Annotated in this window: 55 protein-coding genes, 1 tRNA gene and 1 other RNA gene (1 of these 57 only partly in view); 8 read left to right on the forward strand and 49 right to left on the reverse strand. The window is 65.6% G+C overall.

The genetic code is table 11. The annotated features are described in order from the left end of the window. Positions 1–43: 43 nt before the first annotated feature. The 16 genes from rpmE to AEQU_RS06755 form a co-directional block, all read right to left on the reverse strand. Positions 44–526: a 50S ribosomal protein L31 gene (gene rpmE / locus AEQU_RS06680; protein ID WP_022740170.1), complete on the reverse strand. Its 483-nt coding sequence runs from the start codon at positions 524–526 to the stop codon at positions 44–46. A gap of 165 nt (positions 527–691) precedes the next feature. Then, complete coding sequence (locus AEQU_RS06685) at positions 692–1,072, reverse strand: desulfoferrodoxin family protein (RefSeq protein ID WP_022740171.1); 381 nt, start codon at positions 1,070–1,072, stop codon at positions 692–694. Positions 1,073–1,222: 150 nt separating this feature from the next. Beyond that, positions 1,223–2,074, reverse strand: a complete 852-nt coding sequence (gene lgt, locus AEQU_RS06690) for a prolipoprotein diacylglyceryl transferase (RefSeq protein WP_022740172.1) — start codon at positions 2,072–2,074, stop codon at positions 1,223–1,225. Beyond that, the gene (locus AEQU_RS06695) at positions 2,074–2,304 is read right to left on the reverse strand and encodes a CpXC domain-containing protein (RefSeq protein WP_022740173.1); all 231 of its coding nucleotides are present in this window, start codon (positions 2,302–2,304) and stop codon (positions 2,074–2,076) included. Before AEQU_RS06695 ends, lgt begins: the two co-directional genes overlap by 1 nt. A gap of 166 nt (positions 2,305–2,470) precedes the next feature. Beyond that, entirely contained in the window at positions 2,471–2,761 is a 291-nt protein-coding gene (locus AEQU_RS06700) for a hypothetical protein (RefSeq protein WP_041714575.1), read from the reverse strand. Between the two features lie 66 nt (positions 2,762–2,827). Further along, positions 2,828–3,058 (reverse strand): NifU family protein, encoded by a 231-nt coding sequence (locus AEQU_RS06705; RefSeq protein ID WP_022740175.1) that lies wholly within the window; start codon positions 3,056–3,058, stop codon positions 2,828–2,830. Between the two features lie 60 nt (positions 3,059–3,118). After that, on the reverse strand, positions 3,119–4,630 hold the full coding sequence (locus AEQU_RS06710) for an LCP family protein (protein ID WP_022740176.1): 1,512 nt from the start codon (positions 4,628–4,630) through the stop codon (positions 3,119–3,121). A gap of 8 nt (positions 4,631–4,638) precedes the next feature. After that, positions 4,639–5,919 carry a UDP-N-acetylglucosamine 1-carboxyvinyltransferase gene (murA, locus tag AEQU_RS06715; protein ID WP_022740177.1) on the reverse strand — a complete coding sequence of 427 codons (1,281 nt, stop codon included), beginning with the start codon at positions 5,917–5,919 and terminating at the stop codon, positions 4,639–4,641. A gap of 132 nt (positions 5,920–6,051) precedes the next feature. Further along, positions 6,052–6,912 carry a translation elongation factor Ts gene (tsf, locus tag AEQU_RS06720; protein ID WP_022740178.1) on the reverse strand — a complete coding sequence of 287 codons (861 nt, stop codon included), beginning with the start codon at positions 6,910–6,912 and terminating at the stop codon, positions 6,052–6,054. A gap of 39 nt (positions 6,913–6,951) precedes the next feature. Then, positions 6,952–7,770, reverse strand: coding sequence for a 30S ribosomal protein S2 (rpsB, locus tag AEQU_RS06725; protein WP_022740179.1), 819 nt, complete (start codon positions 7,768–7,770; stop codon positions 6,952–6,954). A 249-nt stretch (positions 7,771–8,019) separates the two neighbouring features. Beyond that, positions 8,020–9,168 carry a PDDEXK family nuclease gene (locus AEQU_RS06730; protein WP_041714578.1) on the reverse strand — a complete coding sequence of 383 codons (1,149 nt, stop codon included), beginning with the start codon at positions 9,166–9,168 and terminating at the stop codon, positions 8,020–8,022. 906 nt (positions 9,169–10,074) lie between these two features. After that, the gene (locus AEQU_RS06735) at positions 10,075–12,096 is read right to left on the reverse strand and encodes a class I tRNA ligase family protein (RefSeq protein WP_022740182.1); all 2,022 of its coding nucleotides are present in this window, start codon (positions 12,094–12,096) and stop codon (positions 10,075–10,077) included. Continuing rightward, positions 12,080–13,300, reverse strand: coding sequence for a signal peptide peptidase SppA (gene sppA, locus AEQU_RS06740; RefSeq protein ID WP_022740183.1), 1,221 nt, complete (start codon positions 13,298–13,300; stop codon positions 12,080–12,082). Before sppA ends, AEQU_RS06735 begins: the two co-directional genes overlap by 17 nt. 33 nt (positions 13,301–13,333) lie before the next feature. Next, positions 13,334–15,343, reverse strand: a complete 2,010-nt coding sequence (rho, locus tag AEQU_RS12300; protein WP_022740184.1) for a transcription termination factor Rho — start codon at positions 15,341–15,343, stop codon at positions 13,334–13,336. Then, positions 15,340–16,026, reverse strand: a complete 687-nt coding sequence (locus tag AEQU_RS06750; protein ID WP_022740185.1) for a transaldolase family protein — start codon at positions 16,024–16,026, stop codon at positions 15,340–15,342. The genes rho and AEQU_RS06750 overlap by 4 nt, the downstream gene beginning before the upstream one ends. A 284-nt stretch (positions 16,027–16,310) precedes the next feature. Continuing rightward, positions 16,311–17,195, reverse strand: a complete 885-nt coding sequence (locus tag AEQU_RS06755; protein ID WP_022740186.1) for a LysR family transcriptional regulator — start codon at positions 17,193–17,195, stop codon at positions 16,311–16,313. A 187-nt stretch (positions 17,196–17,382) separates the two neighbouring features. Between AEQU_RS06755 and AEQU_RS12495 the strand changes: the two genes are divergently transcribed. Further along, on the forward strand, positions 17,383–18,342 hold the full coding sequence (locus AEQU_RS12495) for a DMT family transporter (RefSeq protein WP_022740187.1): 960 nt from the start codon (positions 17,383–17,385) through the stop codon (positions 18,340–18,342). Positions 18,343–18,768: 426 nt separating this feature from the next. Here the strand turns inward: AEQU_RS12495 and hisI are convergent, their stop codons facing one another. Both hisI and AEQU_RS06770 read right to left on the reverse strand, forming a co-directional pair. Further along, positions 18,769–19,092, reverse strand: coding sequence for a phosphoribosyl-AMP cyclohydrolase (gene hisI, locus AEQU_RS06765; protein ID WP_022740188.1), 324 nt, complete (start codon positions 19,090–19,092; stop codon positions 18,769–18,771). Positions 19,093–19,101: 9 nt separating this feature from the next. Next, complete coding sequence (locus AEQU_RS06770) at positions 19,102–19,395, reverse strand: helix-turn-helix domain-containing protein (protein ID WP_022740189.1); 294 nt, start codon at positions 19,393–19,395, stop codon at positions 19,102–19,104. 104 nt (positions 19,396–19,499) lie between these two features. On the opposite strand from AEQU_RS06770, the gene AEQU_RS06775 reads away from it, so the two are divergent. The 3 genes from AEQU_RS06775 (at position 19,500) to AEQU_RS06785 (ending at position 21,564) form a co-directional block, all read left to right on the forward strand. Beyond that, entirely contained in the window at positions 19,500–19,847 is a 348-nt protein-coding gene (locus tag AEQU_RS06775) for a type II toxin-antitoxin system RelE/ParE family toxin (protein ID WP_022740190.1), read from the forward strand. Continuing rightward, complete coding sequence (locus tag AEQU_RS12915) at positions 19,837–20,118, forward strand: helix-turn-helix domain-containing protein (RefSeq protein WP_022740191.1); 282 nt, start codon at positions 19,837–19,839, stop codon at positions 20,116–20,118. Before AEQU_RS06775 ends, AEQU_RS12915 begins: the two co-directional genes overlap by 11 nt. Positions 20,119–20,382: 264 nt before the next feature. Further along, complete coding sequence (locus AEQU_RS06785; protein ID WP_144079477.1) at positions 20,383–21,564, forward strand: Rv1352/Rv1906c domain-containing protein; 1,182 nt, start codon at positions 20,383–20,385, stop codon at positions 21,562–21,564. 126 nt (positions 21,565–21,690) lie between these two features. Here AEQU_RS06785 and hisF read toward each other — a convergent pair whose 3' ends face one another. From hisF to pyrE, 21 genes are all read right to left on the reverse strand, one after another. Further along, entirely contained in the window at positions 21,691–22,455 is a 765-nt protein-coding gene (gene hisF / locus AEQU_RS06790; protein WP_041714584.1) for an imidazole glycerol phosphate synthase subunit HisF, read from the reverse strand. A 233-nt stretch (positions 22,456–22,688) separates the two neighbouring features. Then, complete coding sequence (hisA, locus tag AEQU_RS06795; protein ID WP_022740194.1) at positions 22,689–23,480, reverse strand: 1-(5-phosphoribosyl)-5-[(5-phosphoribosylamino)methylideneamino]imidazole-4-carboxamide isomerase; 792 nt, start codon at positions 23,478–23,480, stop codon at positions 22,689–22,691. Positions 23,481–23,482: 2 nt separating this feature from the next. Further along, positions 23,483–24,187, reverse strand: coding sequence for an imidazole glycerol phosphate synthase subunit HisH (gene hisH / locus AEQU_RS06800; RefSeq protein ID WP_022740195.1), 705 nt, complete (start codon positions 24,185–24,187; stop codon positions 23,483–23,485). Then, positions 24,184–24,774 (reverse strand): imidazoleglycerol-phosphate dehydratase HisB, encoded by a 591-nt coding sequence (hisB, locus tag AEQU_RS06805; protein WP_022740196.1) that lies wholly within the window; start codon positions 24,772–24,774, stop codon positions 24,184–24,186. The genes hisH and hisB overlap by 4 nt, the downstream gene beginning before the upstream one ends. Before the next feature lie 12 nt (positions 24,775–24,786). Beyond that, positions 24,787–25,881, reverse strand: coding sequence for a histidinol-phosphate transaminase (gene hisC / locus AEQU_RS06810; RefSeq protein ID WP_022740197.1), 1,095 nt, complete (start codon positions 25,879–25,881; stop codon positions 24,787–24,789). Then, complete coding sequence (gene hisD / locus AEQU_RS06815) at positions 25,874–27,235, reverse strand: histidinol dehydrogenase (protein ID WP_022740198.1); 1,362 nt, start codon at positions 27,233–27,235, stop codon at positions 25,874–25,876. The genes hisC and hisD overlap by 8 nt, the downstream gene beginning before the upstream one ends. Positions 27,236–27,247: 12 nt before the next feature. Continuing rightward, positions 27,248–28,960: an ATP phosphoribosyltransferase gene (hisG, locus tag AEQU_RS06820; protein WP_070098418.1), complete on the reverse strand. Its 1,713-nt coding sequence runs from the start codon at positions 28,958–28,960 to the stop codon at positions 27,248–27,250. Positions 28,961–29,278: 318 nt separating this feature from the next. Continuing rightward, complete coding sequence (gene larC, locus AEQU_RS06825; RefSeq protein ID WP_022740200.1) at positions 29,279–30,130, reverse strand: nickel pincer cofactor biosynthesis protein LarC; 852 nt, start codon at positions 30,128–30,130, stop codon at positions 29,279–29,281. A 64-nt stretch (positions 30,131–30,194) separates the two neighbouring features. Beyond that, the gene (gene larB, locus AEQU_RS06830) at positions 30,195–30,920 is read right to left on the reverse strand and encodes a nickel pincer cofactor biosynthesis protein LarB (protein ID WP_244874816.1); all 726 of its coding nucleotides are present in this window, start codon (positions 30,918–30,920) and stop codon (positions 30,195–30,197) included. 132 nt (positions 30,921–31,052) lie between these two features. Further along, entirely contained in the window at positions 31,053–31,436 is a 384-nt protein-coding gene (locus tag AEQU_RS06835; protein WP_022740202.1) for a MerR family transcriptional regulator, read from the reverse strand. Between the two features lie 135 nt (positions 31,437–31,571). Next, on the reverse strand, positions 31,572–32,198 hold the full coding sequence (gene rdgB / locus AEQU_RS06840; RefSeq protein ID WP_022740203.1) for an RdgB/HAM1 family non-canonical purine NTP pyrophosphatase: 627 nt from the start codon (positions 32,196–32,198) through the stop codon (positions 31,572–31,574). A gap of 45 nt (positions 32,199–32,243) precedes the next feature. Continuing rightward, complete coding sequence (murI, locus tag AEQU_RS06845; RefSeq protein ID WP_022740204.1) at positions 32,244–33,119, reverse strand: glutamate racemase; 876 nt, start codon at positions 33,117–33,119, stop codon at positions 32,244–32,246. Between the two features lie 6 nt (positions 33,120–33,125). Next, a complete protein-coding gene (locus AEQU_RS06850) occupies positions 33,126–34,820 on the reverse strand; it encodes a L,D-transpeptidase family protein (protein WP_022740205.1) in 1,695 nt (564 codons plus the stop codon). 292 nt (positions 34,821–35,112) lie between these two features. Continuing rightward, positions 35,113–35,491, reverse strand: a transfer-messenger RNA (tmRNA) gene (ssrA, locus tag AEQU_RS12130). A gap of 96 nt (positions 35,492–35,587) precedes the next feature. Then, positions 35,588–36,541, reverse strand: a complete 954-nt coding sequence (gene bsh / locus AEQU_RS06855; RefSeq protein ID WP_022740206.1) for a choloylglycine hydrolase — start codon at positions 36,539–36,541, stop codon at positions 35,588–35,590. A 125-nt stretch (positions 36,542–36,666) separates the two neighbouring features. Further along, positions 36,667–37,299, reverse strand: coding sequence for a hypothetical protein (locus AEQU_RS06860; RefSeq protein WP_022740207.1), 633 nt, complete (start codon positions 37,297–37,299; stop codon positions 36,667–36,669). A gap of 216 nt (positions 37,300–37,515) precedes the next feature. Then, a complete protein-coding gene (gene smpB, locus AEQU_RS06865; protein WP_022740208.1) occupies positions 37,516–37,983 on the reverse strand; it encodes an SsrA-binding protein SmpB in 468 nt (155 codons plus the stop codon). A gap of 5 nt (positions 37,984–37,988) precedes the next feature. After that, on the reverse strand, positions 37,989–39,152 hold the full coding sequence (locus tag AEQU_RS06870) for a M42 family metallopeptidase (protein ID WP_022740209.1): 1,164 nt from the start codon (positions 39,150–39,152) through the stop codon (positions 37,989–37,991). Position 39,153: 1 nt separating this feature from the next. Continuing rightward, entirely contained in the window at positions 39,154–39,450 is a 297-nt protein-coding gene (locus tag AEQU_RS06875; protein WP_022740210.1) for a hypothetical protein, read from the reverse strand. A gap of 371 nt (positions 39,451–39,821) precedes the next feature. Then, positions 39,822–39,896, reverse strand: a tRNA-Thr gene (locus AEQU_RS06880). A gap of 100 nt (positions 39,897–39,996) precedes the next feature. Continuing rightward, positions 39,997–40,680, reverse strand: coding sequence for an orotate phosphoribosyltransferase (pyrE, locus tag AEQU_RS06885; protein ID WP_022740211.1), 684 nt, complete (start codon positions 40,678–40,680; stop codon positions 39,997–39,999). Between the two features lie 317 nt (positions 40,681–40,997). Between pyrE and AEQU_RS06890 the strand changes: the two genes are divergently transcribed. After that, positions 40,998–42,515, forward strand: coding sequence for a putative DNA modification/repair radical SAM protein (locus tag AEQU_RS06890; protein ID WP_022740212.1), 1,518 nt, complete (start codon positions 40,998–41,000; stop codon positions 42,513–42,515). A gap of 9 nt (positions 42,516–42,524) precedes the next feature. Continuing rightward, positions 42,525–43,472: a TIGR03915 family putative DNA repair protein gene (locus tag AEQU_RS06895; RefSeq protein WP_022740213.1), complete on the forward strand. Its 948-nt coding sequence runs from the start codon at positions 42,525–42,527 to the stop codon at positions 43,470–43,472. A gap of 51 nt (positions 43,473–43,523) precedes the next feature. Here the strand turns inward: AEQU_RS06895 and AEQU_RS06900 are convergent, their stop codons facing one another. From AEQU_RS06900 to AEQU_RS06940, 9 genes are all read right to left on the reverse strand, one after another. Next, entirely contained in the window at positions 43,524–44,426 is a 903-nt protein-coding gene (locus AEQU_RS06900; RefSeq protein ID WP_022740214.1) for a DegV family protein, read from the reverse strand. A 195-nt stretch (positions 44,427–44,621) separates the two neighbouring features. Next, on the reverse strand, positions 44,622–45,560 hold the full coding sequence (locus AEQU_RS06905) for a radical SAM protein (protein WP_051353407.1): 939 nt from the start codon (positions 45,558–45,560) through the stop codon (positions 44,622–44,624). Between the two features lie 136 nt (positions 45,561–45,696). Beyond that, positions 45,697–46,701: an NAD(P)-binding domain-containing protein gene (locus AEQU_RS06910; RefSeq protein ID WP_022740216.1), complete on the reverse strand. Its 1,005-nt coding sequence runs from the start codon at positions 46,699–46,701 to the stop codon at positions 45,697–45,699. Beyond that, positions 46,701–47,627 (reverse strand): DegV family protein, encoded by a 927-nt coding sequence (locus AEQU_RS06915; RefSeq protein ID WP_022740217.1) that lies wholly within the window; start codon positions 47,625–47,627, stop codon positions 46,701–46,703. Before AEQU_RS06915 ends, AEQU_RS06910 begins: the two co-directional genes overlap by 1 nt. A gap of 12 nt (positions 47,628–47,639) precedes the next feature. Further along, entirely contained in the window at positions 47,640–49,094 is a 1,455-nt protein-coding gene (locus AEQU_RS06920) for a nicotinate phosphoribosyltransferase (RefSeq protein ID WP_022740218.1), read from the reverse strand. A 15-nt stretch (positions 49,095–49,109) separates the two neighbouring features. Next, positions 49,110–50,675: a regulatory iron-sulfur-containing complex subunit RicT gene (locus AEQU_RS06925; protein ID WP_041714587.1), complete on the reverse strand. Its 1,566-nt coding sequence runs from the start codon at positions 50,673–50,675 to the stop codon at positions 49,110–49,112. Continuing rightward, positions 50,653–51,810, reverse strand: a complete 1,158-nt coding sequence (locus AEQU_RS06930; RefSeq protein ID WP_022740220.1) for a DNA polymerase III subunit — start codon at positions 51,808–51,810, stop codon at positions 50,653–50,655. The genes AEQU_RS06925 and AEQU_RS06930 overlap by 23 nt, the downstream gene beginning before the upstream one ends. Beyond that, a complete protein-coding gene (gene tmk, locus AEQU_RS06935) occupies positions 51,803–52,549 on the reverse strand; it encodes a dTMP kinase (RefSeq protein ID WP_022740221.1) in 747 nt (248 codons plus the stop codon). Before tmk ends, AEQU_RS06930 begins: the two co-directional genes overlap by 8 nt. 5 nt (positions 52,550–52,554) lie before the next feature. After that, entirely contained in the window at positions 52,555–53,724 is a 1,170-nt protein-coding gene (locus tag AEQU_RS06940) for an NAD(P)-dependent malic enzyme (protein WP_022740222.1), read from the reverse strand. A gap of 531 nt (positions 53,725–54,255) precedes the next feature. Here AEQU_RS06940 and AEQU_RS06945 point away from each other — a divergent pair. Next, a complete protein-coding gene (locus AEQU_RS06945; protein WP_022740224.1) occupies positions 54,256–55,110 on the forward strand; it encodes a fumarate hydratase in 855 nt (284 codons plus the stop codon). A 24-nt stretch (positions 55,111–55,134) separates the two neighbouring features. Then, on the forward strand, positions 55,135–55,686 hold the full coding sequence (locus AEQU_RS06950) for a FumA C-terminus/TtdB family hydratase beta subunit (RefSeq protein WP_022740225.1): 552 nt from the start codon (positions 55,135–55,137) through the stop codon (positions 55,684–55,686). A 257-nt stretch (positions 55,687–55,943) separates the two neighbouring features. On the opposite strand, the gene AEQU_RS06955 is transcribed toward AEQU_RS06950, so the two are convergent. Beyond that, positions 55,944–57,237 carry the 3' portion of a DNA topoisomerase I gene (locus AEQU_RS06955; RefSeq protein WP_022740226.1) on the reverse strand. 1,226 nt of this gene lie beyond the right edge of the window, so only the last 1,294 of its 2,520 coding nucleotides appear in the window; the start codon falls outside the window, past its right edge; it ends in the stop codon at positions 55,944–55,946.

The raw sequence follows: 57,237 nt of genomic DNA on the forward strand, positions 1-57,237 counted from the left end.
CGGAGTGCGAGCGGGCCTTGCGTTCACCGAATGCGACGACGAGCTACTCGGCGGCCTCCACGGCCTCGGTCACCTCGGCGTCGGTCAGCTCCACGCCGGGAGCCTCCTCGGCGGTGCCGGCGGCAGCAGCGTCTTCCATGGCGTCAACGTCGGCCTGAGCCTCGGCACGGGCGGCCTCCTCGGCGGCCTTGGCGGCATAGGCGGCGGCACGCTCGGCCTTAGCGGCGGCCTTGGCCTCGCGCTCGGCCTTCTTGGCGGCCTCGCGCTCGGCGATCTGAGCGGCGCGCTCGGCCTTCTTGGCGGCCTCGCGCTCGGCCACGACGTCCTTAGCGGCGCCGAAGCGGTCGGCGAAGCGCTGGACGCGTCCACCGGTGTCGATGAGCTTCTGGGTGCCGGTGTAGAACGGATGGCAGGCGTTGCAGATGTCGATCTTCAGCTCGGGCTTGGTGGAGCGGGTGGTGAAGGTGTTGCCGCAGCTGCACTTCACGACGCAGTCCACGTACTCCGGATGAATACCTTGCTTCATTGGGTTCTCCTAACTTCCTTGGTTTCCGACCAAGGGGCCGAATGCGGCTTGGTTTCCGACCAAGCCCTGAGACAAGCTTGTCTATATTAGCATCGTTTTCCCCGAATGCAAGAAAAAAGACCCGCGCAACACGGGTCTTTCTCATTTCGCTCCGTGAGCGGGCGTTTAGATCTCGGTCACCCACAGGCCGTGGAGGTTGCAGTGCTCGTAGACCTTGAGCGGCGTCTCGCCCTCGGCGATGACGAACTCGGCGTGGGGCGCCTCGCCCGGGGCGAGCGGGTGAATCTGGTAGCCCTTGTCGGTCACCAGGCAGATGAACTGGATCCAGTGCTCCTCCAGCATGGGATGATCCACCGAGCCGACGTTCACGACGACCTTGTTGCCCTCGACCTCGACGGCGGGCACGTGCTTCTCCAGGGCGGCGTCCTGGGAGCCGGCGACCAGCTCAACCATCTTCTCGCCGCAGCACACCAGCGGCACGCCCGCGTCGAAGACCTTAACGGCAATGTTGCCGCAATGCATGCACTTGTAGAATTTCACGTCCATGTTCTACCTCATATCTCTTGTAGCTGCTCGTTACAAAGAGCCGCAGACGCGCTGTCCGCAGCCTTGAAATATTGTACTGGAAGGAGTGCCACCCCGATTTCCGCAACGCCGGGTGACACCACGTCGTTACAAGAAAACCCGATGGAGCGCCTAAGCCGCATCGCCAGGGACAGACGGCGGCTGAATCTCCTGCGGTCCGGCCTGGGGATGCCGCGTCCTCGCCGCATAGATGAGCAGCGCGATGCCGGCCACGATGAGTGGCGCCGAGAGCACTTGGCCCATGGTGAGCCAGCCGCCCCACAGGTATCCCAGTTGCACGTCGGGCTCGCGCACGAACTCGATGAGGAAGCGGAAGATGCCGTAGAGCACCAGAAATGCGCCGAGGAAGGTGCCCTGGGGCCTCGGCGGGTACTTGCGCGAGAGCGCGAACAGGACGCAGAAGATGACGAGCCCCTCCAGCACCGCCTCGTAGAGCTGGCTGGGATGCCGCGGCATCATGCCGGCCGCGCCGCCGAACACCACGCCGAGCGGCCCGTCGGTGGGCGCGCCCCACAGCTCGCCGTTCACGAAGTTGGCGCAGCGGCCGAAGAACAGGCCAATCGGCGCCGCAATGGATCCCAAGTCGGCCAACGTGAGAAACGGGATGCGCGTCATACGGGCAGCTACGGCGCCGCCGATAAGCAGCCCCACGAGACCGCCATGGAAGCTCATGCCCCCCTGGTTGAACGCGAGTATCTCCAGCGGATGGGACAGGTAGTAGCCGTCGCCGTAGAACAGCACGTATCCGATGCGCGCACCCAGCACCACGCCGACGATGGCGCAGACCATGAGCGTGAGCAGGTTGTCCTCGCTCATGCCGAGCTTCCAGCGCTTCGCCACGAAGTAGATGATGGCGGCGGCGCAGACGAACCCGAGCACGTAGGCCAGGCCGTACCAGCGCACCACCAGAGGCCCCAGCGAGAAGGCGATGGGGTCGAGCCCCTGATAAATTTCGTTCAGCATTACGATGTTCCCTCATGGGCGCCCATACCAGCACCCAGCTCGATAGCGGCAAATACAACTTCCTCCCGCAACTCGGGCGGAATGGTCAGAAGCGCCGAGATGCGGGCGGCGCAATGGGGGCAGGTCAGCGTGAACAGCGCCAGGTCGGAGCGCAGGGCCATGAGCGACTCGTAGGATCGCACATCGACGTCATCGGCCCCGCAGGCCGGACAGGTCACCTTCGCTTTCACCGCTCTCACCGCCTTCGCTCGCGCTTGAACCTTTACCGAACCGCATTGTAGCAGAGCCCCTCGACAATCACGCAAAAGCAAGCCCTCTCACCCAACCGCCTTCTCGTTCTTTGCAAAAAGTCGAGAGAAAATGGTCACAAAATCGAGTTCTGGGTTCGGCTGAACCCTAAAGAAGGAAGCGGTTGCGGCCGCTGAACTTGTCGCGCGTGCGGGTCTCCGGATCGATATCCGGCCCGTTCACAAGGAAATGCTCGCAGAAGCGGCACACCTGCTTGACCGCCGCGTCGTAATCGCGATTCGGGTTTAGAAGCACCCCGAAGTCCTCGCACACCACATGGGTCGGTCGATGGCACGCCGCGTAATGGCAGTCTGCCGGGCACGGCTCCCCCGGCACGTTGTGCGGACAGCGCCCCTGCATCTCGTCATCGCACCCGCGACGGCTCCAGCACCCTTCCATACACCAGCCTCTCTCGCAAAAAAGCGGGCCCGCCAGAGCCCGCTCATCTTCCAGATCTGCTGCCGCCTACATCGCCGGCACCACGGAGGTAACGCCGGGCACGCGCTCCTTCAGGATGCGCTCGACGCCATTGGCGAGCGTCATCTGGGACATGGGGCAGCCCTTGCAGGCGCCCTGCAGCTCCACCGTGACGACGCCGTCGTCGGACACGTCCACCAGCTGCACGTCGCCGCCGTCGGCCTGCAGGCTCGGGCGGATCAGCTCCAGCACCGCGGCCACATCGGACTTCTCAACCATGAGTCACTCCTATCGTGAGAGGTTTTCTTATATCGGCCAGCATCATAACACAGAGGGCGCCTAGCCGATCCAGTCGGTGCCGATGATCACCAAAACGTTGGTGTCGAAGGTGTAGAAGTCGCCGCCGTTCACCACCCGCCCCGCAGACAGGTCGCTCACGATGGCCTTGGCGGCGATTTCGAAGGCCTCGTCCTTGTAGATGACGAGCGTCTCGGGGTACACCGTGCCGTCGTCCACGTTGCCGACGGATTTCACGTCGTAGCCCGCCGAGGTCAGAAGCTCGCCGCAGCGGGCCGCCGCTCCCTGAATGCCGCTGCCGTTGCGCACCTCCACGGTGACGAGGCTGCGATCGACATTGGCAAGGTTGCCCTCGAAGCTCTCTGGCGAGTTGCCCGCATTCACCGCCTCCATCATCGCGGCGAGATCCTCGTCGGACACCTCGTAGGTTTCCTCGCCCTCGTCGGAAGTCGTAAGGCGCCCGGGAACCACGGCAGCATACACCGTCGCTTCCGTGAGGGGGCTGAGAGCATCGCCCAAGGAAATGAGCTGGCCGCTCGTCCAGTCCGTGGAGACGAAGGGCGCGCCGTCGGCTATCACGCTCGGGAAGGAAAGGCCCTCGCCCGAGGTGGCGCGCTCGGCCAGATTCACCGTGAACAGGGCCCGCATCTTCGCCTGCGTTCCCATTGCATCGCTGTAGTTGGCCGCCCTCAGAAGCGTGAGCGCCTGGGCGCCGTCGAGCGTCTGGGCTCCGGCGGCCAGCACATGGATACCGGCCCGGGGGTCGTCCACCTCCTCGGACAGCTCCACGGGCACGCCCCCCACCAGATCGACCAGGGAGGCGAGGCCCTCGGCATCGGTGGACGCGAAGTGGGCGAACTGAACCCCGAGCAGCGACCCGGCGGCCCGGAGAAGCTCTGCGTCGCCGCCCACCGACGCGGCGTCGCGCAGGGCGTGGCGCTCGCCGTCGGAAAGCTCCACGGACACCGAGGGCGGCAGCGAGATGAACGTAAGCGTGCGGGCGCCCTCGTCGATGCGCACGGCGAGGTAGGCCTCGTCAGACGCGGAGGGAGCCGCCGTGTTCTTGGCGAGATCGGCGGCGAGCAGCGCGTAATAGGGCGCGCCCTCCTCGGGAGCCGCCAGCGCCTCTTTGGCGTTCGAGTCGCCCAAGGACAGCTGAGAATCGGACCAGGCGAAGAACGCCGCCGTGCCCGCCACAACGGCCACCACTACTACGAGCAGGGCAACCGCCCCGAAGAAGATCATCTTGCGGCGGCGCCCCTTGGCCTGAATCTCCTCGGCGTAGCTGCGCCGGGCGCGGCGCCGAGCGTAATCGGAGTCGCTCTCGCCGCTCGTGGCGCCCACGTCCACCTGGTCCACCATGCCGCGGTCGGCTCGGCGGCTGCGGCGTCCGTCGGAGAAGTCGACGCGGGCCGGACGGTCGGCGCCGGCAGCGTGCCGCCCCCGAGCGGAGGAGCCGCGCTCCACATGGGAGCCAATCATGGAATCGTTCACGCGTCGGGAGACGCGACGGGTCTGGGAGGCCGAAGGGGCCTTTTTGCCATGCAGTGCCATGGACGCCCCTAGCGGAGAGAATCCGCGGACACGCGACGGATGTCGGCGCCGAGGGAGGCCAGCTTGCCCACGTAGTCCTCATAGCCGCGGTCGATGTGCTCGAGGTGATGCACACTCGTCTCGCCGTCGGCCACGATACCCGCGAGCACGAGGGCCGCGCCCGCCCGCAGATCGGTGGAGGACACGGGCGCCCCCTCCAAATGATCGACGCCGCGCACGATGGCGTGGTGGTCGTCCAACGTCACGTCGGCCCCCATGCGCATGAGCTCGGCGGCGAACATGAAGCGGTTCTCGAAGACGTTCTCCGTGATGACCGACACGTCATCGGCCAGGGCCGCCAGCAGCATGAACTGAGCTTGGAGATCGGTGGGAAACCCGGGGTGCGGCAGCGTCTGGATGTCCACGGAGGACAGGGGCTCCTCGCGGCGCACGGTGATCCAATCGTCGCCGGTTTCCACATCGCAGCCCATGGCCCGAAGCTTCATGATGGCCATGCGCAAAAAGGCGGGGTCGATGCCGTGCACGGTGAGAGGGCCTCCGGTAAGCGCGCCGCCGGCGAGGAAGGTGCCCGCCTCGATGCGGTCCCCCACCGTCGTATGCTCGCAGGGGTGGAGCGTCGAGAGCGGCACGCCCTCGATCTCGATGAGCGAGGTGCCGGCGCCGGCCACGCGCGCGCCCATGGCGTTGAGCATGTTCGCCAGATCCTCGATCTCGGGCTCGCAGGCGGCGTTCTCGATGGCCGTGTGACCCTCGGCGGTCACGGCGGCCATGAGCATGTTCTCCGTGGCGCCCACCGAGGGGAACTCGAGGTACACGTGGGTGCCGCGCAGGCCGTTCGGCGTCGTGGCGGCCAGAACGCCGTGATCCACATCGAACGCAACGCCCAGGGCCTCCAAGCCCACCAGGTGCATGTCGATCTTGCGGGCGCCAATCTGGCAGCCGCCGGGCATGGCCACCCGCGCCTCGCCGAAACGCCCGATGAGCGGCCCCAGCACCGAGATGGAGGCGCGCATCTTCGAGACGAGCTCGTAGGGCGTCTCGCAGCTGTCGACGTCGGCAGTGTTTATGCGCAGGGTATGCCCCTCGCGCACCACGGTGGCGCCCAGACGCGCGAGCACCTCGCTCATAAGTTCGATATCGGAAATGAGCGGCACGTTGTGCAGGATCGTCTCCCCCTGTCCCAGAATGGACGCGGCCATGAGCTTCAAGGCCGAGTTCTTGGCGCCGGAGACGCGCACGTCGCCTTTGAGGGTATGGTTTCCCCGAACGATGATGACTTCCTGGTTCATTTCTAGTCCTTTTGCCGGAACGCCCGAGCGCCCCGCGTCATGCAAGTATTCACAAGTGCCCCTATTATAGAAAAAAGCCCGCGCACCCGCGCGGGCTTTCCTCCTTTTGGAAATAAATCCATCCAGTTGCGGCTACTCGCCCAGAGCGAAGCGCACGAAACCGGTGATGGCGATCTTCCCGCCCATCTCCTTGGCGCACTCATCGGCGTACTGGGCCACCGTGAGGTCGGGGTTCTTCACGAAGTCCTGCTCGGCGAGGCAGTTCTCCTTGTAGAACTTGTCCATGCGGCCGAGCGCGATCTTCTCCTGGATGGCCTCGGGCTTGCCGGACTCGGCGGCCTGGGCCTTGTAGATCTCCATCTCGTGGGCGGCCACGTCGGCGGGCACGTCCTCGCGGGTGGCGGACACGGGGTTCAGAGCGGCCACCTGCATGGCGATGTCGCGGCCGCACTTCTGGAAGGCGTCGGAGGCCGGATCGATGCCCTCGACGTTGAAGGTCACCAGAACGCCGATCTTGCCGCCGCCGTGGATGTAGGCGGACACGGCCTGGGCGTCCACCACGGCCACGCGGGCCAGCTGCGTGTTCTCGCCCATCACATGGATGCAGTCGGTGACCACGTCCTCGACGGTCTCGCCATCGATGACGGCGGCCTTGAGAGCCTCCACGTCGGCCGGCTTGGCGGCGAGCGCCGCCTTGGCGATCTTCTCGGCGTAGGCCTTGAACTTCTCGTTCATGCCCACGAAGTCGGTCTCGCAGTTCAGCTCGACCACGGCGCCGGTGGTGCACGCATCGTTCACGATGGCCATGACGGTGCCCTCGTTGGTGGCGCGCCCGGCCTTCTTGGCCACGGCGGCGAGACCGCGGGTGCGCAGCACGTCGACGGCCTTCTCCATATCGCCCTCGGCCTCGGCCAGGGCCTTCTTGCACTCCATCATGCCCGCGCCGGTCATCTCGCGGAGCTCCTTCACCATGGAAGCGGTGATGTTAGCCATGAATTCCTCCTTTGGGGAATGAGTATCTTACTGAGTCGGTTACTCGGCGTCAGCGACCACGTCGGCAACGACCTCGGCGCCAGCGCCCTCGGCCACGTCGGCGGCGGCCTCGACGGCCACCTCGGCCACGGCGTCGGCGGCAGCGGCCTCGCCGGCCATCTCGGCGGCGGTCACATCGGCACCGGTGCCGGCGATGACGGCGTCGGCCATGAAGTCGGCGAGCAGGCGCACGGAGCGGATGGCGTCGTCGTTGGCCGGAATGCCGTAATCGACGTCATCCGGATCGCAGTTGGTGTCGAGCGTGCCCACCACGGGGATGTTCAGACGATGAGCCTCGTGCAGGGCGATGCCCTCGCGGTTGGTGTCGATCACGAAGATAGCGTCGGGCACCTTCTTCATGTTGCGGATGCCGTTGAGGTTGGTCTGCAGCTTCGCGAGCTCCTTGTGCAGCAGGATCTGCTCCTTCTTGGGAAGCAGCGCCATGCGGCCGTCGGCATCCATGGCCTCCAGCTCCTCCATGCGCTTCACGCGGGTGCGGATGGTGGCGAAGTTGGTGAGCATACCGCCGAGCCAGCGGGCGTTCACATAGGGCATGCCGCAGCGGTTGGCGGCCTCGGAGACGGCCTCCTGGGCCTGCTTCTTGGTGCCCACGAACAGCACGGTGCCGCCCTTGCGGGTGAGGTTGCTCACGAAGGTGTAGGCGGCATCGAGCCCGTAGAGGGTCTGCTTGAGGTCGATGATGTAGATATCGCCGCGATTGCCGAAGATGTACGGCTTCATCTTCGGGTTCCAGCGGCGGGTCTGATGCCCGAAGTGCGCACCGGCATCGAGCAGCGTGGTAATGCTGACTTTCGTCATGATCACTCCATTCGTTAGTCCTCTGCCCGAGGTCATCCCGCCCCTTCGCAGCCTTTTCCGGTGGCCACTCGCGAAGTTCGGTCGCCCGAGCATGTGTGATAGTTGCCGCTGCCCATCGCACGCCTGCGAAGACAGCCTGTCTAAAATAGCACAATCCCCCGCCAATGCAAGGGATTGCGCAAAGAAAGTACGCGCAATTCAACCCAGTCGCCGGGTGTCCCCGCGCGCAGCAAGAAAATCCTCAGCCGATCAGCGAAGTCCCTCTATGCTGCGCTGCTTCAAGGATGCGAGCAGTGCCGCCCGCTCTCCCGCAGCCGCGAGGCGTCCGCGATGCAGGCTGCGCCCCAAGGCGCGGGCGATCTGCCCCGCCAGCTCATCCAGCGCCGCAAGCGATGACAAATGCTCCGCCGTCGCCGTGAGCACCGTCACCGACTGGGATTCCAGCTGATTGCGCCTGAGCGCGTCGCGGCGCAACTTCTCCTTTTCCGCATGAAAGGCATCGCTGTCGTATTCCACCGCTATCTTAGCTTCGGGCCAAAATAGATCGGCCACGCGCACCCGCCCCGTCTCCGCATCGAGAGGCAGCACGCGATTCATCTGCGGCTTGGGAAGCCCGTAACCACCGGCTGTCTTCGGAAGGCACAGCATGAGCGCCAACGCGGTCTCCATGGGAGAGGCGGAGCCGTCGACAGCGTAGCGCACCGCACGGGCCATGGCTCGGCCCGCTTTCGAGCTAGCCGATTGCGCGCTAAACCACCCCATGGCGCGAAGACACGAGACCGGAACTGGTCGGTTGCTGCGCGCGCATTCCTGCACTTCTACCCGACTGAGCAATCCGTCCTCGTTGCGACTCAGCTGAGGCACTTCGGCGAGATCGTAGTAATAGGTGGAGCACAGCTCGCAAATCAGCTCGGCGAGCTTCGGCATCGGAAGCTTGAGGGCCAGTTGGAGCACCGCCAGTTCGGGGCCGGCTATCAGCAGCCCTTCCCCAGGGCCGCGAACGAAGGAGCCCTCCGCAGGCGCGGTGCTGCTCAGGCAGCATGTCAAATCAGCCGCCGACAGACGCGACGCCTTGTTGGGCACCATCACACGGATTGGCGCGTCCACCATTCCGGCACCCTGTTCGAGCACCCTCTCGATCACAGGTTTCGACGGCTTGAACGCCATACCGGATTCCGCAGCTTCTGCGTACGCCAGAGCTTCCTCGTATACAACCCCCAGCCGATCGCTCGCCAGCCACCATGCACGCTCTTCAGTGTCGGGATTCCCCAGCGGAGGACGCAGTTTGGGAATCCGATTTCCCATCTCCAAGCTAACAGTTTCCCCGAAGAACAAACCATAAAAGCGATCGCATGTCCAGCATTGCGCCGCCGTAAGACCCTCGACAATCGTAGCCATTCCTCTCCCCTTTCGCAACGAAGCCCAGCCGCGCTTCTTAGCCCGCAACAACCGGCATGTAGCACCGGGGCACGATCTCCCGTCGGCAGCACCGGGCCACGACTTCCCGTCGGCAGCACCGGGCCACGATTTCCCGTCGGCAGCGCCCGACACGCAACAATGGGCCATAATCTCCTGTCAGCAACATCCCTGTCAGCAACATCCCTGTCAGCAACATCCCTGTCAGCAACATCCCTGCCAGCAACATCCCTGCCAGCAACATCCCTGCCAGCAACATCCCTGCCAGCAACATCCGACACGCAACAACGGCCACGACCCCCGATTCGACACATTGGACCCGCAGTACCGGGAGCTCATCGCGGAGCCGAATTTGGAAAATGTGCCAATTTGGTCACTTTCAGCGCGGTCATCAATTTCGCCTTTCAGAAAAACACATTTTCCAACTTCTGCTGACCAAAATATCACATTTTCCAAATCTGCCAAATGCGCATCATATATTGCCTTGTTCAATCACCTTGTTGAACTGGTATTATTCCATACCTCTATCTTGACTAGCTCAATCGCGCAACAAAAATACTTGGAAAATGTGCTTTTTTGATCGCCGGGAATCGTGGCACGGCATCCTCGACCGTCCCAACCGCACAACAATCCCGAAACCAAAGCAAACGGGAGCTTGCCGCAAACCGAAGCTCTGGCTTGAACGGAGCCCTGGTTTGCTCACCCGATCTGCTCGCGCTCCCCCATGCTCACCCGATCTGCTCGCGCTCCCGCATGCTCACCCGATCCGCCCATGCCCGGCCTTCGCGTTCTCACTTGCGCGCTCCCGTTCGCACGGCCAGCGCGCCAGATGAAAAAGAGCCCGCGCAAAAGCGGGCTCTCAAGGATCATTGCTCTGGCAAGATAGCCTTACTTGTACTGGCTCTCGTGCTTGCGGAAGAAATCGAAGCGCGGAGGGAGCTCGTGGATGCGATGGGCGCCGGCATCGATCTCAATGGCCGGGCACAGCTCGTCGTTGGAATCGAAGTCGTAGTTCCAGCTGAAGAAGTCACCGAAGTCGAAGCTCAGGTAGTCGCAGATCTTCTCGCAACCGACCGGCACAATGGGATGCATGAGCAGCGTCGCCATGCGCAGCAGGTAGAACGAGTCCACCAGTACCTGGCGCCGCGCATCCGCATCCTCGGACGCCTCGGCGGCCTTGATGCCATCGGCCCACCACTTGTTCGACCAGCGGATGAACTCGTCGCACACCGACATCACGCGGTGCAGCTCCACCTTGTGCATGCGCTCCTCGTAGTCGAGCAGCGCCTCGAAGGCGCGACGGCGCACCTCGGGCGTCACTGTCCCTAAGGGCATGCAGCCGTCGAAATTCTTCTGCGCCTCGTAGAAGCAGCTGCGGGCGAGGCGGTTGAACACGTTGGTGAGCAGCGCCCCCTCCTTGAGCACCGGATCGGCGTAGCGCGGATCGTCGCGCTTGGCCGGATCCGGATCGAAGGGCTTGGGGGAAAAGCCGACGGATTTCTGGTCGAGCCCGAGCGCCAGGAAGTGGGCGCGCAGCTGCTCGGGCGTGTAGTGCTCCAGCAGCTCCTCGCCCGTGGGCGGCTTCACCGCGCCCGACGAGGAGGCCTTCTTCTTGCCGAACAGCATATGGTGGTTCGCCACGAGCGTGGTCTGGCGCATCTGCGAATCGGGGCCCTCGGCGAACAGACCGCCCGGGCGCAAAGCCTCCCACAGCGCCGGCTGGGCCACACCGTAGAAGTACAGGTTGTCCTGGCCGATGAACTGGTAGACCCGCGCGTCGTCGGAGCACCAGAAGTCGCGCCAGCTCGTGCGCGGCATCCCCTGCTCGTCGTTGATCGTGATGGTGAACGAGATGGGCGCCCACAGCGATTCGGGCCAGCACCACACCGTGAGCCCCTCCACGCCGTCGATGACGGGAGCGCGCACGCCCCACTCGATGTTGCCGGTGATGCGGAAGGGCACGAGCGTCTTCGAGGTGCGGAAGCGCAGGCCGGCCGCAGCCAGCGCGTCGCGGGCGGCGTCGCGCTCGCCGATGGAGGCGAACTCTATCTCGAAGGATTGCTTGTTGCCCTCGGCGGGACGGAACTCGTGGGGCGGCAGCTCGGCGGCCATGGCCTCGTACTCTTCCAAGTGCTCGTTCTTCACGAAGATCACGGGCGGGGCCAGAAACTCGGCGATGGCCTTGGTCACCACCGGGCGCACCTCGTCGTCGGCCTCAAGCTCGCGCACGTAGCCCTTCAGGAAGTCCTCGAACCCGGGCAGGTCGAAGTACCAGTTCTCCACGGGGCGCATCTCGGGGACGGTGCCCGTGAGCGTGGACACCGGGGCGATGAGGTCCACCGGCGCGTACTGATGCCCCAGATCGCACTCGTCGGCATAGGCGTGCTCCGACTTGCAGCCCTGCACGGGGCAGTGGCCCTGCACCTGGCGACCGTTCAGGAAGGTGCCGGCCTCGGCGTCGTAGAACTGCAGGGTGGAGTCCAGCTTCAAGTGGCCGCTCTCGTGCAGGCGCTCGATGAACTGATCGGAGATCATCTGGTGCACGTCGCCCGCGTGCCCGATGCCGCTGCCCTCGTAGATGTCCAGACTCACCTGGAAGGCCTCAAGGGTCGCCTTCTGGCGCTCGTGGTTGGCGAGCACGTAGTCGGCGATGGAGCCCTCGAACTCGCCGGCCTCCTTAAGCTTGCGGTAGCCCTCGTTGATGGGGCTGCCGAAGCAGTCGGTACCGGAGACGAAACGGACGTTCTCGGCGCCGATGCGGTCGCGCAGAAAGCGCGCGAAGGCGTCGGCGGGCACGAACACGCCGCCGATGTGGCCGAAGTGCAAGGGCTTGTTCCCGTAGGGCATGCCCGCCGTCACCACGGCGCGGGCGGGCCACTCGACCCGCTCTCTGCTATTCAAGTCCGACACGATTCTCCAACTCCTTCAGTGTCCCGGAAACGTCCAGCGAATCTTCGGTGCCCATGATATCCAGAAGGCGCGACAAATCGCTCGTGGACGACTGCAGATACACGGTATCAGCATCGGCAATACCGGCCAGCTCGCAGGCCTTGGCCACGGCGGTCTCAAGCGTTCCCAGCTCGTCGGCCAGTCCGTTTTCCACGGCGTCCATGCCGGTGAACGTAAGGCCCGTGGCCAGCGCGCGCACGTCTTCCACCGGCATGTCGCGGCCCTCGGCGACGAAGTTGATGAACACCTCGTTGATCTGATCGACCTGATCCTGGTACCAGGCGCGCTCCTCCTCGGTGAGCGGGCGGTTGCCGGCGCCGGAGTCCTTGGCATCGGCCGAGGTGATGTTCTCGACGGAGATGCCCAGCTTCTCGTAGAGCCCCGACAGGTCGGTCACCGACATGATGACACCGATGGAGCCGATGGAGGTCGTCTTGTCAGTGAAGATGTAGTCGGCCTGGGACGAGATCATGTAGGCGGCACTCGCGTTGATGGAGGCGCTCGAGACCACCACGGGCTTGGAGAAGTCGCGGATGTAGGTGCTCATCTCCTCGCCGGCCGTGGCCACGCCGCCGCCGGAGTTCACGCGCAGCACGACCGCCTTGATGTGCGGGTTCTGCTCGGCGGCGTCCAGCTGGCTTTTAAGTCCCTCGGGGCTTGAGGTGGTGCCGTCGTACTGGATGGTGCCGCTGATGTTGATGATGCCCACAGTGTCTCCGGTAACCGTGTCGGCCCAGGAGGGCGACTCGTAGGAGAAGGCCCCCATGGAACTGGTGAACACCGAGGTGCACGACCCGATGGTGGCCACCCCCAAGATGAGCACCGTCAGCACGGCGGCCAGACCGACGATCCAGCCGCGGCGCTTGGGCTGCTGGGCCGGCACCGCATAGGCGGCAGCCGGCTGGGCCTGGGCCTGGGCCGCATAGGCACCTTGCGGCTGGCCCGCATAGGACGGGCGCGGCTGGGGGGCTCCGTAGCCGTAGGGATTCGCTTGCGGCTGCGGCTGCGAGGTCGCCCGAGGGGCAGCTCCCGGGGCCGCGGGCTGGGAAGCGGCCGGCTGCGCTGGGGCAGCCGGCCCTTGCCCCGCCGACGGGCCGCCCGAGGACGGGGCGCCCCCAAGCGGTGCGCCCCAGGCGGCGTTCTGCCATTGGTTCTGATCGCTCATAATGCTTCTTTCGTCGGGCCGGATTCGCCGGGCCTACAGTTCCATGCCATCGTCCGCACGACCCTGCTGAGCCTGCATCTTCTTCGCCATGCGCAGCAGGAACTCCTGGTTGGAATTGGTCTGCTTCAGCGACTTGATGAGCATGTCCATGGCGCGCTCGGTGGAGTTCGTGTTGGCCAGAATGCGGCGCACGCCCCAGATGAGCGGGGCCTCCTGCGGATCCATGAGCAGCTCCTCCTTGCGCGTGCCCGAGGAGATGGGGTCGATGGCCGGGAAGATGCGGCGATCGGCCAGGTAGCGGTCGAGCTTCAGCTCCATGTTGCCGGTGCCCTTGAACTCCTCGAAGATCACCTCGTCCATCTTCGACCCGGTCTCGATGAGGGCCGAGGCGAGGATGGTGAGCGAGCCGCCGTTCTCGATGTTGCGGGCGGCGCCGAGGAAGCGCTTGGGCGGATAGAGGGCCGTGGAATCGACGCCGCCGGAGAGGATGCGGCCGCTCGCGGGCTGCGCCAGGTTGTAGGCGCGGGCCAAACGCGTGATGGAGTCCAGCAGGATGACGACGTCCTTCCCCTGCTCGACCAGGCGCTTGGCGCGCTCGATGACGAGCTCGGCTACCTGGATGTGGTTCTCGGAGGGCATGTCGAAGGTGGAGGAGACCACCTCCCCGCGGATGGAGCGCTCCATGTCGGTCGCCTCTTCGGGACGCTCGTCGATGCCCAGGTACATGAGGTGCACGTCCGGGTTGTTCGCCGTGATAGCGGCGGCGATGTCCTTGAGCACGGTGGTCTTGCCGGCCTTGGGCGGCGACACGATGAGGCCGCGCTGGCCCTTGCCGATGGGAGCCGTCAGATCGATGACGCGGGCCGTGGTGGTGTTCTTCCCGTGCTCCATGAGCAGGCGCTCGTCGGGGAACACCGGCGTGAGGTCGGCGAACTTCGGCCGTAAGGCCATGATCTCGGGGGCCATGCCGTTGACGGCCGACACCTTCTGCAGGGCCGCGAACTTGTCGTTGGGGCGCGCCGGGCGCGTCGTGCCCGTGACCATGTCGCCCTTGCGCAGGCCGTTCTTGCGGATGGTGGCGAGCCCCACGTAGATGTCGTTCTCGCCGGACAGGTAGCCGGAGGTGCGCAGGAAGCCGTAGCCGTCGCCCATGATGTCCAGCACGCCGGTGACCTCGGTGAAGCCCTCGGCCTTGCAGACGGCCTCGTAGATGGCGTCCACCAGCTCGGCCTTCTTGAGCCCGGCGGCGTCCACCCCCGCCTCGGCGGCGCGGGCGCGCAGGTCGGCCACCTTGAGCTCTGTCAGCTCCTCCTTGGAGACGGAGGGCTGAGGCTCCCGGTTGCGATTCTCGTGGCGGTTCTTCTTGTTCTTCTTGCCGCCCTGGCTGTTCTGGGCGTTCTGCTTGTTCTGGCCGTTCTTGCCTTGGCCCTGGCCGTTCTGGTTCTGGCCACTTTGGTTCTGGCGGCGCTCCTCGCGGTCGCGGCGGCGGATCACCGTCGTGGTGGTGCGCTCGCGGCGAGGGGCCTCCTTGGACTCGGGAGCATCGGCGGGCGCGGGCGCCTCGGACTTGCCGGCGCCCGCTGCGGACGCCTCGGCGCCCTCGGGCTCCTTGGCCTGCGGGGCCTTCTCCTCCGCGTCGGCCGCAGGCTCGGATGCCGCCTTGCGAGTGCGGGCGCGACGCGGCTTGGGAGCCTCTTCGGAAGTCTCGGAAGTCGCAGGTGCTGCGTCGGTCGCGGCAGCCGTCCCCTCCTCCGCCGCCGGCTCGGGCGTCTTGCGGGCGCGGGTGCGGCGCGGCTTCGGCGCCTCCTCGGCCGTCAGCGCCTCGGTGGCTGCGGGAGATGCGGCCTCTTCGGCGGGCTTGGCCGCAGCACGGCGGCGCGTCGTCTTCTTGGCCGGAGCGGCTGGCGCCTCGGCACCCTCGGCAGCCAGTGCCGATGCCGGGGCCTCTTCCGCCTTCTTGCGCGAACGGCCGCGCTTCGGCTTCTCGGGGGTCGCCTCCGGGGCGGCCACTTCCGTCGTCATCGTCTCTTGGGTATCGCTCATGCGTTCTGCACTTTCTCCCAGTCCTTGAGGAACGACTCAAGGCCGCGGTCGGTCAGTGGATGCTGCACGCATTTCTTCAGAATGCCGAAGGGAACCGTGGCGATGTCGGCCCCCATGAGAGCGGCCTGGGTCACATGGTTGGCGCTGCGGATGGAGGCGGCGATGATCTCGATCTGCTCGCCGTTTACGGTGTCCTCGGAGAAGTCGTAGTTGCCGATGGCGCGCACGACGTCGTCCAGCTGCGCCAGGCCGTCCTCGGAGATGTCGTCGAAGCGGCCCACGAACGGCGAGATGTAGCGGGCGCCGGCGCGGGCGGCCAAAATGGCCTGGGGCACGGTGAAGCACAGCGTCATGTTCACCGGAATGCCCTCGTCGGCCAAAGCGCGCGTGGCGGCCAGGCCCTCCACCATGGTGGGGATCTTCACGACGACGTTGGGGGCAATGGCGGCGAGCTCCCGTCCGTCGCGGACGATCTCGTCGCGGGTCATGGCCACCGACTCGGCGGACACCGGGCAATCCGGCCCCACGATGTCGCAGATGCGCTTGATGTGCGCGTGGAAATCGTCGAGCTTCCCGCCGATGCGCGAGTACAGCGTCGGGTTGGTGGTCACGCCGGCCAACGCGCCCCAGCTGGCCGCCTCTTCGATTTCGGCGAGGTCGGCCGTGTCCAGAAAGAACTTCACGTTCATCCTCCTTCTTGAGGTTTACAGGCAAAGGAATGGGAATGGCGCTCGAATCGACCGCGGTAAAGCGCACTGCGAACCCGAACCGTGAGAACGTTGAAAATGGGCGATACGGGACTATGGGAAGGAAGTGGGGCGCCATTGCGCCCAAGATTCAGAGCTGGAACCATAGTAGCGCAACCGACCGCACCGCACAAGAAAAAGCACAGACTGCCCGCGACTCAACTCGGAGGAGAGCCCATCGGCGTTCCGACGGCATTCCAGCTCGCTCAAGCCGCCCCCGCTCACTCCTCTTCTTTGCGAAACTCCAAGTAATCGAGGAAGCGGCGGGTGGCCAGGGGAAGGTGGCCGGCGCTGCGATAGGCCACGCCGATGGTGCGGAAGACCGGATCGGACAAGGGCAGCGTGACCACGTTTTGGGACAGGCCCCGCAGCATAAGGCGCGACAGCACGCTCACGCCCATGCCGTACTCCACCATGGAGAGAATGGCCCGATCGTCCCACGAGGTGAGACGCGTGGTAGGGCGCACGCCCCATCGGATGAGGAACTCCAGAAGCTCGTCGTCGGACTCCGATGCCGGCGAGAGCAGCGGAAATTCCGCAAGACGCTCCACGGGAAACACCCCCGCGCCCGCCAGCTCGTGGTCGCGCGGAAGCACGGCCAGAAACTCGTCCTCCTCCAAGGCGCGCGCGAGGAGCCGCGCGTCCGTGCGCAGCGGGAGCAGCACGAAGCCGCAGTCCACGGTGCCGTCGGCGATCCACTCCTCGATCTCGGTGTAGTCTCCTACGCGCAGCTTGTAGTCGATACCCGGGTAATCGGCGCTGAAGCGCTTGATGATGCGCGGAATCCAATGGGCGGCCACGCTCGGGAACACACCGATGCGGATGAGGCCGGTCTCAAGTCCCCGCACCTCGTCCACAGTGGCTTCCAAGGCGCGGAAGCTCTCGCAGAGGGCGCGGGCCTCGGGCAGAAGCCGTGCGCCATCGCCGGTCAGCACCACCCCCCGGCGGCTCCGCTCGAACAGCGCCACGCCCCAGTCGCGCTCCAAATCGGAGACCATGTGGCTTATGCCCGACTGGGAATAGGCCAGCGTCTCGGCCGCCTTGGTGAAGCTGCCGGCATCGGCCACCTCCACGAAGGCCTGGTACTTCTGGATGTTGGCGTCCACGGCTCCCCTCTCCTCGTTGCTTCGTGCCTCATTGCCTCATGTTATGAGAATTTCTCATGTGAACTATGAAATAGTTTCGCTTTTCAGGGGATTTGTCAAGCGCCATAATGCAGCTGCATCAAAAGGAAGAAGGCGGCGCGCTGAGCCTGCGAGTCCCGCGCCCTGCACCGAGAAGGAGAGGCTTGCCATGCGCACGAAGATCGCATCGATGAAGTACCTTCTGTGCTTCATCGCAGCCGTCATGATGTTCGGATCGTCGGGCATCGTCGCCAGCACGCTGCCGCTGTCGGCCTTCGAGGTCTGTCTTATGCGCCTCATAATAGGCGCGCTGTTCATGGGCCTCATCTTCGTCGTCACCCGCCAGCGATTGCCCCGGCACATCGGCCGTCGCCAGTACCTGTTCGTGGCCCTCTCCGGCGCCTGCCTGGGCCTTGCCATGATGACCATTTTCACTGCCTACCGCCTGCTTGGCGTGGGCCTCGGCGCCGTTCTGGCCGCCACGGCCCCGGTCATCACCATGGCGCTGTCCCCCCTTCTGTTCAAGGAGCGCCTGCGGCTTCCCGTGGTGGTCGGGTTCGCCATTGTGGTCGGCGGTCTGCTTTTGCTGAATGCGTCCGCCCTGGAGGGCACGCTGTCGGTTCCCGGCATCCTCATGGGACTCGCCGCGGCCGCCAGCACCGCTGGCATGGTCATCTTCAACAAGCTCGCCCGCGACATCACCGGCATCCCCTGCACCACCATCCAACTTGCCACGGCGGTGGCGGTGGCCCTCGCCGTGGCCGCGGCTGGCGAGGGCTTCGCCTTCATCGGCCGTATTCCCTTGAGCTCTTGGCCCACCGTCATTGCCCTGGGCGCCGTGTTCACCGCCCTGGCCTACTTCCTCTACTACCGGGCCATCGACCAGCTGCCCATGCAGACCGTGTCGGTGTGCGCCTACGCCGAGCCGCTCACGGCCGTGGTGCTGGGGGCGCTCGTGCTCGGCGAGGTGATGACGCCCGTGCAGCTCGCCGGCGCCTGCTGCATCATCGGCGGCGCACTGCTCGGCGAGGCGCGCGCGAAACTGCCGGCCGCCCAGCGACGCCGGATGCGCCGCGCCTACGTGCGCCTCGTGCGCGCCCAGCGCCGCGTCCTGCACCACGCGGCCTAGACCTCGCCCGGCACCGCCCCGCGCCCCCGCGACACTCCGCGACATGAATCGGGCGTGGCAGCCTCTCGCCAAGCTGCCACGCCCTGCGACACAGACGGAAAATCGGCGGCCACCTGTCAAAAAAGCACATTTTCCAAGCTCGGACTGAGCTTGGCTCATAGGACAAGCAAATGGGTACCGAGAAACACCAGGTCAGAGACTTTTGCATTTGCAACTTTCTCGAACCTTGATCTTCCGATTTGGAATATGTGAAAAAGTGGACTCATTTAGTTGGAAAATGTGCTTTTTTGTTCTCATGATTTTTGGCAGCAGCCGTTTCTGACCAAAAAATCACCTTTTCCAACTTCTGGGCATCGATTTCTGGAATCATCCAGCTAAAACATCTCTCGCACCTTCACTCGGCGAGCACAAAGCACGAGCAACCAGCTACTCTTCCAACATCGAGCGGTAGAAGCAGGTTCGCTCCCCCGTGTGGCAGGCGGGACCGGCCGGATGCACCAGCGCGAGCAGGGTATCGGCGTCGCAGTCGTAGCGCAGATCGACCAGCTTCTGGGTGTTGCCGCTGGTGGCGCCCTTGTGCCACAGCTCGCGCCGGCTACGGCTCCAGAACACGGTTTCGCCGCGCTCCAGCGTGAGCGCCAGCGACTCGGCGCTCATCCACGCCATCATGAGCACCTCGCCCGTATCGGCGTCCTGAACGATGCAGGGGACGAGCCCCGCCTCGTTGTACTTCAGCTCGGGAAGATTCACCTCTCCTCCTTAGGGTAGCGTGACGAGCATGACCTTGATGTCGGCCTTGCGGAAGGCCGGACGCATGTACTCCGGATCGCACAGCTCGGGCAGCACCTGCTGCAGCGCGAGGAAGATATCGGCGGAAGGCGCGCGCGAGGCGTCCTCCAGCGCGTAAATCGTGCGCTCCGAGATCTTCATGCCCGTCTTCTCCTCCACCGCATCGGTGAGCTTCTTGCCCCGCGAGTACCCGTTGGCCAGCCGCGCCGCCTTCAGCAACGTCCCGTAGGCCTCCCAGTCGATAACGCTGTTCTCCTTAGCCATTCAAATCTCCTATTGCACTATAGTTCGTAACCTGCTAAAGTGATAGTTGCATTATAGTACATGACATTGCAAAGACATACCATATATGATATAAAGGAGCAGAAATGTTCGAGATCGAGTTCTATCGCACCAGAGAGGGCTCTTGCCCTATGGAAGCCTTTCTCGATTCACTCGACCAGAGAATGGCGATCAAGGCCCTCCAGGAACTGACGCTTCTGTCGGAGAAAGGCACCGATTTGAGAGAGCCCCATTCCAAGTCGCTCGGCGAGGGCTTGTTCGAGTTGCGCATCAAAATCGGTTCGAACATTTCACGATGCTTCTACTTCTTTCGAAGAGGCCGGAAGATCATCGTCACCAACGGTTTCGTGAAGAAGTCGCAGCGAACCCCGCTGAGAGAACTCAAGCGAGCGCGACTTTTCAAAAAAGATTGGGAGGAACGCTATGGCGACTAATGATGTTCAGCGCTACATCGAGCAGCGGAGCCAGCGCGACGAAGCATTCGCCCAAGCCTGGGAGGACGCCAAGCCTGAGTACGAAATCATGAAGCTCATTGTCGAAGGACGCCAAAGCTGTGGCCTCAGCCAACAAGAAGTAGCTGACCGCTGCGGCATGAAACAATCCAACATAAGTCGGCTCGAGAACGGAAACGGCAACCCCACTATTTCGACGTTGCAAAAACTCGCTCACTGCTTCGGGAAGAAGCTCGAGATTCGGTTCGTTTAAGCCGAGCCGTCCGCTTATTTCAATGCTCTGTACGTGATGCGAACGAGAGCGCTCGTCGGTTCCCATTCTCCTTTCTCGAATCGAGAATCAGCACTAACGGTTACCCTAAACGGTTACCCGCGCTACGCTCCCTTTCTTCAGCTCAAATCAATCTTGTCATGTCGTATATATCATGATATTCTCTTTGCTCATATAACTAGTAGCATAACGTAATATATGCGTGTACTTATTCGTGCATACAGATTATGTTAAGGAGGATCTTCTATGGGGTTGCCGATTAACCGTTCAGCTGGAGCGATTGCAGGTGTTTCGCTATTGGGACTACTCTTGAGCATATCGCTCATCGCATGCTCTTCCACCAAAGAGCATGCGATGGAGGAAAATGAGCTTCCAGCAACTTCTAGTATCGACCAAGCTGAGTCTCTCCCCATAGGAGACAACGGACAAACTACCACAGTTGAATTATACGGCATCAATGTACCAATAGGCGAAGATTGGCAGAACGATGGTGACAGAGGAACCGACGGCTTGTGGTATGCCTCTGGATACAGCTCAAATGCGCAAGTTTGCGTTCAAGAGAACTCGATGGATAATATGCCAATAGAAGAATGCGAACTGTCTTTGGAAGAGTTCTGCGACGGAATACTCGCGGAATACACGAATCCAGAAGTAAACATCAGTCAAAACATCTGCTCCATTCAGGGTATTAGTTGCAGGATCGCTTCTGCCTCTAATGCAAACATTAATGGAGATTTATACAACTTATGCATTCTCGTATTGCCCAGTGAGAACAAAATCGTTTCCCTGTTTTATGCGATAGATGCAGCAACTGGAACAGAAGGCTGCTGGTATCTTGAGAGCCTTGCTCGCCAAACCACATACACTAAAGATGAATTGACTATTATTCAGAACGCAATGCAAGAACGGCGAGAGGAAGAAGAGGCGAAAGCGAAAACGGAGGCAGAGGAGAAGGCCGCTCGCGAAGCGCTTGCCAACGCTATCCATCCCGCCGGCACGTATAAGGTGGGGGAAGACATACCGGCAGGCGAGTACAAGCTGGAATCCTCCGGCAAAGGAGGGTATTACTGTGTGTACCCAGATACAAGCAAATCCGAGATTCTTGAAAACGACAATTTCTCCAGTGTAAACTATATAAATCTGGAAGATGGTCAGTGCATCGAGCTATCACGTTGTTCCATGGTCGAAATCGCTTATGCCACACCAACAAGCACACCGAGCGGAGACGGGATGTACAAAATCGGATTCGACATCCCCGCTGGAGAGTACAAGCTTTCCGCAACCGACGATCGCGGATATTACTGCATCTACGACAATTCCTCTGTCACCCGCGATATTCAGGAGAATGACAATTTTGAGGGAACGACATATTGCACCGTAAGCAACAGCCAGTATCTCGTCGTCAGCAGAGCAGAAATCATACTTTAGATAAATAAAGTAATCTTTGTGCGTGTATAATTCGAAATGGTAAGCAGCTATCACATGAAGCGCTGAGGGATCTCGATCTAAATGCGGTCAGAAACCAGTATAAATCGAAACGGATCTTAAACGCGTCTACAGCCGCACGGGGATGCCGGCGTCTCGCATGGATTCCTTTACTTGGCGCACGGTGAGCTCGCCGAAGTGGAAGACGCTGGCGGCGAGCACGGCGTCGGCCTCGCCCTCGATGATGCCCTCGGCGAAGTGCTCGAGCTTGCCCACGCCGCCGCTGGCGATGACGGGGATGTCCACGGCCCGGGCCACGGAGCGCGTCAGGTGACAGTCGAAGCCGTCGCGGCTGCCGTCGCGATCCATGGAGGTGAGCAGGATCTCCCCCGCTCCGCGCCGGGCCGCCTCGCGCGCCCATTCGATGGCGTCGATATGAGTGTTCTTGCGGCCACCGGCCACGTAGACCTCCCACTTGTTGGGATTGCCGGGCACCGCTTTCGCGTCGATGGCGCACAGAATCGCCTGAGTGCCGAAGGCCCGGGCCGCATCGGTGATGAGCTGAGGGTTCGTCACGGCCGCCGAGTTCACCGACACCTTGTCGGCGCCGGCGGCGATCATCTTGCGAATATCGGCCACGCTGCGGAAGCCGCCGCCCACGCAGTATGGGAGGTGCAGCTCGGCCGAGGCGTGGCTCGCGAGCTCCACCGTGGTGGCGCGGTCGTCGCTCGTGGCGGTGATGTCCAAAAAAATCACCTCGTCGGCCTTCTGCTCGTCGTAGGCACGGGCCAGCTCGATGGGGTCGCCCGCATCGCGCAGCCCCACGAAGTTCACGCCCTTCACGACGCGGCCGTCCTTTACGTCCAGGCAGGGGATTACTCTCTTTGTCAGCATCTTTTGTCAACCTGTCCGTCAGCGAACCAGACGGTATTGCGATTCGCTCAGACAGTCCTCGCTGGTATCGAAGGCGTCAGGGCTAACCGCTCCCCATCGTTTATCGCCTTCGATACCATCTGCGGAACTCGCTCGGTCGCAACACCGTCTGTTTCGCCGACTACTCTCACTCTCTCGATAAGATTCGCTCGGTCAAGGCACCCGGCATCGCCCGGGCTACTCTTCCTTGTTTGCTAGCTTTCCAACTCTTCGATGGTCAGGGGACGCCCCTCCTCTTCCAACTGATCGGACAGGTGGAAGGTGCCGTCGCACGCCGCGACGCCGTCGGCCACGGTAAGGGTGCCCTCGTAGATGGCCCGACCGGTAATGACGCCCTCCACGGCGTCGGCGATGGGAGCCAGCGCCCGGATGTCAGCCGCGGTGGCAATGCCGCCGGAAACGATGACCGGGTTGCCGAAGGCGGCGGCCATCTTCGCGTAGGCGTCGTTCTCCACGCCGGTCTGCATGCCGTCGCGGGCAATGTCGGTGTAGACGAGGTGCTCGTACCCCATCGCCGCCATGCGGCGGGCCAGGTCGGCGGCAGCCACGCCCGAGCCCTCCGTCCAGCCGGCCACGGCGGCCTCGCCGGCCTTCGCGTCGATGCCGGCAACCAGGGCATCGGGGCCGAACTTCTCCATGGCCGCCTGGGCGAAATCGGGGTCGCGCACGAGCGCGGTGCCTAGAATAACCCGGGTCGCGCCGGCGTCGAGCAGGCGATCGGCGGCCTCGAGCGAGCGCACGCCGCCGCCTACCTCCACTTTCAGGCTCGTGCGCGCCAAAATCGCGCGCACCACTTCCAGGTTGTCGGGATTGCCGGACTTCGCGCCATCCAGATCGACCACATGAAGCCATGTCGCACCGGCCTCCTCGAACAGCTGGGCCTGATACGCCGGATCGTCGTTGTACACGGTGACGGCATCGTAGTCTCCCTTGGCCAGACGCACCGCGCGCCCGTCCAAAAGATCGATGGCAGGAAGAAGGTACATGGCTACTCCTTTGACGCGACGGGGTTTTCCGCCACCTTATCAGCGTGCGCGCTGTCGGCGCGCGCGGCTCGTGCAATGGTTGCGAAGTTGGCAAGCAGGCGCGCGCCCGCATCCGAGCTCTTCTCCGGATGGAACTGCACGCCGAAGACGGGACGGCCCGGCACCTGCACGGCGCAGGGGAAGGTCACCGAGTGCACCGTCTCGGCAATGGTGGCCGCGCTCGGCGGCGCCACGAAGCTGTGGGTGAAGTAGAAAAACTCGCCGGGCGCAATTCCGTCGAACAGCGAATTCGGCTCGGAGAACTCCACAGAGTTCCATCCCACATGGGGCACTTTGTAGGCGCGGCCGGCAGCGTCGGTGCGGGGCATGGCGTCTACCACGCCCTCGATGAAGCCGAGGCCGCGCGGCAGCGGACCGTCAACGGGCGCGTGCTCGGTGCCCGCCTCGAACATGAGGTGCATCCCTAAGCAGATGCCCAAAAACGGCGCACCGCCGGCCACCGCCACGTGCACCGCCTCCATCTGGCCCATCTCCTCCATGGACGCGGCGGCATCGGCGAAGGCTCCCACGCCGGGCAGCACCACGGCGTCGGCCGCGCGGATGACATCCGCCTTATCGGTCACGACGACGTCTGCCCCCGCGCCTACAAGTCCCCGCTCCACCGAGAGCAGGTTCCCCTTGTGATAGTCGACAATGACGATGCTCACAGAACCCCCTTCGTGGAAGGAACCGCGCCGCCCAAGGCCGGGTCGACGGCCACGGCCTGGCGCAGGGCGCGGCCTGCCGCCTTGAAGGCGGCCTCGAAGATGTGGTGCACGTTGTCGCCGGCGAGCTGCCGGATGTGCAGGGTGATGCCCGCGTTGGCCGCGAGCGCGATGAAGAACTCCCGGGCGAGCTGGGTGTCGAAATCGCCCACCATGCCGAAGGGCACCTCCACATCCCAGTGCAGCTGCCCACGCCCGGAGATATCCAGGGCCGCCAGCACCAGCGCCTCGTCCATCGGCACGAACGCGCTGCCGAACCGCTCGATGCCGGCCTTCTCTCCCAAGGCCTCGGCCAAAGCGCGCCCCAGCACGATGCCCGTGTCCTCCACCGTGTGGTGGCCGTCCACATGCAAGTCGCCGCGCACCGACACCTTCAGATCGAAGCGGCCGTGACGCGCGAAGGCGCACAGCATGTGGTCGAAGAACCCGATGCCGCTTGCCACGTCCGCGCGTCCCGCGCCGTCCAGGTTCACCGTGACCTCGATGCGCGTCTCCGCCGTCTCGCGGAGGATGGTGGCCTCTCTCGTCATTGCTCTCCTTCCCTATTGCATAGCCCGCGCGCGCCGCTCGCGGCTCTCGGACAGAAAGTCGCGCAGCCCGCGGATGAACGCGTCGTTCTGCTCCGGCGTGCCGATGGTCGCCCGCAGACAGCCCTCGAGCATGGGGGCGCTGCTGAAATCGCGCACGAGCACGCCGCGGTCGTACAGGTACTGCCAGGCCGCCCCGGCATCTTCCATCGAGAACAGAATCCAGTTGGAATCCGACGGGTAGGCGGTCACGCCGGGCAGGGTGCGCAGCGCCTCCATGACGCGGCCCCGCTCCTCGATGATCTCGCGGATGCCCGGCTCGAAGCGGGCGCGGTTCTCGAAGACCACCTCTCCTATGGCCTGGGAGACGGCGTCCACGGAATAGGGCTGGCGCACCTTGCACAGCTCCTCGATGACCGGCGCGTTCGCCAAAACGTAGCCCAGGCGCACGCCCGCCAGCGAGAACGCCTTCGAGAACGTGCGCAGGATGGCGAGATTCTCGTGGGTCGCCAGCAAAGGGCGCACCGTGGCGCGCGAGAACTCGAAGTAGGCCTCGTCCACCAGCACGAGCGCATCGGTGGCGTCGAGCAGCTCTTCGATGAACGCCGTGGACGCCCTCTGGCCCGTGGGGTTGTTCGGGCTCGTTACGATGACGAAATCGATGTCGCCCTTCCCCACGCGCTCAAGCACCGCCGTTTCGTCGATGGAGAAGTCGGCCCGACGCGGCACATCCACGCAGTGGGTGTTCGTGAGCCGTGCGTTGGCCGCGTACACCGAGAAGGTCGGGGGCAGGTTCAGGAAGCTGCGCCCCGGTCCGCCCCAAGCGAGGGCCACATCGAACAAAAGCTCGTCGCCGCCGTTGCCCAGAAGGACATTGGCGCGGTCGAGCCCGTTGGCCTCGGCGATAAGATCGCGCAGGCGATTGGCCAGAGGATCGGGGTAGCGGTTCAGAGGCACCTGGGCGATGCGGCGCGCGATGGCGGCGCGCACCTCGGCGTCCACGTCGCGCGGATTCTCGTTGGCCGACAGGTACGCCTCGGCCGGCAGGTACTTCGGATCGTAGGGAACGAGCCCCTCAAGCTGGGGCGCCGACGCGCGAACCTTATTCACCGCGCGCCTCGCCATCTTCCACGCCCGCCGCGGCCGAGCCGGCCACGCTCGCCTGCTCGGCGTCCAGCAGCGCCTTAAGGCGCAGGGCCACCGAGCGGGCATGGGCCCACAGCCCCTCGTGGGTGGCGATCTGCACCACAGCGCGCGCATCGTTCTTCAGGGCCGCGGGGCTGTACTGGATGATGGAGGACTTCTTCACGAAATCGTCCACGGAAAGCGGCGAAGAGTAGCGGGCCGTGCCGCCGGTGGGCAGCGTGTGGTTGGGGCCGGCCACGTAATCGCCCACGGCCTCCGGCGTCCACGCGCCCAAGAAGATGGCGCCGGCGTTGCGGATGGCGCCCAGATACTCCATGGCGCCCTCCACGTGCATCTCCAAATGCTCGGGCGCAATGACGTTCACCGCCTCCAGGGCCTGATCCATGGAAGTGCACACGACGATGAGCCCGTGATCGTCAAGGGAGGTGCGGGTGATGTCGGCGCGGGTGGAATCGGCCAGGTGCACCTGGATGGCCGCCTCCACCGCGTCGGCGTAGGCGTCCGAGAAGGTGACGAGGTAGCAGGCCGCCAAAGGATCGTGCTCGGCCTGGGCCATGAGATCGATGGCCACCAGCCGCGGGTCGGCCGTCTCGTCGGCCACGACGCAGACCTCCGACGGCCCGGCGATCATATCGATGCCCACATCGCCCGAGACGAGCTTCTTGGCCGCGGCCACGAAGGCGTTGCCTGGGCCGGTGATCTTGGCCACCGGGCGGATGGTCTCGGTGCCGTAGGCGAGCGCCGCCACGGCCTGGGCGCCGCCGACGGTGTAGATCTCGGTGACGCCGGCGATCTTGCAGGCAGCGAGGATGGCCGCATCCAGCGTGCCGTCCTTGGTGGGCGGCGTCACGCAGACGATGCGCTCCACGCCGGCCACCTGGGCGGGCAGGGCGTTCATGAGCACCGTTGAGGGGTACAGCGCCCGTCCTCCGGGTACGTAGATGCCCACGGATTCCAAAGGCGTCACCTTCGAGCCCACGATGGCCCCGTCCTCGCGGGCGAAAAACCAGCTCTGCCGCTTCTGGCGCTCGTGGAAGTCGCGGATCTGGGCCGCAGCGTGCTTCAGGGCCTCGAGGGTGTCCGGGTCCACTTCCGCCATCGCGGCATCGATAGCCTCGCCCGGCACGCGGAAGTTCTCGATGGCCACGCCGTCGAACTTCTCGGTAAGCGCGCGCAGGGCCGCGTCGCCGTCCCGGCGCACCTGCTCGATGATGGCGGTGGCCGCCTCGAGGGCGCCGGGGTTGAAGGCGCCGGTACGGTCGATGAAGTCGCTCGTGAAGGGCTCGAGGGGTTGCAGGTCGATTCGTCTCATGGTCATGGGGCGCACTCCTTAGGACAGGGTCGGTTGAACAGGGTTGGAAGCGCCGGCGATGGGCGCGTAAGTGTGCTTGGGGGCATTTTCGGCGAGCACGCGGGCCAGCGCCACGATGCGCTCGTCGGTGCGCAGGGCGCAGCCGTTGGCGAAGAAGCGGGCCGTGGAGGCGAGCACCTCTTCCACGATCTCCAGGTTGTTCTCGCGCAGGGTGGTTCCCGTGGCGGTGATGTCGACGATGCGCTCGGCCATGCCGGTGATGGGCGCCAGCTCGATGTTGCCGTGCAGGTAGACGATCTCCACCTGGGTGCCGGTGCGCGCGAAGTGGGCACGGGTGATGGAAGGGTACTTCGTGGCGATGCGTATGCTGCCGAGCTTGCGGTAGCGCTCCTCGATGGCCGCGCTCGTGCCGGCCGACTCCGCCACGACGAAGCGGCAGCCGCCGAAGCGCAGATCGACCAGCTCCTCCACGGCAGCGCCCACTTCCAAAAGCGAGTCCTTGCCGCAGATGCCGCAGTCGGCGGCGCCCAGGGCCACGAAGACGGGGGCATCGGAAGGCCGCACGATGATGTAGTCGACCCCGGGGTTGGAGATGACGAGCGCGCGCCCGGGGTTGGCAAGCCCCGTCACATCGAGGCCGGCCTCTTCCAAACAGGCGATGGCCTCGGCGTTCAGGGAGCCCTTGGGCACGGCGATGCGCAGCGGGCGCGCGTCTGCGGGCGCCGCGTCCACTTCGGCAGAGGCGGCGGCCATGGCCTGCTCCAGCGAGAAGGCGAAGCCCGCGGCGGGGCGATCGGCCCCGAAGGAGCCTATCATGCGGTCGTAGCGGCCGCCGGAGCCCAGAGGCGAGCCCAGATAGGGCGAGCAGGCCTCGAAGACGAGGCCCGTGTAGTAGTTGAAGGAGCTGGCCACCGAGAAGTCTACGAGCACGGAGTCGGCCAGGCCGGCCTCGCCCAGAAGATCGTAGGTGGCCTGGAAGTCGTCCAGGTCGGCCACGCACCCGAGCGGGGTCACGAGCGCGCGCACCGCGTCGATGGCGTCCTGGGCGCCCCGGATGCGCGCGAGCTGACGGATGGCCTCGGTGTAGGCGGGCGCGGCAGCCCCCGCATCGACGGCCTCCCCTTCCACGGCGCGCCCCATGGCGGCGTCGCACAAACGGTCGAGGGCCACGAAGTCGGAGCCGTGATAGGCATCCAGCACCGCGGCCTTCCACGGCTCGGCGGCCCCCGAGCGCTCGAGCAGGGCCCGGAGCACCCCTACCGTGGCCATGGCGAGCACGAACTGCGTCGCTCCGGCCAGCCGCAGCGCCTCGGCGAAGAGCGCGACGATCTCGGCATCGGCCGCCGGCCCCACTTCCCCGATGCACTCCACGCCGCACTGGGTGAGCTCGCGGGCCTGCACCTGGTTCTCCGTCTCGGCCTCGCGAAAGACCCGCTGGGTGTAGCGGAAGCGCAAGGGGCCGGGGACGCCGGCCAGGCGCGTGGCGCACATGCGCGCGATCTGCAGGGTGACGTCCGGGCGCATGGCCAGAAGGTCGCCCCGGGAGTCGAAGAACTTGAAGGGAGTGGCCGGCACCCGTCCGCCGGCCCGCAGGACGTCCATCACCTCCAGGGTGGGCGTCTCGATGGGCACGTAGCCGCGAGAGGCGAACAGGTCGGCCACGGCCCGGGTGATGGCCTCGCGGACGCGCGCCTCCTCGGAGAGCACGTCGCGGAAGCCCGATGGTGTCACAGCGTTCAACGCACATTCCTCACTGGCGCAAACGACACGCGAACGGCTCAAGACCTGTGACCCGGCATGCATGCAGCCGGAGCTTTCGCCCTGGCTCGCAGTCAGCCGAGGCCATCGCCTGGCTCGTCTCGTCGCAAGCGCCTTCGATTACCGAGATTGTCATGTTACACGCCCTCTCCCCTCCCGGCGCACCGGGACGGCAAACGGCGAATTATCGACAGAGTTCCCGCGCAAAGAACGCACGAGGATCTCGCATCGATGCTAGTACTTTATCACAGTAGAGTGCTAAAGCAATGGGATTTTCGCCTACGGTTGGAATTACTCCGCAGGCTCGATGATCATGGCGCGGAGGATGCCGGGAGTGTCGTAGGCGCGCTTGCCGGCGCCCATGCCGATGGCCTTGATGGAGAAGCGCTCGGGAAGGGCGGCTTCCGTGCGCAGAGCGGCGGCCGCGGCGGCGCCCGTGGGGGTGACGAGCTCGCCTTCCACGTCCACCGGGGAAAGCGTCAATCCGGCAGCTTCGGCGATGAACGCCGTGGCCGGGGCGGGCACGGGGATGAGGCCGTGCTGGCAGCGCACCGTGCCGTACCCGCAGGGCAGATCGGACACGACAACGCCGTCGGGCGCCAAGTCGTCGGCCGCCACGGCGATGGCAATAATGTCGGCGATGGAATCCACGGCGCCCACCTCGTGGAAGTGAACTTCCCCAACAGGTACGCCATGAGCCCGCGCCTCGGCGTCGGCCACGAAGCCGAACATGCGGTGCGCGATGGCCTTGGCGCCGTCGGTCATGGCGGCGCCATCGATGATCTGCGCTATTTCCGCAGGGCCGCGGTGGTGGTGGCCACCGGGGGCACCGTGGGCATGGTCGTGATCGTGGGCGTGACCATGGTCATGGTCGTGGCCGTGCTCGCTTGCGCCCCCCTGCCCGTGCAAGTAGGCCATATCGTGGTCGTGGTTCTCGTGGGCGGCATCCAGCACGACGCTGAAGTCGCAGACGTCCAAGCCCGACTTCTTCACCCGGGATATCTCCACAGCGAAACCTTCCACAGGCAGGCTCTCCAGCGCCCGGCGCACCGCTTCCTCGCTCGCGCCTGCATCCAGCAGGGCCGCCGCGCACATGTCGCCGCTGATACCGGAGGTGCATTCCAGATAGAGAAGTTTCGTCATTGCATCGCCTTTCATGATGGTGCCGCCCTCGAGGCGCCCGCGCTCGGCGGGAACCGCCGCAGGTTTATCCCTGTCGGGAATTCAAGTGATTGATGGCGCTTGCCTGGAAGGCGGCGCCGAAGCCGTTGTCGATGTTGACGACGGACACACCGCTCGCACACGAATTCAACATGGCGAGCAGGGCGGTCACGCCGCCGAACGAGGCGCCGTAGCCCACCGAGGTGGGCACCGCGATCACCGGCGCGGAGACGAGACCCCCCACCACGGAGGCGAGCGCGCCCTCCATGCCGGCCACCGCCACCACGACTCGGGCCGCGCGCAGCTCGTCGGCCACATCCAAGAGTCGATGGATGCCCGCCACGCCCACATCGTAGAAGCGCCGCACCTCGTTGCCGAGGAACTCCGCGGTGAGCGCCGCCTCCTCGGCCACAGGCAGATCGCTCGTGCCGGCGCAGGCGATGGCCACCACCCCGTCCCCGTCGGGCGCGGGCATGCCGCCGAACACGACGAGCCGCGCCGTCTCGTAGTAGGCGCACGGGGCGATCCCGCCGTCGTCGCCCCATAGAGCGGCAACGGCATCGGCCTTCTTCGCGTCCACGCGGGTCGCCAGAACGCGCGGTTGACCGGCGCCCATGAGCGACGAGGCGATGGCGGCGATCTGCTCGGCGGTCTTTCCCTCGCCGTAAATCACCTCGCCGGCGCCCTGTCGCATCGCACGGTCGTAGTCGGGCCGCGCGAACGCGGCTCCGCCGCAAAGACTCTCAGAATTCTCGCTCTGGTGAAAGGCCACGGCCACCCCGCTTTCCGACGAACGCCCTCACTCGTTCTCAGTTGGTTTCTCGGAAAGCCATGATAAATGTTGGAGTCAGCTCCAATAAAAGACTCGAGGGCAACGCCCACGGAACAAACGCATTCGCGGCGGTTACTCCCCCGCGCGCAGAGTCCGCTCGGTGGCCGTCATGACCTCGTCGTAGTGCTCGATCTTGTACTCGAGACGCGCCAAGGCCCGCTCCAGGCCGGCAATGCGCTCCCGGATCTCGTCGCCCTGCCTCAAAAGAAGCTCCTTGCGGGCCGCCGTCGTCTCATCGCCCTGCTCCAGAAGCTCCATGTACTCCACCAAAGACTCGATGGACATGCCGGCATCGCGCATGCATTTGACGAACTCGACGGCATTGCAGCTGGCCTCGTCGTAATCGCGAATGCCGCTCTTGTTGCGAGGCACATGGCGCAACAGGCCAATGCGCTCGTAATAGCGCAGCGTGTCGGTGGAAACACCGTAGCGCTTGCTGACTTCCGCAATCTTCATGCCGTCCCCTTCGAAACGCGCCGCTGCGCATCTCACGTTCGCGCAGCCTGCGTGTCCATTAGACCATATGGAGTATGCTATAAGTCAATAGATCGAAATAATATCCCACGGAAAAGCCCCGCACACAGCCCATTTTTACCGTTCGTCAACGCTTTGGGAAAGGGCCTTTTTGAGCACGCGCAAGGCATTTCCCCGATGAGATATGCCGTTCTTCTCGGCCTGGGAGACCTCGGCCAGCGCCCGCATGCCGCCGTACTCGTCGGGCAAAAACAGCGGGTCGTAGCCGAAGCCCTCGCTGCCGCGGGGTTCGCGCCCGATGGAACCCTCGATGGTGCCGCGGGCCACCGATTCCGTGCCGTCCTCGTCGATGAACACGAGCGTGCACACGAACCGCGCCGTGCGCTCGGCATCCGGCACGGCGGCAAGCTCGGCCAGAAGCTTCGCGTTGTTGGCCGCATCGTCCCCGTCGGGTCCCGCGTAGCGCGCCGAGAAGACCCCCGGCGCGCCGCCCAGGGCGTCCACCTCCAAACCGGAGTCGTCGGCGAGCACCGCCACAAAGCGCCCCAGCGACTCCCGTGCCGCCGCACGCGCCGCCCGGGCCTTGATGCGGGCGTTGCCCTCGAAGCTGTCGGCGTCCTCGGCCGGATCTGATGTCACCCCCGCCTCGGCCATCGTCGTGAACGTCCAGCCCTCGAAGTTCAGGGCCGTGCGGATCTCCTCCACCTTGTGGGCGTTGTTCGTAGCGATGAGCACTTCCTTCACGGGCTCCTCCTTGCAGACGGGCACCTCGCCGGTGCGGGCGGTTGCTTACAGTGCGGGCAGATCCACATGCGCGACGACGTCCATGGGGCGGGCGAGCACGCGGCCGCCGAAGCGCCGGAACTCCTCCACATCGTCGGCCGTGGTGAAAAACGAGTGGACGGGCACGTTGCCCGAGCGGGCGTGGGCGCGGCGCCGGCGCAGGATGTGATCGACGTCGCGGGCCGTCTCGTCGGCCGAGTTCACCAGCGTGACCTTGCGCCCCACCACGCCCCCGATGAGCGCCTTCAGAAGCGGATAGTGGGTGCAGCCCAAAACGAGCGTGTCGATGTCGCAGCGGCGCAGCGGCTCCAGGTACTGCCGGGCGATGTCCTCGAACTCCGGGCGGATGTAGACCTTGGTGGTGTCGGCCATGTAGTCCTCGATGGGCCCGTCGGAGAGCTTCAGCCCCATCTCGGCGATCTCCACGAACCGAGGCGTCGCCGTGGAGAACACGGTGATGCCGGCGTCGATGTGGCGTATGGCGTCGCTGTAGGCGTTGGAATCCACGGTGCCCTTGGTGGCGATGACCCCCACGCGCCGGTTGAGCGTCGTATGGGCCGCCGCCCGGGCGCCCGGCTCCACCACGCCGACGACGGGCACGGAGAAGTTCTCCTGGGCATGGGCGAGGCCGGCGGCCGTGGCCGTGTTGCAGGCGATGACGATCATCTTCACGTCCCGGCCGACGAGCCACGTGCAGATCTGCTGCACGAAGCCGTCCACCTCGGCCTGATCGCGGGGCCCATAGGGGCAGCGCGCTGAGTCGCCGAAGTACAGGATGGACTCCTCCGGCAGGCGCTTCTGCAGCGCGCGGGCCACCGTGAGGCCCCCGTAGCCGGAATCGAACACCCCGATGGGGCGGTTGTCGAAATGCTCCGTATCCACAGCGCCCTACTCGTGCACGACGACGACGTCGCCCACCGACAGAAGCCCGTGGAGCTCTTCGGCCTTATCGGGAGGCAGGTTGATGCAGCCGTGGCTGCCGTGCTCGACGTACCAGTCGCCGCCGAACTTCTCCTGCCAACCCGCGTCGTGGAAGCCCACGGAGTTGTCCTTGAAGGGCATCCAGAACTCCACCTCGGTCTCGTAGTCCTTGGTGCCGTCGGGCTTGTAGCCGCGCAGCACCGACTTGCCGTCGTTGGTCTTGATGTAGTAGGTGCCCTGGGGCGTGTCACGCCCGTCGGCGGGCTTGCCGCTGACGATATCGCTCTCCCAGACAATGGCGCCGTCCTCGCCGTAGAAGCGCGCGTGCTGCTCGGTGAGATCCACGTCAATGTAGCGGGTGCCGAAGTCGCGGCCGCCCTCGTCGGGGGCCTGGGCCGCGTTCTGCTTCATGATGATCTCCAGCGTGCCGCCCGCCCCGGAGGTGAGCGCCTCGCGCACGGCGTCGGCGGTGGCCTGGCTGTCGGTGATCCAGCCGTAGTCGCCGCCCTTCACCGTGACGGCCTTGCCGTCGGGACGCGTGAACGTGCGGGTAGCGCCCGTGGTGTCCATGGCGTTCACCTTCTCCTTCACCGCCGCCACCAAAGGCTCAGGGTCGAAGGTCACGGAGAGATCGTCGCCCAAGGTGATGTGCTCGGCGATCTCGTCGGCGGTGATGGCCATCTTCTCGGCGCCCGCCATGGTGAGGGAAAGCGCCCCGCCGAGGTACTTGTTGGCCGCATCGCGCGCCTCGGCCAGTGCGGGGTCGTCGCGCGTCACCGTGGGCTTGGCCAGCACGGCGTCGGAGAGCGGCACCTTCGGCGCGAAGTTCACCGTGCCCCGCGTCACCTCGTCGATGACGACGTCGGCCAAAAGGGTGTTGCCCTCCTCCTCGGGCACGACGACATAGCCGCCCTCGTCGGCGTCATAGGCCACGGTGGCGTTCTTGGGAGCGGTGCCGCGGGCGTTGGCCTCCTCCACGGCGGCGGTCAGCGTGTCGGCCAGCTTCGAGTTCTCCAGGGTGGAGACCAAGTCATCGGTGTCGTCGTGGCGCTGGAACACCTCGTAGGGCCACGCCCAGGGGTTCATCTCGGCCAGAAGGCCGTCGGCGATAGATTGGCTGTCGAGCGCCATGCCCATGTCCGTGGCGTCCAGCGTGAGGGAAAGACCCGGGCCCTCCACCTTGAAGGTGTAGTCGCCCAGCACCTCGTCGAGCATCTGATGGACCTCTTCGGGCGTCTTGCCGGAGATGTCCATGCCGATGATGGTGGACTGCGGGAAGAAGCGCCCGGAGAACACGATGACACCGGCGAAGTAGACAAGGGCGATGGCGCCTAGAATGGAGGCCATCACGATGCCGAAGATCTTGAGCCCCCGATGCTTCTTGGGCGGCCGGGCATTCACCTGGTAGCCGGGCACGTAGCCGCCGGACGTCGGGCCCATGGGGGGCACGACGGGCATGGCGCCGGTGCCGCTGATTGCGGGGCGCGAAGGCTGAGGGGGCATCGCGGCGGTTCCCTGGTCGTGCTGGGGCGGCATCGCGCCCGTGGCCTGGGGCCCCACGGGCCTCGGCGCGCCGAAGCGGCCCTCGGGCATGACGAAACCGCGGGTAGCGCTTGCGCCCGCTTCGGAAATTCGATTGTCAGATGTGCTGTGTCGTGGCATAGTGCGCTTCCGTGGTGCGATTCAACTTACTTTGGGGCCGCCGCGCAAGTCGGCGGATGCGCCTTAGGCCCATTATAAGCCAAGGAGCCCGCGGCCGCCGGCGGATACGTCGTTCGGCGCTACTTTCCCACAGACCGCGCCCCGCGCGCCACCCTGCACGCCATTCCCCACGACTCCCCCACAGAACTTAAAGGATTTTCAGCCTGTTTCCCCAGAACATGACCGTTTTCGTAAGGAATAAGCCACGCGAGGAGAGAAAAGCGGCCGCCCCGAAGAGCGGCCGCGAAAAGCTTGGTGGAGGCGCGGAGAATCGAACTCCGGTCCATACTAAATTGTCCACAAGGCGCTACAGGCTTAGTCAGCGATCGGGCTTCGGAGCGGATCGGTTCGCAGACCAACGTGGCCGCTCCTAGTCGGTTCAGTCTTTCCCGCGGCCATACCGACTACGTGCCGCAGGGCATTCCCCTCAAATGACACCTTGCCCGGTTCGGGGAAGCACCGGGGTCGGTGATCACCAGAACTGCTGTTAGGCAGCCATGGCGGCCGGCATGTAGTAGCCGGTCTTAGAAGTGTTTTTGCCAATTAACTTGACGGTACCCCTGTTTAGCGTGGCGAGGAGACCACGGCCTGCTCCTCGTTTCGAACTTACCATGTCGAAACCAGTCGCCCCCTTTAAGGGTTGTCGATTTATTCTAGCGGGCACGCCGCTCCTGTCAAGAGCCGCACCATCGGCCCCGTCAGCCCGACACGCCCGAGCCGCCGCGGCGCTAGGCCGCCACGCGGATGAGCTCGTCGCCGTTCAGGTCGTAATCGTCCAAGCACACGCTCTGGCGCGCCGGCTCGTCGTAGGTGCACCAGTAATAGGTCTTGGTGGCCGCCGAGTAGCCGTCGGAGAACATCGTGTACTCGAAGCGACCGTCGGCCATCTGCGCGCCGCCCTTGCACATGGACGCGCCCTCAAGCGTGCGGAACAGGCGCGTCACATTGGCGGCCTCCCCCTCTTCTGCGGGATAATGCGCATTCAGGAAGGCGGCCCGCACGAAGCGGCTGGCCGGATCGTAGCCGCCCGGGAACCCGATCATGCCCGCGCCGCTGCCGAACGCGCGCAGGGTGTCGCGCGTCCACGCAACCGGCTCGGGATGCGCGGTCTCGATGTGCATATAGTTGCGCACATTCTCGGTATGCCAGGGGAAGGGCGGCTGGTTGGTCAGCACGTCCAGCCCGTCGTCGTACACGTGCATGCCGTCGGCTTGGCATTCAATGACGATGGACTCCTTCCCATCGCCTACCAGCCAGTGCAGCTGGGCCACGCCATAGCCCTCGCTGGGCGCCTTGGCCACGATGACAACGTCCTTAAGCGCCTTGCGCACCTCGGCCACCGTGGAGAAGCTCGCCGCCACCCACAGAGGGAACTCGTAGGCCGCCACGTTCACCGCTCCCTTTTCGGGAGCTTCGGCGAACTGGGCATAGCCGGGGAAGTTAAGGCCGGCGATGGCGAGTCCCGCCTCGTTGGCGCAATCGAAGTAGCACGGCACGCCGCCCACGACGATGCCCATGCCCACGCAGGCATGCTCGGGACTCAGCGAACCAAGGAACTGCGTGGGGATAGACGCCCCTCGCGGGGTGATGACCACGCCCTCGCCGTAGCTCTCGCACCAATCGAGGTTGCGGCCGAAATACAAGTTGCCGGCTGCATCGGCAAAACGAACGCCCGTGCACATAATGATCTCCTAACGACGAAATGGGAGCGACCCAACCGATCGCTCCCATTCATAGTAGGCCCCGACGACCGACGTTCGCCGATGCGGGCCGTCTCCGTTGTCGTTTCGACAGCGCCTTGTCGCCGTTACTTTTTCTTCTTGAGGAAACTCAGCGAATCGGAGATCTCGTCGAAGGTGCTCTTCAGCTCGGCGGCCACCTGAACGCCGTCCTTGTAGATGGCGTTCACGTCCCTGGTGGCGGCGGCCACGCCCTCGCGGCTGATGCCGAGGTCGAACTCATCGCCGTCCGAGGTGCGCTCCACGCGCACGCCGTCGCCGTCGTTGTCCTCGTCGACGTAGTAGTACTCCTGCTCGTTGCCGTCCTCGTCGAGCAAGATGAAGCCGATCTCGTTGTCGTGCTCGTCGACGATCACCGCATAGACATCGCCGTCCTCGATCTCCATCTCGATGACTTCGCTCTCCTCTTCGGGCTCCTCCTCGATGTGATAGCCCTCCGAGTGCAGGATGTCGGCGTCCTCCTCGGCCTGGATGGCCTCGGGCACCTCGTCGGGATCCCAGCCGTCGTAGTCGGCCTCGTTGTCGGTCATGAAGCTGTCGTAGGCGTGCTCCAAGTCGCTTTCGGCGGCATCCTCCTCATCGGCGTCGAAGAGGGCGTCCTCGTCGTCCTCGGCGTCTTCCAGCTCTGTTTCCTGGTCGGTCCACTCGGCATCGGTCTCGCCGACCTCTTCCATGCTCTCAAGCTCTTCGTCAAGACCCATTGCCAGACTCCTAACCTCGTGATGTACGTGCGCGGGCGACCTCGCCCGCCGAACCTATGATGCCACGACTTCCCGCGCCGTGGCCCTCCCGCGCCGTTTCGTTGACCGAGCGTGAACGTGCCAAGGCGCGACGCCGGTCCTGCAGCCCGCGGACGCCGAGCGAAGGCGGTGGCGCAACCGGACGCCGGCGCGCGGCGCAGCCCCGCAGACCCCGGCCTAGCGAACGCGCTCCTTCAGCGCGCGGTCGATCTCGCGCTTGGTGTCGCGCTCCTTCATGGAGGCGCGCTTGTCGTAGAGCTTCTTGCCCCGGGCCAGCGCCAGCTCCACCTTCACCCGGCCGTCCTCGTTGAAGTACATCTTCAAGGGCACGATGGCCAGGCCCTTCTCGGCCACCTTCGCGTCCAGGTAGCGAATCTGCTTCTTGTGCAGCAGGAGCTTCCGGCGCCGGTCGGGGTCGGGGTTGAAGATGCTGCCGTTGGAGTACGGCGAGATGTGCACGTTGTTGAGCCACACCTCGCCGTTCCGAATGAGGGCGAAGCAATCGGTGAGCTGGCAGTTGTTCTCTCGCAGCGAGCGCACCTCGGTGCCCGTCAGCTCGATGCCGGCCTCGTAGGTCTCCAAGATCTCGTAGTCGTGGAAGGCCCGGCGGTTCTTCGCGATGGTCTTCTCCTCGCGCTTCGGCACGGCCCTCACGCCTCCTCGGGTGCAGCGGAAGCGTCGGGCGCATCGGCATCGGCATCGGCGCCGGCGGCCTTCCCTTCCGCATTCTCGGTCACCGCGCCGCCCAGCCCCGGCACGAAGCTCGTGTCGGGGGCGAGGTCTTGTGCGAAGCGGGCGATGAGGCGTACCGTGGCCTCCAAATCGCGCAGGCAGATGACCTCGGTGGGAGTGTGCATGTAGCGCAGCGGCACGGAGATGAGGCCCGTGGGAATGCCCCCGCGCGTCACCTGAATGGCCCGAGCGTCGGTGCCGGTGACCGACGGCTCGGCCTCCAGCTGGTACGGAATGCCCTCCGCCTCGGCAGCGGCCACGAGGCGCTCGAACACCACGGGGTTGATGTTCGGCCCCCGCGCGATAACCGGGCCCGCCCCGCAGACGATCTTTCCGTACTTCGTTTTGTCGATGCCCGGGTAGTCCGTGGCGTGGGTGACGTCGAAGGCGAGCGCCACGTCCGGATTCACGGCATGGGCGCTTGTCATGGCGCCGCGGGTGCCGATCTCCTCCTGAGTGGTGGCTACGGCGATGAAGTCGCCCGGGGCGCGGCCGGCGCGGGCCAGCTTCTCCATGACGCGACAGGCGATCCACACGCCGCACTTGTCATCGAAGCACTTCGAGACGGCCATGTCGTCGCCGAACCGCTCGAATCCGACGCCGAACGTGATGGGGTCGCCCACCCGCACAAGCTTCTTCACGCGCTTGGGCTTCATGCCCAAATCGATAACGAGGGAGGAGAGCGGCGTCACCGTCTTGCGCTCGTCCGGCTCGATGAGGTGGATGGGCTTGCGGCCCACGATGCCGCGGAGGGTACCGGAAGCGGTGTGCACGTCGACCCGCATGCCGGGCAGGATGGCCGCGTCCACGCCGCCCAAAGAGGCCACGGAGAGGAAGCCCTCGTCGGAGATGTAGGTGACCATGAGGCCGATCTCGTCCATATGGGCCGCCAGCATGAGCGAGGGCGCACCGGCGTCGCGGCCCTCGAGTACCGCGCGCACCGAGCCCATGGTGTCGGTGGCCACTTCGTCGGCCACATCGGCGAGCCTCTCGCGCACGAGAGACGCCGCCGGTTCCTCGAAGCCCGTCGGCGAGGGAGTCTCCACCAGCTGCTTCAGAAATTTCAGGTGCTTCTTCTTCATATCACCAATATCCTTTCGAATGCTTGCGCTTGCGCTCGGGCTTGGGAGGGCGGAAGTCCAGCGCCAGCTGGCCGTCGGTGGTCTTCTCCCGCTTCTCGGCGGGAGCGGCGCCGGCGCGCTCCACCTTCTCGATGGTCCACGATACCGCGCTCGCGCCGAACAGCTCCAGCATCTTCATGCGCGCATCGTGGGCGTTTGCCTTGGTGCCGGCCCGTGCGTCGCTCTCGAACTCGAACAGCCCGCGCTCTCTCTCGTAGGAGCCCTTCGGCGACTGGTAATGGGCGATGTACGTTGCCATAAACTCGCGCGCTTCCTTTCTCAAACGTTCCCGAGCCATGATAGCAGAGCGCACGAACTTCGTGGATGGCCCGGACGCCAGATTCTGCCAGGTAAATGCCACTTCGACCCCGAAATGTGCGCCCCATTTTCCACGTCTTGTACATTTCTATCTTCAACTGGCACTTTTCTGCCATTTCAGCCCCGAAATGTACAAACCGTCTCTTGTCCATCAACCATTTCTAGGCCAAAGTGGCATTTCGAAGGCAGAATCGGAAAAACATCTGGAGACGACCGGCCACCAGCCTGGGCACCGTTGGACACCAAACAGTATCTTCAGTGTCCAAAAAAGAGAAAAGGCCAGAGGCTATAAACCTCTGACCTGGTAAAACATGGAGCCGGTGACAGGAATCGAACCCGCAACCCACTGATTACAAATCAGTTGCTCTACCGTTGAGCCACACCGGCGACGAGCGCGTGAACGGCCGACCCTCCCCATCGATGCCGTTCCGCGTCGGCCCATTGTACGACAACGCTCCGATTTAGGGAAGTTGCAACCGCAGATTCCCTACTCCTTGGCGCCCCACTGCTCGTAGTAGGAGTCGATGGCGGCCGCGATATCGTCGTCGATCACGATGCGTCCGGCCACCTCGTGGTTGTGCAGGCACTCCTTCACCTCGGCCATGGACACGATGGAGGCCACCGGGAAGCCGTACTTCGCCTCGATCTCCTTCTGGGCCGTGGTGACGCCGCCCTTCCCCACCTCCATGCGGTTGAGCGACACGATGAGCCCGCGCACATCCACATCGGCAGCGGCCTTCAAGATGGGGTAGGTCTCGTCGATGGACTTGCCCGAAGTGGTGACGTCCTCCACCATGATGACCTTGTCGCCGTCGTGAAGCTCCGCGCCGAGCAGGTTGCCCGCGTCGGCCCCGTGGTCCTTCACTTCCTTGCGGTTGCAGCAGTACTTTACCTCCTTGCCGTACAGCTCCTGAAGCGCCATGGCCGTCACCACCGCCAGGGGGATGCCCTTGTAGGCTGGCCCGAACACCACATCGAAGTCCAGCCCGAAATTGTCGTTGATGGCCTGGGCGTAGTACAGACCCAGCCGATGCAGCTGCTCGCCGGTCACATAGGCGCCCGCATTCATGAAGAACGGCGACTTGCGCCCGCTCTTCAGCGTGAAATCCCCGAACTTCAGCACGTCGCTTTCCACCATGAACTCGATGAACTCGCGCTTGTAAGCCTCCATAGCCGCCCTTTCATCCGTGAGGAGTTCCCTCGTCTTTCCTGCGCCGAACATGATACCCGATTCCCCCACCCGTTTCCGCAGAGCCGACGAAATCCTTTGGAGAGAAAGGCACGCAATCATTTTACTGACACCGGTAAAATGATCTTGGGCAAGGAGAATACCGTTCGGCATCACGCTACCATCCCCCTTAACCTCCCAATTCTATTGACACGCGAACATCTATTCGAGTAGTATAGCGTACATTCATTCGGGCGAACAAGTGTGCTCGTTTGGTGTTAGCGGCGGGAAGATGTCTGGCGGTTGGAAGGGGTTGCGCGGTGAACGTCATCGAGAAGCTGGAGATTCTGGCCGATGCGGCGAAGTACGACGTGGCTTGCACCTCCTCCGGGGTTCAGCGCGCGGGCAAGGCCGGGCAGCTGGGCGCGGCCACCCAGGCGGGATGCTGCCATTCGTTCACGCCGGACGGGCGCTGCGTCACGCTGCTCAAGGTGCTCATGACCAACGTCTGCGTCTACGATTGCTGCTACTGCGTGAACCGCGCGAGCAACGCCGAGGCACCCCGAGCCGCATTTACGCCTCGCGAGTTGGCCGACCTCACCATCGGCTTCTACCGTCGCAACTACATCGAGGGGTTGTTCCTCTCCTCGGGCGTCGCCGGATGCCCCGATCGCACCACCGAACTCATGATCGAGGCCCTGCGCATCCTGCGGGAGGAGTACGGCTTTCGCGGCTACATCCACACCAAGGCCATCCCCGGCACCTCGGTGGAGCTCATCGACGAGCTGGGGCGCCTGTCCGACCGTCTCTCGGTGAATCTGGAGCTGCCGAGCCGGCAGAGCCTGGGGCTTTTGGCCCCCAACAAGTCGCGTGCGTCCATCCTGGCCCCCATGCGGCATATCTGCGACTCCATCGCCGACGATGCGGAATCGCGCTCGCTGGCGAAGAAGCGCACTACGGTATACCTGACGAAGAAGAACGCCCGGAAGGCACGGGCCTTCGCGCCGGCGGGCCAGTCCACCCAGATGATCGTCGGAGCCACCCCGGAAAGCGACTACCAGATCCTGAACCTGTCGGCGGCCCTGTACACCCACCTGTCGCTGAAGCGCGTGTTCTTCAGCGCCTACCTCCCCGTCGTGCCCGATCCGCTCCTGCCCGCCACCGACGCCGTGCAGCTGAACCGCGAGCACCGCCTCTACCAGGCCGACTGGCTCTTGCGCTTCTACGGCTTCAACGTGAGCGAGATCATCGACGAGGAGAACCCCTTCCTCGCCCCCGATGTCGATCCGAAGGCGAACTGGGCTCTGAACCACCTGGACTTCTTTCCCGTGGAGGTGAACAGCGCGCCTTTGGAGGCCCTTCTGCGCGTGCCCGGCATCGGCGTGCGCGGGGCGAAGCTCATCTGTCGGGCACGACGGCAGTCCACCCTCGGCGAGGCGGAGCTGAGAAAGCTCGGCATCGCCTACAAGCGGGCCCGCTACTTCATCACCATGAACGGCGCCTGGGGCGGATCGGGAGTCGATTTTTCCCGCGAGGCCCTGCACGCGCGGCTTTCGGCCCCTATCGACGGCGGTCGCCATGGGCGCCGCGCCGACCGCGCCCCAGCTGGCCAGATGAGCCTCTTCGAAACCGTGGAGGCACCGCCCGTACTGCCCGAGGCGAGCCCCGATGCGGCAACCGCCCGCGAGGTCGCCTTCGCCGCCCAGCGCCGGGCCCTTGAGGCGGCCGGGACGGCGACCGGGCGGCAAGCAGCCGCAACCGAGCCGGCATCAGTCGCAGAGCGCTCGATCGCCGACGGCCGCAAAACGCTCGACAGCCCGCTGCTCTCGGTGGCCTAGGTGGGCGCCATGAAGCATATCCCGAACGCATACGCGGAGGGCGCCCCTGCGACGCCCTCCCCTCCTCCCGACATCTACGACGAGGTGGCCTACGCCTACGACGGCTCCCTGGAAGGGCTGCTCTCGGCCGTCTTCGCCGCCTACGAGCGCCGCGAGCGTCCCACCGATGTCGCGCCGGAAGAGCGCCTGCAGCCCCGTCTCGGCCAGCGCGTGGCGCTCATCCCCACCGACCAGGACCGGGCCCTGCGCGTCATGAGCACCCTGCGCCGCCAGTGCGGCCGCGCGGCAGCCCTGGCGGTGACCCGCGCCGCTTGCTCGGACGAGCCGGATGCGGGCACGGCGGTCTACCGCTTCGTGCGCTATGCCATCGACGAGCAGAAGCATCGCGCATGCGAGCACTGCCGCAAGCGCGCCTCCTGCGCAGGCCGCGGCGGCATGGGGCCGTGCCCCAAGCAGCGGGGTCGCGCCTTCTCGGACATCACCCACCCAGCAGTAGAGCGGCTCTTCCGCATTTCGCGCTCGGTCGGTCAGGAATGCGAGCATATGCGCCAGTTCGTGCGCTTCCAGCACCTCGCCGGCGAAGGAGCCGATGTGTGGTTCGCCCGCGTGAACCCGAAGGCGTCGGTGGTGCCGCTCATCATGGATCATTTCGTGGAACGGCTCGGCGTGCAGCCCTTCATCATCTACGACGAGGTGCACCATCTCGCCGGCGTCTACGACGGCGGCGACTGGCAGCTGGTGAACACCGAGGGCGCCGGCGACTTGGAACGGGCGCTGCCCGACCGCACCGCCGACGAGGCCCTCATGAGCGAGGCCTGGCGCACCTTCTACAAAAGCGTCTCCATCGACGCCCGCTACCACCCGGAGCTGCGCCGGCAGTTCATGCCCAAGCGCTTCTGGAAGAACCTCACCGAGCTGCAGGAAAGCCCTGCCGCCCTGCGCACCGCGCTACGCTGAGCGCGGGTGAGCCGCGGCCGCGCAAACATCCCCGCCGGTGCGACGACAGCCCTACAAGCTGAATACCAGCTCGCTGGTCGGGGCGGTCAGCTTGCCGGGCACGGGACGCTCGCACTCGTAGGAAATCCCCACGGCCGGCCCCACGTGCACGCCGATGACCGGACTGACGGGCAGCACCTCCACCGCGTGTCCCACCACCGGCTCGATAGCCTCGCGCGCCCATTTGATGGCGGGGGCCGCCGATCCGATGTAGTGCACCACCACGCGCTTGAGTCCGCACGCATCGATATCCTCCTTGAAGATATCGACCATGCGCGCCAGCGTCTTCTTCCACGTGCGCACTTTCGCCAACGTAGCCGTCTCCCAATCGGCCACCGTGAGCACGGGGGAGATTTGCAGCAGACCGCCGAGCAACGCCGACGCACCTCCAATGCGACCGCCCGCCTTCAAAAAAGCAAGGCTCTCCGGCGCGAAGATGAACCGCGACGAGACGACCGAATCAATCGCCGCCTGCGCGCACCGCGTCAGATCGCCGCCCGCGTCGCGCGCATCGCATGCATCGAGCACCGCGAACATCTCGTCGCCGCAGTTCGACGTCGAGTCGATCAGTGTGCAGCGGAACTGCTTGTAGCGCTCCTTGCAGGCCCGAGCGCTGCGCACCGCCCCCTCGAACGTTCCGGACATCTTCGACGAGATGAAAACCCCGAGCACCTCATCGGCCGCCTGCGCCGCCTTTTCGAAAATCGTCTCCATCGCATGCTGCGAGGGCTGGCTCGACGTAGGCGGATTGTCGATCATGTCGGCGATATCCTCGTAGAACGCATCGACGTCCATGTCGGCCTCGCGGTACTCACGACCATCCCGATTCACGAACAGCGAGACGACTTCGATATCGCGCGCCCGCACCACCTCGGCGGGGATAGAGGCGACCGAATCGGTGACGATCTTGACCACGACTTCTCCTTTCAGCGAGGCGCCCGAAGGCATCCGCGCCGCACGCGACGGCGTATCGCGACGCTGCGGCCGCAATGGGGCATTTCTGCTATCGTACACCATGTGCGCAGTCGAAAACGCGCGCAGAGGAGAAGTTCATGCGACCGTTGAGCCAAAAGTCGGCTAATACTTTCGCATGCCGCTGACAGCTAGGCGCTACACGCCCGTGAAGTCGAAGGCGGGAATGAAGCTCTCCTCGGCGGCTCCCCCTTCTTGCCAGAAGTAGTCCTCCACTCCCAGCGCGTCAGCGAAATCCAGCAGCTCCTCGTACTCGGAATCGGGCACGGCGCACGCCAGCTCGGGGCTCGCGACCAGAGCCGCGGCGGCCCGCGCATCACCCGCATCAGCGGCCCGGGCGATCACCGGCGTGTACTGGTTCATGAGCGACAGGCGGATGTCGGCTCCGAAGCGCTCGTGAAGAAGCCGCACCACGGCCTTGGAGTTCTCCAAGGCCCCGGGCAGCATGAGATGGCGAACGACCACGCCGGAGATAAGGCGCTCCTGACCGCGAAACCCATCGTAGCGCGGGGCGCCCGTCGCCCCAACCATCGCCTCCAAGGCCGCCAGGGCCACCTCGGGGTAGTCGGCAGCATGGGAATAGCGAGCCGCAAGCTCCGCATCGGCGTATTTGAAATCGGTGAGGTAGGCGTCCACGAAGCCAACGTTGTCGCGCACTGCCTCCACGGTCTCGTAGCCGCCTGTGTTCCACAGCACCGGGAGCACCACGCCCTGCTCGCGGGCCAGGGCAACCGCCTCGCGGATCTGCGGCGCGAAGTGCGTCGGCGTCACGCAGTTGATGTTCAGCGCCCCGGCGCGCTCAAGCTCGCCCATAATGACGGCAAGGCGCTCGACGGTGATCGCCCGGGCCGCCTCGCCCAGGGCGATAGAGGCGTTCTGACAGTAGACGCAGCGCAGAGGGCAGCCGGAGAAGAAGATGGTGCCGCTGCCGTCCTCGCCGGAGATCGGCGGCTCCTCCCAGAAGTGCAGCGCCGCCCGGGCCACGAGCACCTCGCCCGCAGCTCCGCAAACCCCGCGCTCCCCCGCCGCCCGATCGGCCCCGCACCTCCGGGGACACAGCTCGCACGACGACGGCAACGTATAGAGGGGATGCGGGATGCCTTGACCGAGCGAGTTCCGCAGCGAACGGAAATGCCCGGTGGGCATTTCCGCCGAGCGAGGACTGTCTGAGCGAATCAAGGTATCCCGCAGCCCCGGCCCTGGCGAGTCACAGCTAATTGGAGCTGTAATCGAAGTCGTCGTTATATGGGGCGAAGTCGTCATAGTCGTCGTAGTCGTGATCCTCGCGGAAGTGGTCGTGGCCGCAGCCGTCCTCGTCGTCGTAGGCGCTCCAGTCCTCGTCCTCCTCGGAGGCAGGGTGCCCATAGGCCACTTCGGCGCGGGTCCAGTCGAGCCCGGCCCGGGCCCCGGCCGCCTCGTCCTGGTACACCAGAGACAACGCCGCCGGCGCCATATCGGCTCCCCCGATGACCACCAGAAGCTCCAGCAGGTGCATGGTCGCCTCCACACCGGGCAGGATCACCTCAGCGTCGTCGGCGGCCATGAGCGCCGCAGACAGCTCGGCCAGAAGCATCTCGGCCGTGTAGTCGCCGGTGTAGCGCTGCTGGCGCACGGCCTGCACCACGGGATCGGCGGAGACGGGGCTGAACAGCGGAATCTGGTCGGCGTCCAGCGCCCCCACCGAGCGGGCCGAGGCATCGTCCAAGGCCACGGCCTCGATGGCGCTCACCAGATTGGCGGCCAAGGGCAGCGTGTGGGTGTTGCGCAGAAGCTGCGCGCGGCCCGGTGCCCCCACTTCCACCACTTCCCCGAAGATGGCGTCCAGAAGCCGGCGAACCTCATCGGTCAGCTCGGCTTCGGTGGCCACCGGCCCCAGAAGGTTCTCGCGGGCGAAGGCATCGGCGGCCACCAGCGAGCGCACCGTCGCCGGCGCCTCTACCATGACCAGATCGTTCACCGTCGCCACGGCGTTGATCTCACGGGCGAAGTTCGGCGTGGCGGCCGACAAGTCCACCAGCGTGGATCCCGGAGCCGCCGTCGTGACGAGCCCCCCGTCGCCGAAGTACAAGTCCTCCAGCGCCGAGCCGGAGGTGGCGAACGTCACCACGATATCCGCCGAGGCGACATCGGACACTCGGGAGAAGCCGGCGTCGGCCAGGCGCCCCTCCACGGCCCCGATGAACGACGGGGCTCCCACGTAGGCGTACGACTTCGCCATTACTTGTCTCCCTTCACCTTGCGGGCGATGCGATCGGCCACGGACAGGTTCTCGCGCTTGTCATGGCCCCAGAACACCACGGCCAGCATATCGGCGCCCACATGAGACCCGATGACCGGCCCGATGTTGCACACCAGACACAAAAGCCCGGGCGCCTCCTTTTCCAGGGCCTCCTTCAAACGCGCGGCATCTTTGGGGCAGTCGGCGTGGCCCACAATGGCGACATGGGCCTGACCGGCGTCGTCGACGTTCTTCTTGTAGTACTCCGCCAGCTGCCTGATGCCCTTCTTGCGCCCCCGGGCCACGCCGACCAACGACAGCGTCCCGTCCTCGGCAATGACGAGCAGCGGCTTTACATCCAGGGCGGCACCGGCCACGGCAACCGAGGCGGGAATGCGGCCGCCGCGGCGCAGGGCCTCCAGGTCGTCCACCATGAACTCCTCGTTCACGAAGCAGCGGGCCTCCTCGGCCCAAGCGGCCAGCTCGGCGGCCGACATGCCCTTCTCGTGCTGCACCAGCGCCTCGTAGACGAGCAGCCCCTCGGCCACGCTGGCCAAATGGGTGTCCACGATGTGCAGCTCGAAGTCCGGGTACTCGGCGAGAACCTGGTCGCGCACGACGCAGGCGGCGTCGAAAGAGGCGGACAGCCCGCTGGAGAACGCCAGGTACACCGCCGGCGTCCCCTCCTCGCCCGCCGCCGTGAACGTGTCGGTGAGCGTCTGCAGCGTCACCTGGGCCGTCGAGGGCTCGGCGCCCTTGCGCATGGCCCCGTAGAAGGCCTCGGCCGACACGGACTCGAACAGGTCGTCCTCGAAGGTGCCCCCGTCGACGGTGTAGGGGAACTTCATGAGCGTGACGCCTGGGCGCCGCACCACCGAGGCGGGCAGATCGCAGCAGGAATCGATGATCAGGTGGCATTTCGCCATAGAGCGTCCTCTCTATAAAATATGTCGCAGCTCGGCCACCAGCGCCCGGCGGCGCTCGTTGAGGCCCAGCTCCAGACCAACAGGATAGGTGTGGGGGTTCAGCATACGCAACTGAGTTTCGTCAAGGGTTTCCAAACCAACACAAGCGCGGGCGCGGGCGGCCATGGCGCTGCGGTCCTCCGGCGCGAGCACCACCTTGCCGGCACGGGCCAAAGGACGCAGCAGTGTCTCGAAGCGCAGGCCCGAGAGGTTCTTCTGGCGCAAATCGTCCATGGGGTCCACGATGACCTCCCGCGCATCCGGCGTCTCGTTCACATCGAAGACCATGTCGCCAGCAATGCGGCCGTCGGACTGGTAGTACCGCCGCACGTCGAGCACGCCCGGGGTGGTGAGCTTGGCGGCCGACTCGGAGATCTTCAGCCGCGCCGTCCAAGGGGCGTCCTCGCCCGCGCGAACCGCGGCCAGCTTGTAGACGCCGCCCAGAGTCGGCTGGTCATAGGCGCTCGCCAGCTTCGTGCCCACGCCGAAGGACATGACGTCGGCCCCCTCCTCCAGCATCGACTGGATGGTGTACTCGTCCAGATCGTTCGAGAGCACGATGCCGCAATCGGTAAGCCCCGCCTCATCCAGCATGCGCCGGGCCATCTTCGAGAGCCACGACAGGTCGCCCGAGTCGATGCGGATGCCGGCCAGGCGCTCGCCGCGCTCGCGCATTTCCAGGCCCACGGTGATGGCGTTCCTGATGCCCTGCTCCACATCGTAGGTATCCACCAGAAGGATGCAGTTGTTCGGGAAGATGCGGGCGTACTCGCGGAAGGCGGTAAGCTCGTCATCGAAGGACATGACCCAAGAATGGGCGTGAGTGCCCGAGACCGGGATGTTGAAGAGCTTGCCGGCCAGCACGTTCGAGGTTGAGGCGCAGCCGCCCACCACCGCCGCGCGCGATGCCCACACGCCGCCTAGGCCCTGGGCCCGGCGCAGGCCGAACTCCGCCACGGGGCGCCCCTTGGCGGCGCGGCACACACGGGCGGCCTTGGTGGCGATGAGCGTTTGGAAGTTCACCATGTTCAACAGCGCCGTCTCGATGAGCTGGCACTGCATGATGGGGCCGGTGACCCGCACGAGCGGCTCGTGGGGGAACACGATCGTGCCCTCGGGCACCGCGTCGATATCCACCGACAGGCGCAGATCGCGCAGATACTCCAAGAAGGCCGGATCGAACAAGGGGCCGCCGGCCGGGGCGTCCAGCGAGGCCAGATAGGCGATGTCCTCCTCGCTGAAGCGGAACGTCTCCACCAGGTCGGCCAGCTGGGCCATGCCGCAGGCCACCGCGTAGCCCCCCTTGAAGGGGTAGTCGCGGAAGTACATGGTGAAGCAGGCCTCCTCGCCCGCTTTCTCGGCGTCCCAGTAGCCCTGGGCCATGGTGATCTGGTACAGATCGGTGAGCAGGGCGTAGTCCACGTTCATGAGTGAGGTGCCTCCCTAGTTTCCGGTGCCGTTGCCGCCGGGCTGCTGGCCCGAGCCCGAGCCCGCGCCCGCGCCGCCGTCGGCCTTGGGCTTGCGGGAGCGGCGCCGGCGCCGGGGCTTGGAAGCGCCCCCGTCCGCCTTGGCGCCCTCGCCCCGGGACGCACTACCCTGCTCGGCCCGCAGCCCCGAGGATTTCTGGCCCGGCCGCGGCGAGGCGCCCTTGGGCTTGCCGTCGCCCTGGCCGGAGCGAGAGCGGCCCTGGGAGCCCTTGGCCCTTTGCGCTTTCCCCTGGCCGCCCTGGCCGCTCTGGTTGCGCCCGCCGTCCTTGGGTCGCGCCCCGTCCTTGGGCCGCGAGGCCGTCCCGGAGCGCTGACGGCGCGGCTTCGGCGATGCGGCTCCCTCGCCGCGCGCGCCCTCCTCGCGGGAGGTGGACACGCGCTCCAAACCGCGCCCGTCGTCGGCCGCCGACAGCTTCGTGGAGCGGCGGCGCTTGCGGGGCGGGGCGGCCGGGGCCGGAGACGCCGCCTGAGCCCCCGCCGAGCGCGAGCTGCCACGCCCGCGGCCCTCGGAGCCGCTGCGGCGCGAGCGCCCCGCCTCGCCCGATCCTTTGCGCGATCCGCCGGTATGGCGCACCTTGGCGCCCTCGGCCAGCTTGTCGGCCCCGGTGAACTGGCTCGTCGAGAAGATGAGCGCCTCGCCGCCGATGAGCCCGCGATCGCTCGTCGCCTCTTCCCAAGCCTCCTCCCCCACGGCATTGGGCCGCGTAGCACCCTCGGGCGCCGGATCGAAGTCGGACAGGGGCACCTTCACGGGCTTTTCCCCCTCCACCTTCAGCGACACGATCTCCCGCGGCACGTCGTGATCGACCACCTTGGCAGGCCCGGCCGGCGTCTGCACCGTGGCGTTCAGCTTGGGAGCGCGGCCCTTGAAGTCCTTGTAGGCGTCGAACTCGTAGCGCAGACAGCACATGAGGCGCCCGCACAGCCCCGAGATCTTCTGGGGGTTCAGCGAGAGCCCCTGCTCCTTGGCCATGCGAATGGACACGGGGCAGAACTCGCCGCCGAGCCGCTTGCAGCACAGCTCCTGGCCGCAGTGCCCGATGCCGCCCACCATGCGGGCCTCGTCGCGCACGCCGATCTGACGCATGTCGATGCGCACGTGGAAGCGGGCCGCCAGCTTGCGTACCAGCTCGCGGAAGTCGATGCGCTCCTCGGCCTCGAAGTAGAAGACGGCCTTGTCGCCGTCGAGCAGAAATTCCACGGACACCGGGTGCATGTCCTCGTGGTACTCCCGGGCCATCTCCTTGAACACCGGCAGGGCCTCGGCGGAAGCGCGCTCCATCTCGGCCGCCTGCTCGATGTCCTCCTCGGTCGCGATGCGCTCCACGGGGCGCAGGGCACTCTTCAGCGCGCGCACCTGCTCCTCGGACACCTCGATGACCTCGCTCGCGGCGATGCCGAACTCGGTGCCCCGGGCGGTGCGCACCACCACGGGCATGTCCTTCTCTATATCCAAATCGCCCGGATCGAACCATAGCGTCCGGGGGTTGAAGGTCAAGTTAATCGGTGCGACCCGAACCATGAACAACCTCTCTTACGTCGAACAGCAACGTGTCCAAGCACGTTTCTGGGGATACATTATAGGCCAGCGCCCGCTCGCACTCGTCCACCTTGGAGCAAGCTGCGGCGATGACCGCCGCATCGGCGCCGGAGAACAGCGCGACCAGCGAATCGCGCACATCGGTGTTGATGACCAGCTCCGGCGTCCCGCAGGCCACCATGAGCCCGTCGCGCAGCCACGAGCGAACCATGGCCGTCGTCTGGCGCAGATACTCGGAGGTCTTCGCCGACAGCTGGCGCTTGTTGCGCGCCTCTATCTGGCGAATGGCCGATTTCGCGAGAAAGTCGGCGTTCTCGGCAAGCTCCGCCTCTTGGGAGGCGCGCACCTCGTCGAGCGGCGCCTTCGACGCCTCCACGAGCGCGCGGGCCATCTCCACCACATCCCAGTCGTCGGCGCGCTGAAGCATGGCCAAATCGGAGAAGAGCCGCGTCCGGAAGGCGAGGCGCTCGCTTCCCGGCGCCCGCAGAAACGCCACGGCCGAGGTGATGGAGCCGCCGCAGGCCTCGATGGCCTGGCGCGCCTGGGCGGGATCGGCGCCGGTGTTCTGGGCCACGATGCCCGCGGCCTCCGAGGCGGGAATGTGGCGGAAGGGCACCACCTGGCATCGGGAGACGATGGTGGGCAGCACCGACTCGCGGGTGCGACCCAGAAGGATCATCACCACGTCGTCGGCCGGCTCCTCCAGCGTCTTTAAGAACGCGTTGGCGGCGCTCGCGCCCAGCTGATCCACGCGATCCAGAATGTAGATCTTCTTGTCGGCCTGAATGGGAGAGAGCGCCGTGTCGGCCACGATCTCGCGCACCTGTTCCACCAGATACCCGTTCGCGCCGGCCGGGGCGAAATAGCGCACGTCGGGATGCTTGCGCCGCAGAATGCGCCCGCAGCGGTCGCAGGCGCCGCAGGAACCGCCCCGCGGCCCGCGGGGCCCCTTCGGGCACATGAGCGCCTGGGCGAGCGCATAGGCGGCCTGGGTCTTGTTGGAGCCGGCCGGCCCCACGAACAGATAGGCCTGGGTCACCCGCTCCGAGACCACCGAGGCGCGCAGAAACTCGCGCACCTTGGGCTGTCCCAGAATGTTCTCGAAGGCGTCAGCCACGGGCGCCCTCCTTCGCCTTCGCTTCCTTCTCGGCGCGCTTGGCCGCCATCTCCCGTGAGACGAGGGCATCCAGATCCGCCCCGCCGGCCAGCGCCGCGGCGGCCTCCGGTAGCACGGGAGACACCGCCTCCAGCACGGCGCGGAACGTGTCGGCGCGGTGCACCCGCGAGAGCACCGTCCTCACCCGGGCCGGGTCGGCCTCGGCGATCTGCTCGAAGCCCACGGCCACCCGGCTGTGGAAGGCGTCGCCGGCCAGCTCCAGGCGGTCGGCCCCCTCGCGGCGCCCCATGCGCGAGCGCACGGCCGAGGCGGGGGCCACCAAAAGCACCGTGGCATCCGGCACCACCCCGTCGCAGGCGAACCGGTTCGCCGCGTCGATGAAGGCGCCGTCGAGCCCCCGCCCGCAGCCCTGGTAGGCCACGGTGGAGTCGTAAAACCTGTCGCACAGAACCACCGCCCCGCGCCCGAGCGCCGGGCGGATGACCTCGTCGACGATCTGGGCCCGGGCCGCCTCGTAGATGAGCAGCTCGGCGCGATCGCTCATGGCCTCGTGGGCGGGGTCGAGCACGACGGCGCGCAGGGCCTCCCCCACGGCGGTGCCGCCGGGCTCGCGCAGGCGCACCACCTCGCGCCCGGCATCTTCCAAAAGCCGGGCAAGGAAGCGCATCTGCGTCGACTTGCCGGCGCCGTCGCCCCCCTCGAAGGTGACGAAGACGCCCGTGTTCGCGGGTGCTGCCACAGCTGCTAGACCCCTTCCCGCTCGGCGGCGGCGCACGCGCGCACGGCGTCGGCCACGGCGTCGGCCACGCGCGGGTCGAAGGGGTCGGGCATGATGAACTCCTCGGAGAGCTCCTCGTCGGAGACGAGCGCCGCCAATGCCTCGGCGGCAGCCAGCTTCATGGGCTCGGTGATGCGCTCGGCCCGGGCCTGCAGCGCCCCCTTGAAGATGCCGGGGAAGGCGATGACGTTGTTCACCTGGTTCGGGAAGTCCGACCGTCCGGTGCCCACCACGCGCGCCCCGGCGGCGCGGGCCTTATCGGGGAAGATCTCGGGGGTGGGGTTGGCCATGGCGAACACGATGGCGTCGTCGGCCATGGAGGCGACCATGTCGGGCGTGATGACGCCGGGAGCCGAAACCCCGATGACGATGTCGGCGCCTTCCATGGCGTCGGCGAGCGTGCCGGATTTGTCCTCCAGGTTCGTGACGGCCAGCATGGCCTCCTGGGCCGGATTCATCCCCTCGTAGGAGGAGCTCAAGATGCCGCGGATGTCGCACATGGTCACGTGCGCGAAGCCGTAGGACAGAAGCAGCTTGGCGATGGCGATGCCCGCCGAGCCCGCGCCGTTGACGACCACGCGCACCGACGCTTTGTCCTTGCCCACAAGGCGCAGCGCGTTGATGATGCCCGAGAGCACCACGATGGCTGTGCCGTGCTGGTCGTCGTGGAAGACCGGGATGTCCAGCGCGTCGTTCAGCCGCGCCTCGATCTCGAAGCAGCGGGGGGCGGCGATGTCCTCCAGGTTGATACCGCCGAAGGCCGGGGCAATGCGGATGACCGTCTCGATGATCTCGTCGGTGTCCTGGGTATCCAGGCAGATGGGGAACGCGTCCACGCCGCCAAAGGCCTTGAACAGGGCTGCCTTGCCCTCCATGACCGGCATGGCGGCGGCAGGGCCGATGTTGCCCAGCCCCAGAACAGCGCTGCCGTCGGAGACGACGGCCACCGTGTTCGCCTTCAGCGTATAGTCGTAGGCCGCCTCGGGGTTCTCGGCGATGACCTTGCAGGGCTCGGCGACCCCGGGGGTGTAGGCCACGGCCAGATCGTGGCGCGTGGCGATGTCCATCTTCGGATCGAAGGCGAGCTTGCCGCGCCACTCGGCGTGCTTGGCGAGCGATTCCGCTGCGATATCCATAGGTTCCAAGTCCTTAGAACGATTTCTCCCGTGTAAACCTGTCTATTGTACCCCCTCCCCGCCCGCGTACCCCCGCTCGCCCCTCCCCTGCGCACAAGTTCCACCCGCCGCACAAGTTTCGACCCCTAAGCCAGACTTGTGTATCGCGCCCTTCCCTGTCGCATCCCACCAGTCGCGCGCGCTTCGCCCCCCACCCTTGTGCCCCCCCCCAACACCAACCTCTCACCTCTCGCATCCGCAAAACCTTTCCAACCAATCCCAAGGCCGCATTTGGGCAAAAAATTCGACTTGTTAGACTTTCGCCCACTTGGCGACCTCCGCTTTGAGCTATATTGGGAAGAAAACGACCTAATTACCCGGAAAATCTGAGAATATCCTCCAAGGAAACTCTAACAACTCGAAATTCTTACTCCAAACAGGCCCGACTATTGGATGGAGGCGTCCGTGAACGAAGAGACCCCCGAAACGATGGCCATAGGCGAAATGCCTACTGGCGAAAACGTGTCCCACGAAAGGTGCCCCCGACAGCCATTGGTTATCGAACGCCTTAACGCCGAGACGGTGGGCGAGGCGGTTTACGACGCCATTCGCCAGTGCGCCGTCACGTTGCGGCCCGACTTCCAAAGAGCCGTGGAAGCGGCGCGCGAGGAGGCGGTGCCGGAGAGCCGGGAAGCGGGCGTGCTCGACCGCATCCTGGAAAACGCCCGCATCGGCGTGACCGACGGCGTGCCCATCTGCCAGGACACCGGCAGCGTGTGGGTGTGTTTGGAAGTCGGCGAAAAGCTCAGCGTGCCCGGCAACATCTTCAGCCGCGTAAACGACGCGGTGGCCCGCGCCTACACGGACGGCCGCCTGCGCATGTCCCTTGTGCGCGACGCGCTGTTCGACCGCGCCAACACCGGCGACAACACGCCCGCCTTCTGCGAGCTGAAACTCGTGCCAGGCACCAGCGCCACCCTGCACGTGCTGCTGAAGGGCGGCGGCTCCGACAACGCCTCTCGCGTGGTCATGCTGCCCCCGGGCGCCGGTGCTAACGGCGTGCGGAAAGTGGTGCTCGACTGCGTGCGCGAGAAGGCGGCCAACGCCTGCCCGCCGCTCGTCATCGGGCTGGGCGTAGGCGCCACCTTCGACAAGGTGGCGGGACTCGCCAAGCACGCCCTTCTGCGCGAGGTGGGCGGCCCGGCCGCAAGCGCCGAGGCGGCGGCCTTTGAAGAAGAGCTGCTGGCGGAGGTGAACTCGCTCGGCATCGGTCCTGCGGCCCTGGGGGGCACGCCCACGGCCCTGGCCGTGCACCTGGAGACGGCCCCCTGCCACATCGCCGCCCTGCCCGTTGCCGTGAACATGGGCTGCTGCGCCATGCGCAGTGCGTCCGTCAAGCTCGTTTAGCGTACCACCCCGAAAGGACTCCCCATGGCGAAAACCGTCTCCCTCACCTTGCCGCTGACCCGCGCGGACCTCGCCGACCTCCAGGTCGGCGACGAGGTGCTGCTCTCGGGCCCCGTCTACACCATGCGCGACGCCGGCCACGAGCGCGCCCTGCAATGCTTGGAAGACACCGGCCACCTCCCCTTCGATCTGGAAGGTGCCACCCTCTTCTACGCCGGCCCCACCCCCGCGGCGGCCGGGCGCCCCTTGGGCTCGGTCGGCCCCACCACCGCCAGCCGCATGGACTTCGCCACGCCGGCGCTCTTCGAGGCCGGCATCGTCGCCGCCATCGGCAAGGGCAAGCGCAGCCCCGAAGTCGTGCGCTCCTGCCAGGAAACCGGCAGCGTCTACCTCTGCACCGTGGGCGGCATCGCCGCATTGCTGGCGAAATCCGTCACCGAAAGCGAACTTGTCGGCTGGGAAGACCTCGGTACCGAGGCTCTGCGCAAGCTCACCCTGAAGGACTTCCCCGTCTACGTCGCCGTCGACACCAAAGGCGGCGACCTCTACCGCAAGATAGAAGCCGCCGCCCAATAAGCTCGACAATTCAGCACTGCTCGACTTAAATCAAACCAACCATGCGAGAAGCGCTCGGAGGGTGCGCATCACCGACCTCTGAGCGCCCCGCAGAGAACGCCGTTAGTTAAAGAAATAGCCCCACGTCAGCAGCAAGCGCGCTGGGATGAGGCTGTCTTATGTGCGTTCCTTCCGCTATTTCCTTTAACGGCGTTCGCAGCGGGATAAAGCGCTCAGCGGGCGGCGATGCGCACCCTCCGAGCGCTTCCCCCGGCAGGTTACTTCTTGGAGGCCGCTTTCCGGCCACCCTTGGAGCGGCCGCTCTTCTTCTCGGCCTTCGCCTTCTCTTCCTCCTCCTTGCCCGGGCAGTCGAAGTTCGGGCACAGCTTCCAGGGCCCGCGGGCCGTCTTGATGACCACCATGGGCGCGCCGCAGTGCTCGCACACCTCCTCAGTGGGGACGATGTCGCCGTACTGGGGCAGCGGGTAGCGCGTGGCGCACTCATCGAAGTTCTCGCAGGTGATGGAGCGCTTCAGCGTACGCGGGTTGCGCCGGGCGATGAGGTTCTTGTCGAGGCCGCGCTCCGCGCACACGGGGCACTTGCCCACTACGACCTCCGGTTCCTGGTTTGAAGCGCAGGCGGGGTCGATGCACTGCACCCGGGGCTTGCTGCGGAAGGCGGTCACCTTCACCTGGGGCATGCCGCAGGTGGGGCACTTCTCGGGCACGGCCTCGATCTTGCCCTTGGGAAGCGGATAGGTCACGTCGCAGTCGGGCCAGCCGGCGCACCCGATGAACATCGACTTGGTCTTGTGGCTCGCCTTCAGTTGCAGATCCTTGCCGCACTTCGGACACGGCCCCACGTAGGCGTCGGCGGCCACGGCGTCGGAAAGCGCGTCGGCCACCTCCTCGGAATGGGGCATGAGGTTCGCCAGCTCCTGGGCGAGCAGGTTGCGCGAGGTCTCCACCACCTCGGCCTTCGTCTGCTCTCCCTCGGCGATGCGGTCCATGGAGCGCTCCAGTTCGGCGGTCATTTCCGCGTGGGTGATGTGCGGTGCGAACTTGTCCAGCGCGTCGATGACGGCGATACCCAGCTGCGAGGGCTCGATAGGGTCGTTCTGCACGTACTTCACCTGGTAGAGGCGCTCGATGATGGAGGCGCGGGTCGATTTCGTGCCGAGGCCCAGCTTCTCCATTTCCTGCACGAGCTTGCCCTGGGAATAGCGCGCCGGCGGTTCGGTCTGCTTCTTCGTACAGGTGGCGCCGTTGAAGGCGATGGTGGAGCCCTCGGAGAGCGCCGGCAGCTGCTCGTCCTTCTTCAACCCGTAGGGGTAGATGGCGCGGAAGCCCGGCTCGGCCAGCACGTCGCCCTTGGCCACAAAGGGCTCGCCGGCCACGTCGAGCGTCACCTTCGTGCCCTCCACCGTGGCCGGGCCCGAAAGGGTCGCCAAGAAGCGGCGGGCGATGAGGTTGTACAGCTTGTAGTCGGCGGCGGACAGGTCGTCGGGCGTGGCGGCCGCCGTGGGGTAGATGGGCGGGTGGTCGGTGGTCTCGGTCTTGCCACGGGTGGCC

Source organism: Adlercreutzia equolifaciens DSM 19450, from assembly GCF_000478885.1.
Classification (GTDB): Bacteria; Actinomycetota; Coriobacteriia; order Coriobacteriales; family Eggerthellaceae; genus Adlercreutzia; species Adlercreutzia equolifaciens.

Bases quoted from the DNA above. Each gene is read 5' to 3' on its own strand.
- rpmE (WP_022740170.1), bottom strand. From the start codon at position 526: ATGAAGCAAGGTATTCATCCGGAGTACGTGGACTGCGTCGTGAAGTGC.
- AEQU_RS06685 (WP_022740171.1), bottom strand. From the start codon at position 1,072: ATGGACGTGAAATTCTACAAGTGCATGCATTGCGGCAACATTGCCGTT.
- lgt (WP_022740172.1), bottom strand. From the start codon at position 2,074: ATGCTGAACGAAATTTATCAGGGGCTCGACCCCATCGCCTTCTCGCTG.
- AEQU_RS06700 (WP_041714575.1), bottom strand. From the start codon at position 2,761: ATGGAAGGGTGCTGGAGCCGTCGCGGGTGCGATGACGAGATGCAGGGG.
- AEQU_RS06705 (WP_022740175.1), bottom strand. From the start codon at position 3,058: ATGGTTGAGAAGTCCGATGTGGCCGCGGTGCTGGAGCTGATCCGCCCG.
- AEQU_RS06710 (WP_022740176.1), bottom strand. From the start codon at position 4,630: ATGGCACTGCATGGCAAAAAGGCCCCTTCGGCCTCCCAGACCCGTCGC.
- murA (WP_022740177.1), bottom strand. From the start codon at position 5,919: ATGAACCAGGAAGTCATCATCGTTCGGGGAAACCATACCCTCAAAGGC.
- tsf (WP_022740178.1), bottom strand. From the start codon at position 6,912: ATGGCTAACATCACCGCTTCCATGGTGAAGGAGCTCCGCGAGATGACC.
- rpsB (WP_022740179.1), bottom strand. From the start codon at position 7,770: ATGACGAAAGTCAGCATTACCACGCTGCTCGATGCCGGTGCGCACTTC.
- AEQU_RS06730 (WP_041714578.1), bottom strand. From the start codon at position 9,168: ATGGCTACGATTGTCGAGGGTCTTACGGCGGCGCAATGCTGGACATGC.
- sppA (WP_022740183.1), bottom strand. From the start codon at position 13,300: ATGAGCGATCAGAACCAATGGCAGAACGCCGCCTGGGGCGCACCGCTT.
- rho (WP_022740184.1), bottom strand. From the start codon at position 15,343: ATGAGCGATACCCAAGAGACGATGACGACGGAAGTGGCCGCCCCGGAG.
- AEQU_RS12495 (WP_022740187.1), top strand. From the start codon at position 17,383: ATGCGCACGAAGATCGCATCGATGAAGTACCTTCTGTGCTTCATCGCA.
- AEQU_RS06770 (WP_022740189.1), bottom strand. From the start codon at position 19,395: ATGGCTAAGGAGAACAGCGTTATCGACTGGGAGGCCTACGGGACGTTG.
- AEQU_RS06775 (WP_022740190.1), top strand. From the start codon at position 19,500: ATGTTCGAGATCGAGTTCTATCGCACCAGAGAGGGCTCTTGCCCTATG.
- AEQU_RS12915 (WP_022740191.1), top strand. From the start codon at position 19,837: ATGGCGACTAATGATGTTCAGCGCTACATCGAGCAGCGGAGCCAGCGC.
- AEQU_RS06785 (WP_144079477.1), top strand. From the start codon at position 20,383: ATGGGGTTGCCGATTAACCGTTCAGCTGGAGCGATTGCAGGTGTTTCG.
- hisF (WP_041714584.1), bottom strand. From the start codon at position 22,455: ATGCTGACAAAGAGAGTAATCCCCTGCCTGGACGTAAAGGACGGCCGC.
- hisA (WP_022740194.1), bottom strand. From the start codon at position 23,480: ATGTACCTTCTTCCTGCCATCGATCTTTTGGACGGGCGCGCGGTGCGT.
- hisB (WP_022740196.1), bottom strand. From the start codon at position 24,774: ATGACGAGAGAGGCCACCATCCTCCGCGAGACGGCGGAGACGCGCATC.
- hisD (WP_022740198.1), bottom strand. From the start codon at position 27,235: ATGACCATGAGACGAATCGACCTGCAACCCCTCGAGCCCTTCACGAGC.
- larC (WP_022740200.1), bottom strand. From the start codon at position 30,130: ATGACGAAACTTCTCTATCTGGAATGCACCTCCGGTATCAGCGGCGAC.
- AEQU_RS06835 (WP_022740202.1), bottom strand. From the start codon at position 31,436: ATGAAGATTGCGGAAGTCAGCAAGCGCTACGGTGTTTCCACCGACACG.
- AEQU_RS06850 (WP_022740205.1), bottom strand. From the start codon at position 34,820: ATGCCACGACACAGCACATCTGACAATCGAATTTCCGAAGCGGGCGCA.
- bsh (WP_022740206.1), bottom strand. From the start codon at position 36,541: ATGTGCACGGGCGTTCGTTTTGCCGATGCAGCCGGCAACTTGTATTTC.
- AEQU_RS06860 (WP_022740207.1), bottom strand. From the start codon at position 37,299: ATGGGTCTTGACGAAGAGCTTGAGAGCATGGAAGAGGTCGGCGAGACC.
- AEQU_RS06870 (WP_022740209.1), bottom strand. From the start codon at position 39,152: ATGAAGAAGAAGCACCTGAAATTTCTGAAGCAGCTGGTGGAGACTCCC.
- AEQU_RS06875 (WP_022740210.1), bottom strand. From the start codon at position 39,450: ATGGCAACGTACATCGCCCATTACCAGTCGCCGAAGGGCTCCTACGAG.
- pyrE (WP_022740211.1), bottom strand. From the start codon at position 40,680: ATGGAGGCTTACAAGCGCGAGTTCATCGAGTTCATGGTGGAAAGCGAC.
- AEQU_RS06895 (WP_022740213.1), top strand. From the start codon at position 42,525: ATGAAGCATATCCCGAACGCATACGCGGAGGGCGCCCCTGCGACGCCC.
- AEQU_RS06910 (WP_022740216.1), bottom strand. From the start codon at position 46,701: ATGGCGAAGTCGTACGCCTACGTGGGAGCCCCGTCGTTCATCGGGGCC.
- AEQU_RS06915 (WP_022740217.1), bottom strand. From the start codon at position 47,627: ATGGCGAAATGCCACCTGATCATCGATTCCTGCTGCGATCTGCCCGCC.
- AEQU_RS06920 (WP_022740218.1), bottom strand. From the start codon at position 49,094: ATGAACGTGGACTACGCCCTGCTCACCGATCTGTACCAGATCACCATG.
- AEQU_RS06925 (WP_041714587.1), bottom strand. From the start codon at position 50,675: ATGGTTCGGGTCGCACCGATTAACTTGACCTTCAACCCCCGGACGCTA.
- AEQU_RS06940 (WP_022740222.1), bottom strand. From the start codon at position 53,724: ATGGATATCGCAGCGGAATCGCTCGCCAAGCACGCCGAGTGGCGCGGC.
- AEQU_RS06950 (WP_022740225.1), top strand. From the start codon at position 55,135: ATGGCGAAAACCGTCTCCCTCACCTTGCCGCTGACCCGCGCGGACCTC.